This is a genomic window from Methylophilus sp. 'Pure River', assembly GCF_046765995.1.
GTDB lineage: Bacteria > Pseudomonadota > Gammaproteobacteria > Burkholderiales > Methylophilaceae > Methylophilus.
Window position 1 is genome coordinate 1 of the sequence record NZ_JBKOUE010000006.1, and the last position, 57017, is coordinate 57017.

Below are 57017 nucleotides of genomic sequence, written 5' to 3' on the forward strand. Positions count from 1 at the left end.
TTTACCACTCATACTGCACCTTTCTTTTATTGCCATTATTACGGCTTAAAGGTGTCTAGTAAATTAGTGGCGATTCATACCGTGGTGACCATCCAACGACCACTTGAATAACCTCCCCACGATATTATGAAAAGCTAGATTGATATCGCGGTTCGCATTACCCGCAGCAAATCAAACCATAGGAAGAATGTGTTTTTTTGCTGCGAGCTGGGCTTGAGTTTTGGTTTCTTGTCTGTGGTGACTTGGATCTGTATTACCAGCTACTAAAGCACAGGCATCACCACGCTTACCCCTAGACTGAGCCAGGGTAACTTAGGGGTAAATCCCGAGCGAGATTGTTTTCTCTTTACCATCTAAACGGTACCTCAAACGCCACCATTTACCACCGTTTGGATTGACTATTAAATACAAGCCGCGCTCATCATAGAGCTCGTATGGTTTTTCGCCTAGTTTTGCATTGCATAAGACTGTATCTGAGAGTGCCATTTTGGATTCACCCCTGTTTAACACTATATGTCAAACGACGACCTTGGACTGTTTTGAACACAAAAAAGCCCGCAACTCATTGGTTTACGGGCTAAATTGAACTGCTTTTGACTTTTCTGTACAACTACTTTTGGTGCGGGAGCCTGAACCGAATGTTTCGTTTAAGACTAATATTTGAGCCATTCTAATAAAATAATCTATTACAGTTATACACTTTAATCAAAGCGACCATTAGAAACCATCAACTCAAATGATAACCTCAACTTCTAATAACCCTTGTAATACATTTCGTGAATTTTAGCTACAAACTGAGTTGAATCAATGTGTTCACACAGCGGATGTGCCAGATACACCTCGTCGATACCTAAACACTTTTTGTAATACTCTTTAGGTGCCACGCACTTTTGCTTCAATTCAAAGTAAGTTTTTTCAAAGCCAGGCTTGCCGATATCATCATATAAACTACGGAACTCATAGTCAGAGATAGCTAGTTCCTGAACAAACATGACATCTTTGGTTTTGTTGTCATATACGAATGGGGTCTTTCCTGTGTAAGCACCCATTCTGTTTTTAGCATTAACAGTGCCACAAGTAACACTTGGGTCTTGACCAGAATGAGTATCTTCAATTTTCGCAGAATCAGGATCATTCAAATACTGCAAAACCACTTTCTCAGCCTCCCTAGAGTTACCACTAAGAGGGAATTTAAAACTAACAAAAAAGTATGCTGCAGCGACAACTGAAAGAAATAAAATAACTGAACCGTAAGGCAGTTTCGAAGCTTTGTTTTTATAGCCACAGTTAGGGCAAACTTTAGCCGTATCACTTATTTCCTTTTTACACTCCTCACATGCAATCAATGCCATTCGCCCCGCCTCAGATGTATTTAGTATTAGTTTGATTCAGCAATAGAAATATTAATTTAGCTATATTAAGAATGTTATACACAAAGTTATACATGAAAAAGTGACATGTCAAGGTACGCTATGATATGAAAAAAGGCCTAGATTTTCATCTAAGCCTTTAAAATTTATTCTGCTTTGAGTCTTTTCGGTACTATTTAAAGTACTTTTTGGTGCCGGGAGCCGGAATCGAACCGGCACGCCTTGCGGCGCTGGATTTTGAGTCCAGTGCGTCTACCAGTTCCGCCATCCCGGCATGGGATATAATGTTGGACATCTCAAAGACAGCTATTATAACCATAATTTTGATTTATGAAAACTCTAGATTTCGATTTTTATCTTCCCGCACACTTAATTGCACAACACCCACTGCCCAACCGTTCAGAAAGTCGCCTGCTCGAGGTCAATGCCATACAACAAACTATCCAGGACAGTTATTTCCGACAGATTGCCGATCACTTTGAAGCTGGCGATGTACTAGTCCTCAATGACACCAAAGTGATCAAAGCCAGGCTATTTGGGCAAAAAGCCACTGGCGGCCAGATTGAGGTGATGATAGACCGCGTACTGTCTGAGCAAGAGGCTTATGCGCAAATCAAGTCTTCACGCTCGCCCAAAGCAGGTAGCTTGCTGCATTTATCGGGCGATTATCAGGCAGAGGTATTAGGCAGACAGGCCGATATGTTTCATATCCGCCTGCTGGGCAATGAGTCATGGTATGACTTTTTGGAGCAATATGGCCAGTTGCCGCTGCCGCCTTACATTGAGCACAAGGCGGATGCCGCAGATGATACGCGTTACCAAACCGTGTTTGCCAAACATGCGGGGGCAGTAGCTGCACCGACGGCTGGCCTGCATTTTGATGAAGCCTTGCTACAGGCGCTTATCAACAAAGGCGTGCATGTGCGCTACGTGACGCTGCATGTGGGCGCAGGTACTTTCCAGCCAGTGAAAGTGGACAATATTGCCGAGCACCATATGCATAGCGAGGTTTACCATTTGCCTGAGGAAACGATTAATACGATTTTGAGCGCACGCGCCAATGGCAAACGCGTTACGGCAGTCGGCACCACTTCGCTACGCACACTGGAAAGTGCGGCACATGTGGGCAAGTTGTTTGCGCATCATGGTGACACCAATATTTTTATTACGCCTGGGTTTGAGTTCAAGCTGGTGGATAGATTAATCACTAACTTTCACCTACCGAAAAGCACTTTGATGATGCTGGTTTCTGCGTTTGGCGGCTATGATTTGATGCGCAAGGCTTATGCACATGCGATTGACCAGTCTTACCGTTTTTTCAGTTATGGCGATGCCATGCTGATTACGCGCGTGCCGTCAGCAAAATCTTAAACTTGCACGTTAAAATAGAGTCTATCAATCACCAATAAAAACAGGATGACGGAGATATGCAATTCACCCCAAAAACGTTGAGCGCACTGGCACTCTCTTGCCTGACGCTCATCGCCCATGCTGAGATTCTGCCTGAGGCAGAAGTCGGCGTAAAAATCCCGTTGGTCAAAAAGCCAACCACACGTCCAATGTCAGTGGCCTACCTGCCCAGCAATCAACACTATTACATTGCCGATGGTGGCCTGGCCCCGATGGGCAGTGAGTTCGAGGCGCCAATTTCAAAGTCTGAGGTGCATGCGTTTACGGCAGACGGCAGCTATGTCAACTCAGCCAAACCTGGCTACGACAATCGCTCTCTGTACTACAACCCGAATTCTGGCAAGCTGGAAACCATTACCTACAATATCTCCAGCGCGGTAGGTTTTTCACCCAACACCGGCATTTATAGCCTGGATGTAGGTGATAAAGGCGAGCTGTTAGGCACCTCGGGCGATGTGGCGCAGTTTAACCCTGCCTTTGGCGATGCGGGCACCATGCCCAGCTACGACCCGGCCAGCAAGCATTATTATGCCAAGCAGGACAGAGGCAACCTGGTATTTGTGGTCGATGCCAAACAGCGTGAGAAACTGCAGGAAATCAAACTCGATTTCGCCAAAGCACAAGTGGCGCATGACGACGTGAGCGACCATTACATTGCGTTTACTGGCGTGGCGGGCAATGAGTTGGCTCTGCTCGATGTTGACCATAAAGCGGTATTGATTTTTGACCTGAATGGCCAGTTTGTCGGCAAAAGCGCGTTGCCTGCCACCATGAAGTTACGTTCACAAAACCACTTCAATGGCTTGGGCTATACCAACGGCATGATGTTTATCTACCACGAGCCAGAAGGTGAATTTGGCACCTATTATGGCTTTAAAGTGGTCAAATAGGTTTGAACGACAATAATAAAAAACCGCGCCTAGGCGCGGTTTTTTTATTATCTGTTTTATTCGATTATTGACTGGCAACATTCAGCTTGGGTGTATCTAAAGCAGGCGCATAATGCCAGTGATTACGCCAGGCACCCACAACCAGGTTCGGATATTCAGGTTTGCCAAGGCTGCCGTTATAACGACCAAGCGCGCGGTAATAATCACCACGTTCAATGTCCAGATAATGCCGCAATATCGTACAGCCATAGCGCAGATTTAAGCGCATATCAAACAGGTTATGTTCGTTGGTGCCTATCGACTTCACCCAGAATGGCATCACCTGCATATAACCACGGGCGCCCACACTGGACACCGCATATTTCTTGAATCCACTCTCGACTTGAATCAGGCCTAATACCAACTGCGGATCCAAACCGGCACGCGTGGCTTCATAATGGACCGACTTGAGGAAGTCTTCACGGTATTGTGCGTCGGGGATACGCTTGGTCAGGCGCGCAGACATTTCTTGCAACCAGAGTTGCGCCGCTTGCTCTGAGTCAAACAATAAGCGCGGCGCGGCCAGGTCACTGACAGACTTTTGCATCAGCGCCTTGACGCTATTGGCCAGTGGCACCTCTTGCTGATGGCCAGCCATGGTCGGGGCTGACCATGCACAGAGGCCAATCAGCACACACACAAAAGAGAAAAAGAATACTTTTTTCATCCCGTCCATTCTAAGCAATATGCACGCGCCAGAAGCGCAAAACAGAGGGATGAACGCCCTCTAATTACTGACCAAGTTTGTCACGCAAAAACGCCACGCATTCAGACACTTGCAAGTTTTGTGCCTCCGCGTCAGTACGGCCTTTGTATTCTACTTTGCCTTCAGCCAAACCACGGTCACCAATCACCACACGGTGCGGAATACCCATAAGATCGCTTTCGGCAAACATCACACCCGGACGCTCGCCACGATCATCCAGCAACACATCCACGCCTGCTTGCTGCAATTGAGCGTAAAGGTCAAACGCCGCCTGTTTCACGGCCTCGCTCTTATCGAGGCCAATCGGGCAAATCACCACGGCAAATGGCGCCATGCTCAGTGGGAAAACAATGCCTTTTTCGTCATTGCCCTGCTCAATCGCCGCGCCCACAATACGTGACACGCCGATGCCATAACAGCCCATTTCCATCACTTGCGTCTGACCATTTTCGTCCAGATACGTCGCCTGCATGGCTTCGGAATATTTGGTGCGCAACTGGAAAATATGGCCCACTTCAATCCCGCGGCACAAGTCCAAAGCACCTTTGCCATCCGGGCTGGCATCACCAGTCACCACGTTGCGGATATCAGCCACCACGGCTGGCTCTGGCAAGTCGCGACCAAAATTGACCCCGGCCAGGTGGAATTTAGGCTTATTGGCGCCACAAACAAAGTCACTCATCAGGGCAACGGTTCTATCTGCCACCACGCGCACGTTGGCGTTGACGCCGACCGGACCAATAAAGCCAGGTGGGCAGCTCAGGTTAGCGCGAATTTCTTCTTCGGTCGCCAGGCGGAAGTCCTTCACGCCATCAATCTTGCCAAATTTCACTTCGTTGAGTTGATGGTCGCCTCGCAACAAGGCCAGCGTAAATACGTCATCCACCATCAGCGCAACAGATTTAACGGTTTTGCTCACAGGCACATCCAGCAACTTGGCGACGTCTTCGCAGCTCGTTTGCTTAGGCGTATCGACCTCGCGCATCGCTTCAGTCGCTGCCGCACGGCTGCCCGTAGCAACCGCCTCAGCCAACTCAACGTTAGCCGCATAATCAGAGTGTTCACAGTAAGCCAGTGCGTCTTCGCCGCTGTCTGCCAGCACGTGAAATTCTTGCGAACCATCGCCGCCAATCGCGCCAGAGTCGGCCTTCACGGCACGGAACTTCAAGCCCAGGCGCGTAAATACATTGCTGTAAGCCGTGTGCATGCTGTTGTAAGTATTTGCCAGACAGTCTGCACTGGTATGGAAAGAGTAAGCATCTTTCATCAAAAACTCTCGCGCGCGCATCACACCAAAACGTGGGCGGATCTCGTCACGGAACTTGGTCTGGATCTGGTAGAAATTCAAAGGCAACTGCTTGTAGCTGCTGATTTCCTTACGCGCGATGTCAGTAATCACTTCTTCGTGGGTTGGGCCAAAGCAGAAATCACGCTCATGACGGTCCTGGATTTTCAGCATTTGTGGGCCAAACACCGCCCAGCGGCCGGTTTCTTCCCACAACTCTTTTGGCTGCACCGCTGGCATCAACAGCTCTAGTGCGCCAGCCTTGTTCATCTCATCACGCACAATGTTTTCTACCTTGCGCAGTACACGCAAACCCAGCGGCATCCAGCTATACAAGCCACTGCCGAGCTTTTTGATCAACCCGGCACGCACCATGAGTTTATGACTGATGAGTTCAGCGTCCGATGGAGCTTCTTTCTGGGTGGCGATGAAAAATTGTGAGGCGCGCATAAGAATAACTTTTAATTAAAATCCAAAAGCGGGATTTTAGCCTTATTCGCTGACGGCGTCACTCGCGCCTAGTCCGTGGCGAGCTCTTTTTGCTGTGGACGTTGCAGGATAGGACTGTCGGTAGGGATATACCCCTCTTTCCAGGTCGCCATGGGTAAGATGGTGGCCGGAAAGCCATTATCGTAGAACCAGCTATCGACGGCGTATTCGGCCTTGGTGGCTTGTTCACGGATGGCGGCCGTACTATGTGGCCAGCCGGTAAAAAAGAACTTACGGGTGCGGGTATCCAGAATCTCGTGAAAGCGGATCAAACCGGCCTGTTGCATCAGGCGCATATAGGTCGTGCTATTGATGGCTTCGTCGTTGCAGTCTTGCTGATGCAGGTAGTCACTATTGTTGAAGGTGCCAGCGCGGTCAGCGGCAGTGCCGATCTTGGTGCCCACCATGTCTTCGAGCGCACCGATTGCCTTTGAAATCGCCTCACGCTCTGCCTCTGCATTGGCTGGCAGCGGCGAGAATATATGTACGACATTGTCCCACTCTGCCCCAGTCAGTTGCAGGATGTCGGACTGTACACAGCCTCCGCCTTGGCAAATCTCAAATGCAGTCAGCGCAGGCTTGGTGTGGTAGATACGGTAGATATCATTCAGGTCAGCGTGTGCTGGCGTGCCCACAAACAGGCACACAAACAAGAAGCTGAGTACACGCTTGCTAGAGAATGAGGACGCGGTTGGAGAGTTCGTTACGAGGCACGGCTTCGGGCGGAAAGTGCGCAGCCAGTTGTTCGCCAATCGCTTGTATGCCATGCACCACACCTGCTTCAAACTGCCCACTTCTGAACATCCCTTCCATTTGCTGGCAGATTTGTTGCCAGCCTGCGTCTCCGACGTGCCGGTGTATGCCACGGTCGGCCACGATTTCAACATCGTGGTCAGCTAGCAGCAGGTAAATCAACACGCCATTATTATGCTCGGTATCCCAGATATTGAAATGACCGAATAAATTGATCGCGCGTTGCCGCGGTTTCAAGCCTCGAAGGATAGCATACGCAGGTAAGCCAGATTCAATCACGACGCGGATTTCACCTGCGTGGTGACGCTCACTTTGCGCAATCGCTTGCTCTATGTGGCCGAGTGCCTGGTGAGAGAACAACGCGTTCACATGCCTTGGATGACTCCAGGCATGCTTTAACCAGCGTTTTAAAGGATGTGTCGGTTTCATAATATGTGTTACCAATCTCCGGAGGCACCGCCGCCGCCAAAGTCACCACCACCGCCACTGAAGATATCCGTGCCTCGGCTGCCGCCAGAATAGCCGCCCAAACCACCGGGATAACCGCCGTAACCTGAACCGCCCCCGCGCCCACCCATGGCCAGCGTGAACACAAAGGCCGCCAAGCCGATCAGCCCCATAATCAAGGCTGTCGCGCCTAACCAGCCCGCCAAGCCACCCAGCAAACCGCCGGTCACCAGGCTACCAGGAAAATCGCCCAGCATGCCCTTAAAGATCGCACCGCCGATAATCGCCGCAAACATTAAAATAGGCAGCATGCTCATCCAGTCATCAGCATGCGCCTGACGCGCTTGTTTGGTGGGGGCTGGCAACTGCTCGCCTTGAATCAGTTTAATCAAGGTATCTGTCGCCAGATTCAAACCCTGGTAAAACTGGCCTTGTTTAAACGCGGGCGTCATTTGCTCACTGATAATCCGCTTGGCAATCGCATCGGGGATCGCGCCTTCCAACCCGTAACCCACTTCGATGCGCATTTTCCTGTCGTTTTTAGCGACGATAATAATGACACCATCATCCTCTTTGTCACGGCCGATTTTCCAGGCGTCGGCCAACCGGATACCAAACTGTGCGATTTCTTCTGGCTGGGTAGTGGGCAACAACAATACGGCCACTTGCGAGCCAGCCTGTTGCGAAAACTGGCTGAGCTTTTGGTTGAGCGCCGCCTGCTCCTCGGCAGACAAGGTCTGCGTCAAATCCGTCACCGCAGTTTGCAGTGGCGGAATATCGACCAGGCCATCGGCTGCCTGGCTGGATGCAATGCCAAACAGCAAGCACCCGGCAAGCAATAAAGATTTCCAGCGAACAGCCATGGTTAGCGATTACTTGCTATCACCAAAATCCACTTTAGGCGCAGATGAAATCGCTTTTTCGTTTTCAACCGAGAATGAAGGCTTGGGCTGGTAACCAAACATCATGGCAGTTAAATTATTGGGGAAACTACGCACCGCCACGTTGTATTGTTTGACTGACTCAATATAACGGTTACGTGCCACAGTCACACGGTTTTCAGTACCTTCGAGCTGCGCCTGCAAATCGCGGAAGCTGGCATCGGCCTTGAGGTTAGGGTAGTTTTCAGATACAACCATCAACCGTGACAAGGCGCTGGTCAACTGGCCTTGCGCTGCCTGAAACTTGGCAAACGCATCCGGGTCATTGAGCAACTCAGGCGTCACTTGCATGCTGCCCACTTTGGCGCGCGCCTCAGTCACTTCGGTCAGCACTTTTTCTTCGTGGCTGGCATAGCCTTTCACTGTAGACACCAGGTTAGGCACCAAATCTGCACGACGCTGATACTGGTTTAACACTTCAGACCAGTTAGCCTTGGTTTCTTCATCCAGACTTTGAAACTGGTTATAGCCGCAGCCAGAAAGGCTTAAAGTCGCTACCAGCAACAACATGTTTAATAATCGACGCATGTCAGACTCCAGTCAAAAAACATTAAATTCAAACAAAAACCTTATTCACCTGCTAGATGCGGGCTAGGCCAGATTTCTTCAAGCCGCCACTTCCGCATATTTCGCCAGCAACAAACACAGATCCTGCCAGACTTCCCGCTTTAACAAAGGATTTTCCAGCATGGCCTGCGGGTGATGGGTAACCACCACCTGCCTATCACCATCAGTTAATATTTTGCCGCGAACGGCAGCGATTTCAAGATGATCTGCCCCCAAAAACCGGTTAGCCGCATCCAGCCCAAACAGCACACAAAAACGGCTGTCTACCTGCGCCGAGACTAATTGTTGCTGATACAGTGTCACCACTTCCAGTGGCAGTTGCAAGGCACGCAAAATATTTTGCAGCAACTGCTGGCTCTGCGCATCCTCGGTCTGCGAGCAATAGAGCAGCCATGGCGTTTGCACCAGCAGTTCGACGGCGACTTCAGGCAGAGGCTCATTCACCTCTGGCAAAAGTGCCTGTGGCGCCTGTTCAAATTCAATAGAGACTGGCACTTCCAGCTCAACCACCTCAGGCGTCGCAGCCTCGACAACCGGCTCAGCAACCACCTCTACAGCGACCTCAGCCACCAACGGAGTCGCCACTGCTTCAACAACGGTTGCCGCCTGCAAGCTTGTAGGCGCAGGTACGCGCGCACGCCAAACTGGCAGCAACTCTAATTCACGCAACATATCTTCGCGGTTAAGACTCACCTGGCACTCCCGTTCACAAGGCCAACCCCATTAAGACGGCATCTTCACGACCGCTGTTGGTTGGATAATAATTGCGGCGAATACCCATCTCACAAAATCCCATGGACTCATATAAGGCAATCGCTTTGGTATTGCTGATGCGCACCTCGAGGAACATATTGGCCGCCTGATGGCGTTGTGAAACCGTGATCATATGCGCCAGCAAGATACGCCCCAGGCCCTGTCCCTGAAACGGCTTGGCCACACTTACATTCAGCAGGTGCGCTTCGTCCAGTACCATCATCACCAGGCCGTAACCCACAATCTCCCCGGCAACCTCCATCACCCAGGCGCTGTAGCCTGCATTCAGCGAATCGTTGAAATTCCCCAGCGTCCAGGGGTGACTGTAAATCGTCGGTTCAATGCGGCTAATCGCGGCCAGATCGTCATAAGACATCGGGCGGAATGTCACGTGATGTTGGGGCAAGGCGCTCATATCGCTTACAGCGTTTGTCCTTGCGCACGCTCGGCCGCAGTCAACGCCACACGGTTACGCACATACAATGGCGCAGCTTGCTGCGCAGTTTGCGTCTGTCCTGCAGCAACCAAAGGCTGAGCCAACGCCAACATGACGCTGGCCATAGGCATCACCTCGGGTAAGACACTGACAAGCTGCCCGGCATACTTTTCAGACAATGCCTGCTCAAAGACGCGCCAACCAGATCCTGCACCTACCCAGCCTGCGCCCTCAACCACAGGGACATCGTGCGGCTTGCACACTACAGGCGGCAATACCTCCAGCCAGCCATTCGCCTGCCGAACAAGTGCGGCGTGATAAACCTCGCCCATACGCGCATCCAGGCAAACCAGCACTTTCTCCGCCTGCGATGCCTGCCAGGCAGTCTCGGCCACCGCCTGCACTGAGCTAATGCCCACCACGGGTAAGTTAGCGCCAAAGGCCAAACCCTGCGCCACACCCACGGCGACGCGCACCCCGGTAAAAGCGCCCGGGCCAGTACCATAAACGAGACCATCCAACGCAGATAACTTCACACCCGCGGCAGCCAGCAGGCGCTGGATTTCCGGCAAGATGCGCTGTGACGCCGCCGGGCCGGTGACTTCATCAAACGTGCTGAGCCCGGCCTCGGTTTGCAAGGCAAGCGATAGAGTTTCGGTGGAAGATTCGAGTGCGAGTAATTTCATCATAGAGGGCGCCAAGCCGCTATTTTGCCATAAGGAAGGCCCCTCATGCAGCGATTACTTGCGATCTCCCAACCTTGAACCAACACCCCCACCATGATAATATTAATAATAATCAATCTCATTATCAAATTGATTGTTATTATTTAAAAAATATTCTATGGAGAGGTTCATGTATCGTCACTTATTCGCCACACTGGCATTTATCGCAACCATGGGGTTCGCCGGGCAAGCTGCCGCGCTGACCACCCCTTACACAGAAACATTCATCGACGGTCTTTCCGGCTGGACCACTGGTGCCAACCCTAACCAGATCGTCGCAAGCGGCGGTGCTGATGGTGGCTCCTACCTGAGCACCACTGCCAGCCCAACCGCCAGCGCATTTGGCGCAGTCTCCGTACTGTTCCGTTGCGAGAGCGCAGCATGCAGCGATGGCGCCTTTCAGGGAGACTGGCGCGATGATTTGGTCTTAAGCTGGTATTTCCGTCACGATGCCGATATCGCACTGCAAGTCTATGCTCGCATTGCCGCCCCAAGCAACAACCCTGGCGCGAGCGCCATCGTCTCCACCTGGGTACAACCAAACACCTGGACACGCATTGACCTGGTCATTGATCCATCCAACCCGGCATTCACCAGCTTCTCTGGCCAATCGTTTGATGCGGTGTTTGATGAAGTTGGCCGCGTACAACTAGGCCTCAGCCTGCCAGCGGGCTTTAGTGGCAGCAACCTGCGTTTTGACCTAGACTCAGTGAGTATTTCTACCGTACCAGAGCCAGAGTCTTATGCATTGATGGCAGCAGGCTTATTGTTGATGGGTGTTGTGAGCCGTCGTAAGCAAAAATAATCATTAGCGCGACTTGAAAAGGCGTTGCAACAGCGAATATGCTGCTGTGACGCCTTTTTGTTTATTGAGGTGTGAGTAAGGTTATTGTTTGAATGTGACGCTAGTGGTTTGTCGCGATTCGTTTCGCCTCTCGGCGAGTCACTTTCTGGTGCTTGTCCCCCAGAAAGTAACCAAAGAGGACGACACCCAGCCACCACGGCCTAAAGGCTCCCTTGCGTTGCTCAACAAAATAAGCCGGTCACGAAACTCATCCTAGCGGGCTGCAAACTACGCAGCCCACCGCGGGATTCGAACAGTCGCTCCCTCTACTCTTATTTTGTTTCCGCTACTCAGCGTGATGAATGGGATTTATCTCATTTAAGCAACAGTGTAGAAACTGGAACGGTTAAAAAAACATATTCTTTCCTCTTCCATTCGCTAACAGTGGCAGTCGCATGGTGTTCGGGGTCCCCATCTGCCGCGCCGAGCAACGCAGGGTTGACGGGAGTTTTCGGCCATCGGCTGTCCGAGTTCCGCAACAAGCCACGAAGTGTGTGGCTTGTCAGGGCGAGTTTCGATGGACGCCCGGCAAGCCGAGTAGCGCAGGAAATAAGCGGAAGCTGGGGTGCACTTTCTTTTGGTTACTTGTTCTTTGGGCAAGCAAAGAAAAGTAACTCGCTGAAAAAGCGAAACAATACACCTAACCAAAACACAAACCTAAGAATGACCTTCTTAGCCCATCCACACCACGCTAGTAACTATGTCGATCTTCAGGAAAGCTCCCCGCCTTCACTGCCTGCACATAATCCACCACCGCCTGCTGCACACTCCCCGCCTGCTGCAAGAAGTTTTGTGCAAATCTTGGTGCTTTGTAATCTTGCGGCGCTTTATCTGCCGTGCCGGTATAAATCCCCAGCAAATCCTGCAATACCATCACCTGGCCACTACAGCCAGCGCCTGCACCTATGCCTATGGTTGGCACACCGATGTGCTGTGTGATATGCGCAGCTACCGCCGCAGGCACCATCTCAAACAACACCATATCCACCCCGGCCTGCACCATGGCCTGTGCATCGGCCAGCATAATTTGCGCGCTTTCTTCAGTCTTGCCCTGAATTTTATAGCCACCCAGTTTTTCGACTGACTGCGGTGTAAAGCCCAGATGCGCACATACGGGCACACCATTTTCGACTAGGTAACGTGCGGTCTCAACCATGTCGCCACCGCCTTCGATCTTGACGATATGCGCACCTGCCGCGATTAATGTCTGCGCATTAGTGAGTGCTGTGGTTTTATCATGTTCATAACTGCCTGCCGGCATGTCACTCATGATCACAGTGGCTGACGCGCCTTTAGCCACCAGGCGGGTGTGGTAAATCATGTCTTGCATGGTGACGTCCAGCGTATTGGCAGCGCCTTGTACAACCATGCCCAGTGAGTCGCCCACCAACAGCACGTCTACACCAGCCAATGCCAGCAATTTAGCAAAGGTGGCGTCATAGCAAGTGAGCATGGCAATTTTCTCGCCCGCACCTGCTTTTGTGAGAAGGGTATTCAGCATCTGTTTCCGCCATCAACCTGTCAACACGGGCCGATGATGGTGGCCCACACCGCCAGGTTGAATTAAAAGTTGGGGTTAAAGTATTCGCGGCTGCTCTTAATCTGGCCAATACGCTCGATCAGCAAGTTAAACGCTTCCGGGTCTTTAATAATATTGAGCTTTTCGTTATTCACGATCAGCAACGGTGAGGCATCGTAGCCGTGAAAAAATTCACTATACGCCTCGGCCAGACGCGCAATATACTCACGCGGCATGTCTTGCTCATAGCTGATATTGCGCTCTTCAATGCGGTCCATCAGCGCATCGACCGGCGTTTGCAGATACACCACCAGATCTGGCTTGGGTGCTTTGAGTTGCAAGTGCTGATAGATCTGGTGATAGAGCGAATACTCTTCGTCATCGAGGTTGAGGCGCGCGAACAGTGGGTCCTTTTCGAGAAAGAAATCAGACACCGTAGGCTGGCCAAACATATCGCGCTGTGCCATATCTTCAATCTGGCGCGAACGCTGGAACAAAAAGAATAACTGCGTAGGTAGGGCGTAACGCTGCGCATCCTGGTAAAAGCGGGTCAAAAACGGATTGGCTTCAGCTTTTTCAGACAGCAATTCGACTGAAAACTTGTCGGCCAGCATGCGCGCCAATGTGGTTTTGCCACTACCAATCGGCCCTTCAATCACAACATAAGGAAAACGGGTAAACATGGTGGTTGCTCGTTCAGCGGATTTAATTCGGATTCAGTTTGCGCACGTCATCGTGCGGGTGTTCTGTTGTCCATTCTACAACAGTCTGTCCTTGTGGCAGCATAAAGTCGGGCACAATTTCAGCCAGTGGCAAAATGACAAAGCCACGCTCATGCATGCGCGGATGCGGTAATTTCAACAGCTCGGTATCTAGCTGTATGCCGTCATAATCCAGCAAGTCCAGGTCCAAAATACGCGGCGCATTAGGGAATGGACGCTCGCGACCAAAAGTCTGCTCAATATCAAGCAACAACTGCATCAATTGCGGCGCCGGCATCTCGGTCGCTACCTGCACCACGGCATTGATAAAGTCGGGCTGGTTGTCATATCCCACTGGCGCTGTCGCGTACAGGCTGGAGGCTTTTATCAAGCTTAAGCCAGGCGTGCTGGCCAATACCGCAATGGCTTTGCTGACCTGCGTTTCCGGTTGCTGCAAGTTGCTGCCCAGTGCAATCAGGGCAGTCGCCATCAAGCAGACTCCCCGCCCACAGGCTTTTTCTTGCGCGGTTTGCGGCGACGTTTTTTCGGCCCGCTTTCCGGCAGTAACATTTCTGTACGCTCATCGGTGCCGGCATCGGCAAAGCGTGTCCACCAGTCGCCCAGCTCTTGCGGCAATTCGCCAGAAGCACAGCGTAGCAACAAGAAGTCATACCCCGCGCGGTATTTGGGGTTGGTCAACAAGGCATAAGGGCGTTTGCCAGAGCGCTGCTCAAAGCGCGGCTGCATCACCCAGATTTCCTTCATAGTCGCGGTATAGCGATTGTGAATCGCCATTTTTTCGGCCTGCTTATCGATCACTTCATTCATCGCCTCATGCAAGGCCGGAATGATATGCTCGCCGCGCTTCTGGTTTTCTTGCCAGGCCTGCAACACCTCATGCCACAGCAAGGTTGCGAACAAGAAGCTCGGGTTGGAAGACTTACCGGACAAAATACGCTCATCGGTATTTTTCAGCGCCAGCATGACAAATTTCTCACCCAGCGGCTGTTCCAGCACCACGTCCAACAACGGCAGCAAACCGTGATGCAACTGCTGCGCGCGCAGGGCATTGATGCTCTCAATGGCATGGCCGGACAGGAACAGCTTGAGCATCTCATCAAACAAGCGGCTCGGCGGCACATCTTCGAGCAGGTCAGCCAGTTTGCGTATCGGTGCTTCTGTAGCGCGCTCCAGCTTCAGGCCCAATTTGGCCGACAAACGTACCGCGCGCAACATGCGCACCGGATCTTCCTGGTAACGCGTGACGGGATCGCCAATCATGCGCAAGGTTTTGGCGCGGATATCAGCCACACCATGATGAAAGTCCAGCACTTCCTGGCGCTTGGGATCGTAATACAAGGCATTGGCAGTGAAGTCACGACGTACCGAATCTTCCTCAATACTGCCGAACACGTTGTCGCGGATGATGCGGCCACTGTCGTTGGTCTCAGCATCGCCATCACTCAGGTGATGGCCGCGAAAGGTCGAAACTTCTATCGTCTCATGTCCCCACAGCACATGCACCAGCCTAAAGCGGCGGCCAATAATGCGCGAGCGTCTAAACACCTTGTGCACCTGCTCAGGCGTGGCATTGGTCGCCACGTCGAAGTCCTTGGGCGGATGATTGAGCAACAAATCTCGCACCGCACCGCCGACAATATAGGCCTGAAAACCGGCCTTCTGCAGTTGGTCGCAGGTCTTGAGTGCCGCCTGGCTAATATGCTTCTGGTTGATCTTATGTTTGCCCACCGGGATGATTTGTGCCGCGGGCAGTTGGGTGTGGGTATTCGCGCTGGCACGACGACGGAATACTTTTTGCAGTAATTGTTTAATCATTCGTTTTTTGCATTTCGAGCGCCAGCCTGGGCTGCGCTACAGTTTATGTTGGTTATTCCACAATACGTCCGGCACCCCTGCCTGCCGGTTAAGCGTGCGACAGAGGACAAACAGTAAATCAGACAAGCGGTTCAGGTATTGCAACGACACAGGTGTCACCGGCGATTGCGCATGCAAGGCATGCAACACCCGCTCGGCGCGACGGCAAACCGTACGCGCCAAATGACAGACGGAGGCTGCGCGGCTGCCACCCGGTAAAATAAATTCTTTTAACGGGCTAAGGTCTTCATTCCATGCATCCAGCGTCAGCTCTAAAAACGTCACTCGCCCGGCCTGGATAAAATGATGTCCCGGCATACATAACTCACCACCCAGGTCGAATAAATCATGCTGAATCGCCAGCACACTGTCACGCACATCCTCTGCAACATCCTCAACCAGCAACATGCCGAGCACCGCATTCAGCTCATCGACATCGCCCATGGCCTCCACACGCAAGTCAGATTTTGCCACGCGCGAGCCGTCGCCCAACCCGGTGGTACCGCTATCGCCAGTACGCGTGTAAATCTTGCTCAGCCTGTTGGCCATGCCTGACACCTGTCTAAAATCCGATATAATCCGGTCATTATAAATCATACCGTGCCATTTCGATGTGCTCAGCGATTGCAGTCAATGCCCCCATCGGGGTGATGGATTCCGGGGTCGGCGGCCTCAGCGTGCTCAAGCACCTCACAAGCCAACTTCCACACGAGCATTTCATCTACTTTGCTGATAGTGCACACGCCCCCTACGGCAACAAAACCGCCACAGAAATCCAGCAACGCTGCGAAATTGTCGCCAACACCCTGATCGACCAAGGCGCCAAAGCCCTGGTCGTTGCCTGCAACACCGCCACGGCCGCCGCCATCGGCAGCATGCGCCAACACTACGCCCTGCCGATTATCGGCATGGAACCCGCCGTTAAACCCGCGGCAGCCGCCAGCAAAAACGGCATCATCGGCGTACTCGCCACCACCGGCACCCTGCAAAGCGCGCAATTTGCCGCCCTGCTTGAGCATTATGGCCAGAACGTGCAAGTTGTCACCCAAGCTTGTGTTGGATTAGTGGAATGCATAGAACAAGGCCAATTGGATGCACCGCAGACACAAGCCTTATTAAAACAATATTGCCAACCACTCATGGCGGCCGGTGCGGATACCATCGTGCTCGGCTGCACGCACTACCCGTTTGTACGTCAATATATTCAAGAGATTGTTGGGCCGAATGTCACCTTGATCGATACCGGCGCTGCCGTGGCGAAGCGTTTGCAACAGGTGTTAGAGCAAAGACAAATGCTCAATGCAGCAACGGAAGCTGGCGATTATGTGTTTTTAACGAGTGGAACGGAAGAGACACAACGGGTGATGCAGCAATTGTGGAGTCAAACTGCTTATTAAAGTGTAATAGAAAGAGATTCTGTTGAATTTGCATGCTTTGGCGAGCTTCAGCTAGCATTTTCTTTCGCCTTGTTGGCGAGTCACTTTCTGGTGCTTGTCCCCCAGAAAGTAACCAAAGAGGAAGACACCCAGCCATCACGGCCTGCGGCTCCCTTGCGTTGCTCAAATTAGGACTTTCGTCCGTTGCTTTGCTGGACTTAAGCATAAGCCGGTCACGAAACTCAACCTGGCAGCTCACACAAAACGTGAGCTGCTGCGGGATTCAAACAGTCGCTCCCTCTACTCTTATTTTGTCTCCGCTACTCAGCGTGATGGAATGGGATTTATCTCGCCAAACTGGCACTGCCTAAATTAGGACGGTTTAAAAACCAGACTTATTTCTTAAAATCAAAAACCGTTGCGCTCAGTAGGTGTTCGGGGTCCCCATCTGCCGCGCCGAGCAACGCAGGATTGACGGGAGTCTTCGGCCATCGGCTGTCCGAGCTCCGCAACAAGCCACGCCTTGTGTGGCTTGTCAGGGCGAGTTTCGATGGACGCCCGGCAAGCCGAGTAGCGCAGGATAAAAGCGGAAGTTGGGGTGTCTTGTTCTTTGCCTTCTTTCTTATGGACAAGCATAAGAAAGAAGGGTCGCCAAAAAGGCGAAATAGATAGTTCATCAAACAACCTTCACTTTGAGCAGCAAAGAAACTCGCCAACAAGGCGAAACAATACACCTCACCAAAGCACAACTTTTACAACACATCCAAATAAAGCCTAAACGCTGCCCTACACCACAATCAATCCAACAAGCACAGGCTATTCAACCATCTAAAGAATCATTTTTTCAAACTCGCCCAATTCACGTGCAAAACCCACAAACAAAAAACCCACGCAATGCGTGGGTTTTTCTACTTAATGGTGATGCACCTGCGTCCCCGGCTTCAACTTATATTTAGCCCCGCAATACGGACAAGACACTTGCCCCGTTTTCGCCACATCCAGAAACACCCTTGGATGTGCATCCCACAAAGGCGTATCTTTGGTTGGGCAATGCAATGGCAAGTCTTTGCCGTCTACTTCAAACTCTTTGACATCAGACATTCAAACTCTCCAGCAAACAGGCAGTTGCCAATCAGTTAAACCAAAGTCAGCCAATGTGCGTACTTGGCATTTCTGCCTTTCACAACATCAAAGTACATGCTTTGCAGTTTTTCGGTGATCGGGCCACGCGTGCCAGCACCAATCGCACGGTTGTCCAGTTCACGGATAGGCGTCACTTCAGCCGCAGTACCGGTGAAGAAAGCTTCATCAGCGCTATACACTTCATCACGCGTAATACGTTTTTCGATCACTTCCAGGCCGAACTCTTCTTTCGCCAGGTGGATGATAGTGTCGCGGGTGATACCTTCCAGCGCTGAAGTCAGGTCTGGCGTATACAGTTTGCCGTTACGGATGATGAAAATGTTTTCACCGGAACCTTCAGCGACAAAACCGTCCACGTCCAGCAACAGGGCTTCCTGGTAACCATCTTGTGCGGCTTCCTGGTGCGCCAGGATGCTGTTCATGTAGTTGCCGTTGGCCTTAGCCTTACACATGGTGATGTTCACGTGATGACGTGCAAATGAAGACGTCTTCACGCGGATACCTTTGGTAATCGCTTCTTCACCCATGTACGCACCCCAGCTCCAGGCACCGACGATCACGTGCGTGGACAAGGTTTTGGCGGAGATACCCATGGCTTCTGCACCGTAAAACGCCATTGGGCGCAGGTAGGCAGACTCCAAGTTGTTTTCACGCACCGCAGCTTTTTGCGCTTCTGAAATCGTCTCTTTATCAAACGGCATTTTCATGCCCAGGATATGCGCACTGCGGAACAAGCGGTCAGTATGCTCTTTGAGGCGGAAAATTGCGGTGCCCTTGTCGGTTTTGTAGGCACGCACCCCTTCAAACACGCCCATGCCGTAGTGCAGGGTGTGGGTTAATACATGGGTGGTGGCGTCACGCCAGTTGACCATTTTGCCGTCGTACCAGATAACGCCGTCACGGTCTGCCATCGAACTCGGTATTGCCATTTAAACTCGCCTTTAATCCGTCAGTCATCAAAAACCAGTATTGTAAACTAATCTGCGCCCTTTTCGCCTATGCTAGAATCCATTTCAATGATGATTTACAAGGATTTTTTGCATGTCTGTGCGTTTTAAGTGGGTTTATCTGGTCTGCATCCTGCTGGCCACACTATTGGCTGCCTGCCAGCCAGGCAGTTCCGCCAGCTTTATCGGCACCGATTTAACCGGCACCCAGTTTGGCAAACCGTTGTCACTGACTGACCACACCGGCAAGTTACGCAGCATGGAGGACTTTAAAGGCAAGGTGGTAGTGCTATTCTTTGGTTACACGCATTGTCCTGACGTCTGCCCGACCACCATGAGTGACCTCAAGCAAACCATGAAACTGCTGGGCGACAAAGCCAATGACGTGCAAGTATTGTTTGTGACGGTAGACCCTGAACGCGATACGCAAGAAGTGCTGGCGCAGTTTGTACCGGGCTTTGACCCGCGCTTTATTGGCTTGCGTGGCACCGAGGCCGAGGTCGCGGCCAACTTAAGTGAGTACAAGGTCTATGCTGCCAAAGTCAGCGAACCGGGCAAATCTGGCTACACCATGGACCATAGCGCGGGACTATATGTCTTTGATAAAACCGGCGCACCGCGCATTTACCTGGGATACGGCGAAAAACCGGAGAATATTGCCCATGATTTACAGTTGTTGCTGTAAGCCTTGAATGCTGTCAGGAATCTCTCCCACCAAGCACATCAAGAACGATTTTCATTTAGATTTTTATTTAAAATATTATTTAAAATCAAATAGTTACGTCAATATTTTTAATTGCATCATTTCTGTTTTCCTGTATGATGGCTGCATCAAAAATGCAAACAGGAGCCGGAAATGAAAGGCGATAAAAAAATTATAGACATTTTGAATGACTTGCTAGCGGGCGAATTATCCGCCACCGACCAATACCTCATTCACGGTGAAATGTATGCTGACATGGGGCTGAGCGTGATCTCAGAGCGCATTTTGCATGAGTCCTTACATGAACGTGAACATGCTCGCGCACTGATCCAGCGCATCCTGTTCCTAGAAGGAAAACCCAACCTGGCCAAGCGCGATGCGCTCAACATTGGCAAAGACGTGAAGTCCATGCTGGAGTCTGACCTGGCGCTGGAATATACCGTGGTCAAACACCTGAAAAAAGCCATCGAAGCCTGTGAACAAGCGCAAGACTTTGTCAGCCGCGAAATGCTGCTGGTGCAGCTAGATGACACCGAAATGGATCATGCTTACTGGCTGGAAAAACAACTCAGCCTGATCAAACTGGTGGGCATGGAAAACTATTGCCAAAGCCAGATGAATAACAGCCCGGCGGCAGGATAAGGAGTTCGCATGAAAGGCGATAAACAAATCATCGTCACCTTGAACAAGGTGCTTAAAAACCAGCTGACCTCAATTAACCAGTATTTTTTACATGCGCGCATGTTTAAAAAATGGGGCCTGGAAAAACTCAACGACTACCAATACAAGCAATCCATCCGCGTGATGAAAGAAGCCGATGAAGTGATTGAGCGCATCCTGTTTCTGGATGGTCTGCCCAACTTGCAAAATCTGGGCAAGCTGCTGATTGGTGAAGATGTGGTGGAATGCCTGCAAGGCGACCTCAGCTTTGAAAAAGAAGTGCAGCACCCGCAACTGGTTGAAGCGATTGCTGAAGCAGAGAAACTGCAAGACTACGTGACGCGCGATTTGCTGACCGAGTTGCTGGAAGCCTGCGAAGAAGCCGTCGACTGGCTGGAAACCCAGCAACGCCTGATCACAGATGTGACCTTGCCAAATTATCTGCAATCACAGATCGAGTCCGACTAACCCCCGGCCTGTATATAAGCTGTTGAATTAAGCCGCGAAAGCGGCTTTTTTCTTGGCTGTCAGGAACCAATTTAACCTTGACAAACTCTCAATAAATGATAATAATTATCATTAGTAATCTTAGAGAGGCAATATGTACGTTTGCGTGTGTAATGCAGTAACTGAGCGTCAAGTTCACCAGGCGGTGAGAAATGGTGCAAAAACCGTGAAGCATTTGAAAGAACAATTAGGCGTTGGAGCGGAATGCGGCAAATGTGCCAGCTGCGCGAAGGCCTGCCTGAAAGAAGCGCACGCAGAACAGCATCCCGGCCTGGTTAAAAAACTGATTCAGTTAACACCCGTACAATTAGGCGCTGCCTGATTCATCCAGTTTAAAAAAAGGGGCTATCAGCCCCTTTTTTATTTCACCAAACATGCTTTGCTGCTAGCCGCATTGCCTACTACAATCTGCGCTTGTCCATCATTCCCTCATAGGCATGGCAAACTCCTCAAGCACCAAATTAGACTGGCGCACATTAGTTCTATTATTGCTACCGCCGCTGTTCTGGGCCGGTAACTTTATTGCCGGGCGCGCTGTCAGCGCCGATGTCCCGCCAGTGGCGTTATCACTGATCCGCTGGGGGCTTGCCACACTCTGCCTACTGCCATTTGCGCTCAAACCTTTTTTGCGAGACCGTGCCCATTACCTGACTTATCGCTGGCATGTGCTGGGCACAGCGATTACTGGCGTTGCCACCTTTAATTTGCTGGTATATTGGGGCTTGCATACGACCAGCGCGACCAATGGCATTATCCTCAATTCATTCATTCCATTCCTGGTGGCAATTTTTGGCTTTCTGCTTTATCGGCAACATTTGCCAGGCAACCAATTACTCGGACTACTGGTCTCACTCGCTGGCGTACTCACCGTTGTCTCTCACGGCGATTTACAAGTATTGCTTACGCTGGCCTTTGCACCCGGCGACGTGATTATCTTTTTAGCCATGATTTGCTGGGCACTATTCACTTTGTGGCTGAAACAGATTCCTGCCACGATAGACCGCAGCGGACTGATGCTCTGCCAGGTGCTCATCGCTTTAGCATTACTGCTACCGCTCTATGCTTGGGAAAGCCAAACCACCACTGCCCATATCGAGCACGCGCAGACCATATGGACGCTGCTATATATTGGCATTTTCCCGTCAGTGATTGCTTTTCTGGCATATGCAAAAGCAGTCAGCGTGGTGGGCTCGGTGCGTGCCAGTGTATTTATTCATGCCATGCCGATTTTTGGCTCACTGCTTTCCAGCCTGTTGTTAAAAGAGCCTTTTCATGGCTATCAACTGGTGGGTATGCTGACCATCTTTTGCGGTATCTGGCTAGCAAACAGGCAGGTAAACACATCCCCCACCAAACTTTAAACATTTTTAAAGGTCTGTTTTTATAGACCAATTTTGACAGCCTATTTACCCACAAGGAGAAATGAAATGTCGATCACGCTTAATCCGGCACTCGACCTGGTTTTGGAAAGAGAAGTCGATGTCTCCCCGGCGGAAATCTGGCAGGCGTGGACAACGCCTGAGCATCTTAAAACCTGGTTCTGTCCACGCCCCTGGAAAACAGTAGACTGCGAAATTGACCTGCGGCCAGGCGGGGCGTTCCGCACCACGATGCAGTCGCCAGAAGGGCAGAGTTTCCCTAACAGCGGCTGCTACCTCGAAGTGATTCCCAACCAGAAACTGACTTGGACCAACGCCCTTGAAGCCGACTTCAGGCCGGTAAAAATGCCCGAGCAAACGCCTGGACATGAATGTGCCGAACTGATGATGACGGCCAGCATTGTATTGACGCCTACAGCTCACGGGACTTTATATACGGCATACGCCTTGCATGCAGATGCCGCGTCTAAACAACGTCACGAGGCCATGGGCTTTCAAGAGGGTTGGGGAATTGTACTCGACCAGTTGGTGGCCGAAATTAAAAAAGCCAGGTAAGCGGCAATACTCTCAGGCCATGCGATGCAATATCGGCGACAGCGCTTTTAAATCCTTCTCGGCCTGCACATAGCGTGGGAACAGACTGGCCTGTACAGCATAAAACCTGGCTGAATGGTTCATTTCTTTCAAATGCGCCATTTCGTGGCAAACGACATATTGAATGACATGGGGCGGCGCTTGAATCAAGCGCCAGTTCAAGCGGATTTGCTTGCGGCTGTTACAACTGCCCCAGCGCGACCTGGCATTGGAAAGACCGACGGCGCTGACTTTCTCGCCCATTTGCGCGGCGATGAGCTCTACCCGGCGCGTGAAGTCTGGCAGCGCTTGCTGCGCATACCATTGCAGTACTTTGCGTGCGACAAAGGCTGGCTGGTCGATCTGCGGCGACCTGACCAGCAACTGGTTGCCTTGTAGCGTCACTGCTTTATTGGTGGCATGGTGTTGTAGCGTCAACACGATATCCTGCCCCATAAACAACAGCGGCTCGCCATCCTGCCATTGCATGGGCGCGACCTGATTGGCTTCACGCAAGGCCAGCTTTTGCTGTATCCAGCCGGATTTTTCTAATAGGACTTGCTGCAGCTGCGTGGCTGAAATACGTTTGGGGGCGTGCACTACCAGGCCATTGGCTGTGATTTTAAGGCCGATGGTTCTACGCGCGCGCAGGTCGAGCAGGTATTGGATGCTTTGCCCATTGGGCAATTGCAAGCGTTGCTCAATCACAGGTTTAACATCTCGGCTTCAATCCAGTCTTCAACCTGTTTATTGACCGCATCTGGCTTGAGGCCTTTGGTATCAATTGGCTGGCCGATGACCACCTGGATCACACCTGGATATTTAAGGATGGAATTTTTGCGCCAGAAGCGCCCGGCATTATGTGCGACCGGCACCACGGAGGTTTCGCTATGCGATGCCAGCCAGGCGCCACCGATATGATATTTACCACGATGACCAGGTGCTGTACGCGTACCTTCCGGGAAAATCACCACACTCAAGCCTTGCCGCAAACGGTCTTTGCCATTGTTGACCAGTTTTTTCAATGCCTCGCGGCCAGCACTGCGGTCAATCGGGATCGCATCCAGCGCCCAGAATGCCCAGCCCAGAAAAGGAATCATCAGTAATTCTTTTTTCATCACCCAGATTTGCGGCGGAAAAATGCACTGCAAGCCTATGGTCTCCCAGGCAGACTGGTGTTTGGACAGGATAATATGCGCGCTGGCAGGAATATGCTCGCGCCCGGTCACTTCATAACGCAAATTGCACGTCACCTTGAGCCACCACAACACGCCATACGCCCAACCACTGACCCAACGCGAACGCGTCACTGCTGGTAATGGCCTCAGCACAATCGCCAGTAAAGAAAAAGGTATCGTCAGTGCTACTAACCCGGCATAAAACAGCAATGCACGCACATACAACACAGCTTTTTGCATTATCTGTCACCTGCAATAATGTCTTTCACCGCCGCAGCCAGATCGGCAACGACAATGGTATTCTCGGGGACGTCAGACAAGTTGTAGGTTTCTTCACCCTTACCCGTGCGCACTAGGTAGGGCTGGCAACCGGCTTTGGCAAACGCCTGCAAATCTCGCAACGCATCGCCTACCCCAGGCACCCTGGCCAGCTCGACATTAAAACGGCGGCTGATTTCTTCCAGCATGCCGGTATTGGGCTTGCGGCAGTCACAATGGTCGTCCGCCGCATGCGGGCAGTAAAACACGGCATCAATGCGGCCACCCACTTGCGCCAGTGCTTTGTGCATTTTGTCGTGAATAGCATTCAACGTGGCCATATCAAAATAGCCACGCGCAATGCCGGACTGGTTGGTCGCCACGGCTACGCGATAACCATGCTGATTGAGCTGCGCAATCGCTTCCAGGCTGCCAGGAATCGGAATCCACTCGTTCGGATTCTTGATAAAGGTCGCGCTGTCGCGGTTAATCACGCCGTCACGGTCGAGAATGACTAATTTCATGCATACACTCCTGACGGCAAGAGATTAACTGGCCAACTTGGACAAATCTGCGACGCGGTTCATGGCCTGATGCAAGGTCGCCAGCAACCCCAGGCGGTTGGCCTTGAGTGCTGGATCATCCGCATTCACCATCACGGCATCAAAGAATGTATCGACTGGGGCCTTCAGCACCGCCAGCGCTTGCAAAGAACCCGTGTAATCACCGGTTTCAAACAGCTGATCCGCTTTAGGCTTGGTCTCAGCCAGCGCCTGATGCAAGGCTTGTTCAGCAGGCTCTTGCAATAACTCGGCCTTCACTTCGGCTTTCACGTCACCCTCTACCTTTTTCAGGATATTAGACACACGCTTGTTGGCAGCTGCCAGCGCAGGCGCCTCGGCCAAATTGGCAAAGGCCTGCACTGCGCTTAAACGGCGTGGCACTTCGGCTAACTGATTCGGTGACAATGACAATACCGCATCCACCTCTTGCGCACTCGCGCCCTGGTCACGCAGGTTGACCGCCAAACGGTCAAAGCAGAACGCCTGGATTGCTTCAGCCACTTCTTGCTCACCATTAAACACGCGCAGTGTTTGTGCAATCAACTGGTCAAAAGCTAATGGCAAATCGGTTTCCATCAGCATGCGCAAAATGCCCAGTGCCTGCCTACGCAAGGCAAACGGATCCTTGTCACCGGTCGGTTTTTCACCGATGCTGAACAGGCCAACCAGCGTTTCCAATTTATCTGCCAAGGCCACCACCACACCGACCTGGCTACGCGGCAATTCGTCACCGGCAAAGCGTGGGCGGTAATGGTCCTCAATGGCATACGCCACATCATCAGCCAGGCCTTCATGCTGGGCGTAGTAACGCCCCATAATGCCTTGTAGCTCAGGGAATTCGCCGACCATATCGGTCAACAGGTCAATCTTGGATAAACGCGCGGCTTGCGCCACTTTGGCGACAAAACCGTCACCGCCAATCTGCTGGGCAATGGCAGACGCAATCGCCACCACGCGCTCATTGCGCTCACCTTGCGAACCGAGCTTGTTGTGGTAAACCATCTTACCCAGGCCTGGCAAACGGCTTTCCAGTGTTTTTTTACGGTCCTGGTCAAAGAAGAACTTGGCATCCGCCAGGCGCGGACGTACCACACGCTCATTACCGCCGATGACCTTGCTGGCATCAGCGGGATTGATGTTAGAGACGATTAAAAACTTATTCGTCAGCTTGCCGCTCGCATCCAGCAACGGGAAGTATTTCTGGTTGGCCTTCATGGTCAGGATCAGGCACTCTTGCGGCACAGCCAGGAACTCTTCTTCAAACTGGCCCAGTAATACATTCGGGCGTTCCACCAGCGCAGTGACTTCATCCAGCAACGCCTCATCTTCAATTGGCTTCAAACCTTGCTTGTCAGCGGCGGCTTGCAGTTGTTTCACAATCTCGGCACGTCGCGCATCAAACCCGGCAATCACCGCACCTTCCTCGGTCAATTGCTGCGCGTAAGTGTCAGCAGAAGTGAGGGTAACGACTGGCTGCTTGGCCTCAAAGCGGTGTCCCTGGGTCGTATTACCCGCAGACAAGCCCAGCACAGACACAGGCACGACGGTATCGCCATGCAACGCGACCAGGCCATGGGCCGGACGCACAAAGTTCACGCTCTGCCAGCCATCGTTGATCTGGTAAGTCATCACTTTAGGAATAGGCAGTTTTGCCAAGGTTTCATCCAAAGCCTTCTGCAAGCCTTCCTGTAAAGTCGCGCCAGCTTGCGTCGCATCCAGGAACAACACATCCGCTTTGCCATCGTTTTCTTTGCGTAGCTTGGAGACGGCACTTTCACCCTCGCCCAAGGCCTGCAGTTTTTTCAGCAAGGCGGGCGTGGCGTTGCCATTGGCATCCAGGCCCACCGTCGCTGGCATCAGTTTTTGCGCGACTTGTTTATCGGCCGCTTTTGCCGACACCTGCGTAATATGCGCAGCCAGGCGACGCGGGGAAGCAAAGGTAGTCACCGCGCTGCCATCCACCAACAAGCCTGAAGCTTTCAGGCTCTCAGCCAGCACACCACTGAAAGACTCACCCAGTTTTTTTAATACTTTGGGTGGCAGTTCTTCTACAAATAATTCAACTAACAGGTTGCGGGTACTCATGCGGCGGCTTTCTTGTTTTGTTCGGCTTGTTCGCTCTCAATTTTGGCGATGACTTCATCAGCCCAGGCTTTAGGCGCCATCGGGAAGCCCAGTCGGGCACGGCTATCCAGGTAACTTGCGGCCACAGCGCGGGCCAGGTTACGGATACGGCCGATGTATGCGGCACGCTCAGTGACGGAAATAGCACCACGCGCATCCAGCAAGTTAAAGGTGTGCGCCGCTTTCAATACTTGTTCATAAGCAGGTAAAGCGAGTCTCACTTCCATCAGGTGCTTGGCCTGTTTTTCATAAGCATTAAAAGCGGTGAACAGGAAGTCAGCATCCGAGTGCTCAAAGTTATAGGTCGATTGCTCAACCTCATTCTGGTGGAACACATCACCGTATTTGACGCCAGGCGAATACTCCAGGTCATAAACGTTTTCCACGCCTTGCAGGTACATGGCCAAGCGCTCCAGGCCATAAGTGATCTCGCCGGTAATCGGTTTACAGTTGATGCCGCCGACTTGCTGGAAGTAGGTAAACTGCGTCACTTCCATGCCATTGAGCCAGACTTCCCAGCCCAGGCCCCAGGCGCCCAGTGTCGGGTTTTCCCAGTCATCTTCCACAAAGCGGATGTCGTTCTCTTGCAGATTAAAGCCCAGCGCTTCGAGTGAGCCCAGGTAGAGCTCAAGGATATTGGCCGGGGCTGGTTTCAGCACTACCTGATATTGGTAGTAATGTTGCAAACGGTTAGGGTTCTCCCCATAGCGGCCATCTTTCGGGCGGCGGCTGGGTTGCACATAGGCGGCTTTCCAGGGCTCAGGGCCCAATGCGCGTAAAAAAGTCGCGGTGTGGCTGGTGCCTGCGCCGACTTCCATATCGTAAGGTTGCAACAAAGTGCAGCCTTGTTTGTCCCAGTATTCCTGAAGCTTTAAAATAATTTGTTGAAAGGTCAGCACCATCGCGCCTGATCCGTTTGATTGTAAAACGAATATTTTACCTGATTCAGACTAGGTTAAGAAATCGCATTGCTGACCCGTTATAAGAGTTAGATGGTTTTTTTACGGTTTTTTGCGATTGTGGCATCACATAAAATTTGGTAGATTGAGCACATGAAATCTTATCGCACATGGGTATTGTTGCTGACGTTATGGTTTGCCTTGCTGCAAACCATTGCGCCGCTGATGCACGCCCATGCGGCAGGCGATACGGCGGCTGACGATGGCCCGCATATGCACATGGTGGATATTCCTGCGCTGCATGATCAGGCTGAGGCTTCCAAACACCCGTTTCACTGGCATATGCACTCAGATAAATCGCATGGTCAAATTATAGGCTTGGGCCAGGCCATCAGTGAAAGTAATACCTTATTGTCATTGATTGATACGCTTGCGAGCCTTTGGCTGCCCGCACTGATACCTGCCCTCCTGTTATTGTCCTTAGTGCTAGCGCTGCCACGTCGCCAATTTGAACGACAGCAACACGACAGTGCCCTTCATCCGTCCCCGCTTAGCCGCCATAACCCTCGCGGTCCCCCTCACGCCTGAACAAACACCTAACGCATCGGTTGGCAATCGCCATCCGTTTGCCTGTTTTGTTCAGGAGAATCTATGTTTCATCTATCTCGGGGAGTGCTTCACTCCCGGTTAATCGCATGCGGCATATGGCTGATGATGAGCCATGCCATGCCTGCCATGGCCGAAAGCATGGCAGGCATGGCCAGCGATCACGAAGACACGGTTGCAGCCAATCCGCGCTTGAGCCTGCATGAGGTCTTGCAGCAGGTTGTCGCCATTCACCCACAGCAATCCTTGCTGGCCGCGCATCAGCAGATGGTGCAGGCACGCCGCACCATGGCCAACAGCTGGTTGCCGCAAGCACCGTCAGTCGGCTTCTCGCATCAAAACGATGCCTTGATGAGCAACCGCGACGAGCGTGAATGGCAAGCGCAAGTACAAATCCCGATCTGGTTACCCGGCCAGCGCCAGGCGCGCAGCCAGGTCGCCAGCCTGGCCGACGACAGCCTGTCACAAGACCGCGCTGGTTTACAGCAACTGGCTGCAGACCTGCTACGCAATGCGGTCTGGGATATCGCCATGCGCCGCAGCGACGTCGGCCTGGCTGATGCCCGCCGCAACACCATGCGCAGCCTGACCGAAGATGTACAAAAACGCTTTAAGGCTGGCGAAGTAGCCAAGCTGGAGGTGATGCAGGTAGACCAGGAAACCCTGCAAGCCGAACGTCTGCGCGTGACTGCACATGCCGAGCTCATGCATGCGCAATTCCGCTACCAGCAACTCACTGGACTAAACGAAATTCCGGCAAAACTGGAAGAGTCACTATCGACCCGTGAAGACTACGCCGACTCGCCTTACTGGCAGGCCGCGCAAGCCAAGGTCAAGCTGGCAGAAGGCCAACGCGACCTGACCATTATAGAGCAGCGGCAAAACCCGCAGCTCACACTCAGCACGCGCACCATCCAGGGCGGCTTTGATTACGCCTACAACTCCAGCATGGGCATAGCGATCAATATTCCGCTACAAAGCGAAGTGCAACGCGCGCCCCTGTTGGCCAATGCCGAGCAGAACATCGGTGATGCGCGCACCCAGTTGGAAACTTTGCGCCGCCAGTTGGAAAACAACCTGCACGAAGCCGAGCATAACCTGCATGTGAGCCGCCAGGAGCTGACGCTGATCCAGCAGCAGCAATCCATCGCCAGTGAAAACGCCAGCCTGGCGCGCAAAGCCTATCGTTTGGGCGAACTCGATCTCAACCAATTATTACGCCTGCAATTACTGGCCTTTGAAGCTGAACGCAGCTTAAGCAGCCAGCAGCTACAAGTGCAATGGAACATTGCCAAATACAACCAGGCCGTAGGAGTCCTGCCATGAAAAGAATTCTATTTTTAATCAGCTCAATTTGCCTGTCGTTGCACACCTCGGCAGCTACCCTGTTACCGCTCTCACCCGCACAACTCAAACAGATGCAAGTGCAATGGGGCCATTTGCAAGCCCAGCAAGAAGGCCTATCCGCCAGTTATCCGGCAGAAGTGGTGTTACCGCCGACACAAACCCGCATCGTCACCGCGCCACAAGGTGGCTTGATTACGCGACTCATCGTCAGCGTGGGGGATAGCGTCAAACAAGGCCAGGTCATCGGCCAACTCAGCAGCCCGGATTTAGTGGCCTTGCAAAGCAACTATTTGCAAAGTGACACCCAGGCCAGGCTGCACGAGCAGGCGCTCAAACGCGATCAGGAATTGTTTAAAGATGGCATTATTGCCCAGCGCCGCATGCAGGAAACACAAAGCGCTTATGAAACCAGCCAGGCAATGATGCACGAGCGCAAACAGACCTTGAAACTGGCGGGCATGAGTGACGGCCAAATCCAGCAACTGGCGCAAAAGCGCAGCATGCAAAATGGCATGGCGATTATCGCGCCTATCAGCGGGCAGATTATGGAGCAGCAACAGCAGGTAGGCGCACGCGTGGATATGGCGATGCCGATCTATACCATCAGCAACCCGACACCCTTATGGCTGATGATACAGGTACCAATTGCGCAAGCCCAGCAATTGCGCCCCGGTGCCGCAGTGCGCCTGCCTAAGTACAACTTGACGGCCAAGGTTGACACCGTATTACGGCAGTTGAATAAAAACAACCAGACGACCCAAGTGCGGGCCACGATCAGTCAGGGTGCAGAACAGCTCTCCGTGGGGCAAGTGGTCGATGTGGCGCTGGTGGAACAAACCGCACAAGGCAGTTTTGCCGTGCCCAGAAGCGCAGTGGCCAGACAAGGTGAGCAAGCAGTGATCTTTGTGCAACAGGCCAAGGGCATAGCGGTGACACCAGTGAAGGTCATGCTGGAACAAGACCAGCAGTTAACCGTACAAGCGGATTTACGTGGCAACGAGACCATCGCCGTGCAAGGCGTGGCCGCGCTGAAAGGCCACTGGCTTGGCCTGGGTGGGGAGTAGATCATGCTCAATTGGCTCATAGAAACCTCGCTCAAGCAAAGGTTGCTCATCTGCGTCTTTGCCATCGGCTTGCTATTCGCTGGCTGGACCGCGTATCAAACCATCCCGATTGATGCGTTCCCGGACGTCTCTTCCACGCAGGTCAAAATCATCATCAAATCGCCCGGCATGACACCGGAAGAAGTCGAGGCTAGGATTACCGCGCCGATTGAAGTCGAGATGCTGGGTATCCCCAAGCAGACCAGTTTGCGCGCTGTGGCCAAATACGCACTGACCGACATCACTATCGACTTTGAGGACGGCACCGATATTTACTGGGCGCGCCAGCAGGTCACAGAGCGCCTCAACAATGCCTGGCCCAATTTGCCCGCCCAAGTATCGGGCGGCATCGCGCCCATGACCACCCCGCTGGGTGAGATGTTTATGTTCACCATTGAATCAGACACGCTGAGCCTGCAGGAAAAACGCTCATTGCTGGACTGGGTGATTCGTCCGCGCCTGCGCACGGTGCCCGGCGTGGCTGATGTGAATGCGCTGGGCGGCTTGGTCCGCAGCTTTGAAATCGTGCCCGACAATGCCAAATTGCAGGCGCGTGGCATCGCGCTTAGTGAGTTGCAGCTAGCGATCAGCGACAATAACCACAACGATGGTGCGGGTCGCCTGCAAGATGGCGAAGAGTCCTTGCTGGTGCGGGCCGAAGGCGCCTTCAAGACGCTGGATGATGTGCGTAACACCGTACTCAAAGGTCACCCAGGTAGCCCAGTACGCATAGGCGATGTGGCAGAAGTACGCATAGGTGCCTTGACGCGCTATGGCGCCGTTAGCCGCAATGGCAAAGGTGAGGCGGTAGAAGGCTTGGTATTAGGCTTGCGCGGTGCTAATGCCCGGCAAGTGGTAGAAGGCGTACGTGCCAAACTGGCGGAAATCGCCCCCGCATTGCCTAAAGGGGTCAAAATTGAAGTGTTTTACGACCGCGGCAACCTGGTAGAACAGGCCGTACACACGGTGAATAAAGCGTTGATGGAAGCCGTCGTGCTGGTGCTGGTGTTGCTGGTATTGTTTTTGGGTAACCTGCGTGCCGCACTCACCGTCGCCTGCGCGCTGCCACTGTCCATGCTGGCAACGTTCTGGCTGATGCAGCGCTACGGTATGTCAGCCAACCTGATGTCATTAGGCGGCCTGGCGATTGCCATCGGCATGCTGGTCGACTCTGCCGTGGTGGTGGTAGAAAACATCGTCGACCATCTGGCGCATGCGCAAAAAACGCCTGAGCAAAACAAACTTAGTATTATCCTAGCCGCCATGCGTGAGGTCAGCGTGCCGGTCAGTGCAGGCATCGTGATTATTATTACGGTGTTTTTACCCCTGCTCACCTTGCAAGGGCTGGAGGGCAAACTGTTTGCCCCAGTCGCGCTTAGCATCATGTTTGCGCTCGGTTCCTCGTTGCTGCTGTCGCTGACCATCATCCCAGTGCTGGCATCGTTCCTGATCCAGGACCATGCCGCTGAAGACCCATGGCTAATCCGCCACCTCAATCGCTGGTACGCCCGCAGCCTGCGCACCACCATGCAACACAAACGCCCGGTGCTGCTAGTGGCCGCCATCCTGCTGGCGCTGACCGTGGTCATCTATCCACTGATAGGCAAAACCTTTATGCCCACCATGGACGAAGGCGATGTCATTATCGGCACCGAAAAACTGCCTTCGATTTCATTAGCACAAAGTGTTGCCACCGATAGCCACCTGCAACAAACCCTGCTGCAACAAGTGCCGGAAATCCAGGGCGTTTATTCCAGAGCTGGCTCGGACGAACTTGGCCTGGATCCCATGGGCATTAACCAGACCGACAACTTCCTGCTACTTAAACCGCGCGCGCAATGGCAAGTTGCCGATAAAGCAGCACTGATCGAAAAACTGCGGCACGTCATGCAAAGCGTGCCTGGCTTGGATTACAACTTCACGCAACCGATTGAAATGCGCGTCAATGAAATGATCCTCGGTGTGCGTGGCGATCTGGCTCTGAAGATTTTCGGTACCGACCTCAAAGTGCTAGACCAGAAAGCGCAGCAAATCATCAAGGTACTAGAGTCTATCCCTGGCAACCAGGATGTCTACACCCCGCAAAACAGTGGTGTGCAATACCTGCAAATAAAAATAGACCGCGTGGCCGCAGGCAGGTTGGGACTCAGCGTGTCTGATATCAACGCCCTGCTGCAAAGCCAGCTCGAAGGCAAACTGCTCGGCATCGTGCTTGAAGGCAACCGCCGCACGCCGATACTGCTGCGTGGCAGCCAGGTCGTACGTGAGTCCGCTTCAGACTTCAGCCAGCTCATGCTCTCACTGCCACAAGGCGGCACTGTACCACTGTCCAGCGTTGCGAATGTTGTGCGTGAAGAAGGTCCGGTCAAAATCGACCGTGAACGTGGCAACCGCATGGTCGTCGTCACGGCCAACGTCAAAGACCGCGACCTGGTGAGCTTTGTCGAAGAAGCCAAACAGAAAGTCACACAACAAGTCAAACTTCCCGAAGGCTACTGGCTGGTATGGGGCGGCCAGTTCGAGAACCAACAACGCGCCGCGGCGCGCCTGGGCATCGTTATCCCGATCGCGATTGTGCTGATCGCCCTGCTGCTATTCATGACTTTTGGTTCATTCCCCAAAGCGCTGCTGGTACTCGCGAATATTCCGTTCGCCATGATAGGTGGCGTGTTTGCCTTGTGGCTCTCGGGTGAATACCTGTCAGTGCCAGCCTCGGTTGGTTTTATTGCCTTGCTAGGCATTGCCGTACTCAATGGCGTGGTGATGGTCAGTCATTTTCAGCAGTTGGCAGCACAAGGCATGGCCGCGAGCAATATCGCTTATGAAGGCGCCAAACGACGCCTGCGGCCGGTACTGATGACGGCCAGCATCACCGCGTTTGGGTTGATTCCGTTACTGTTTGCCACGGGACCAGGGGCAGAGATTCAACGGCCATTGGCGATTGTGGTGATTGGTGGATTGATTACGGCAACATTCTTGACGTTGTTTGTATTGCCGATTTTGTATCAGCATTTTTTTGGTGCAGAAAGTATGGATTAATTTAAAAAGAGATTTTTTGGATATTCGGGGTTGGCTTTGATAGGTGCTTTTTCGCCTTGTAGGCGAGTCACTTTCTGGTGCTTGTCCCCCAGAAAGTAACCAAAGAGGAAGACACCCAGCCATCACGGCCTAAAGGCTTCCTTGCGTTGCTCAACAAAATAAGCCGGTCACGAAACTCAACCTGGCAGCTCACACAAAACGTGAGCTGCTGCGGGATTCGGACAGTCGCTCCCTCTACTCTTATTTTGTCTCCGCTACTCAGCGTGATGAATGGGATTTATCTCATTTAAGCAACAGTGTAGAAACTGGAACGGTTAAAAAAACACATTCTTTCTTCTTCCATTCGCTAACAGTGGCAGTCGCATGGTGTTCGGGGTCCCCATCCGCCGCGCCGAGCAACGCAGGGTTGGCGGGAGTCTTCGGCCATCGGCTGTCTGAGCTCCGCAACAAGCCACGTTCTGTGTGGCTTGTCAGGGCGAGTTTCGATGGACGCCCGGCAAGCCGAGTAGCGCAAGGAAAAAGCGGAAGCTGGGGTGCATTTCTTTTGGTTACTTATTCTTTGTGCAAGCAAAGAAAAGTAACTCGCTGAAAAGGCGAAAAAAAATCTCCCCTACACGCACAAACCTAAAGAATTACCTTCTAAACCCAATCCACAACAAGCCACCAATACTCAACACCAGAAACGCCCAGTTCCCCCAAAAAACATAAGGCGTCTGCCCCCTATAGCTCTGCGCTTCGCCGGTCAAAATCACCGCCTGATCATGTGCGGCATGCTGCAATACCTGGCCATTTTTATCGATAATCGCCGTCGCCCCGGTATTGGTACTACGCAATACCATACGCCCGGTTTCCAACGCACGCACCTGGCTAAACTGCATATGCTGATCCGCCGCAAACGATTGGCCATACCAGGCATCGTTGCTGATATTCACCAGTAACTCGGCTTGCGGCAGTTGCTGGGCAATCTCTTCACCAAACACGTCTTCGTAGCAAATATTGATGCCAACTTTTTGCCCGGCAATCAGCAATGGCTGTTTTGAAGTGCCGCGTGATAAATCACTCAGCGGCATATGCAACCAGTCACGGTAAATCCAGCCGAACACGCTTTTGAGCGGAATAAATTCGCCGAAGGGCACCAGGTGGCTTTTGGAATAGGCTTGTGTCGGTGACGCACCGAGGCTGATCGCACTATTAAAATATTCACCTTGCCTGGTCTCAACAACGCCTACCAATAAGTCGCCTTGCTGGCTGAGCGCATGTTGTTTAAGCGCATCCAGATACACTGGCGCCAGCTGTTCGAGCAACACCGGTAAAGCGGTTTCCGGCAAGACAATCAATTGCGCTTTGGCTTGCTGCACCATGTCGAAATATTGGCGCAAGGTCTGCTCAGCATGCTCAGGCGACCATTTGATGGTTTGGCTGATATTGCCTTGCAACAAGGCGACGCTGACCGGCTTGCCCACAGCTTGGCTCCACGGCATCTGCGTGAGTGCGCTGCCACCGATGAGCAACGCAGCAAGGATACCCGCTGAGCGTAGATGTTGCTGAGTGGTGGCCAAGGCAAATACACATGCGGCCAACAGCATCACCAATGCTGAGAGTCCATAGACACCCAGCACAGGTAGAAAACCTGCCAATGGACTGTCTGGTGCCTGACTATAACCCAGCGTTAACCAGGGGAACCCGGTAAAAATCCAGCTGCGCACCCAGTCTGACAAGGCCCATAATAACGGCGCCGCCCATAACAAATGGCCCAGCCGCTTGGCCAGATAGCCTGCGGCTGCCGGGAACAGGGCCATAAACGCACATAGGCACAAAGTGCAGAATCCGGCAAACCACCAGGGCATACCGCCAAAGGTGTGCAGGCTGATATAAATCCAGTAGATGCCAAATCCATACAGGCCGAGACCAAAGGCCAGACCCAGTTTAAATACGTGTGCAGGCGTTGCGGCTTGCTGCCATAAGCACAGCAAAGCGGCCAGGGTTAACCAGGGCAACCAGAATAGGCCATAAGGCGCAAAACCAAGCACCGTGAGTGCACCGATCAAAAGCGCCAGCGCGGCACGTTGCCACAGTGGGGCATGGCTTGCCCAGGCTTGAACAGAGCTCAATGCAAGCCTTTCACCGGCTGGATATCCGCCATGGACAGCCAGGCGGAGAAATCAGCCGACTGCATGACTTGCCATTCAATCATCCTGGCGATGGCAATCGGGTCATGCGGATCAATGACTTGCGTGGGACGCGCCGGATGACACATGAGGACAGGAGGCAGGTCCTTTTCAGAGATGAGCAGTTGTTTGAGCTGCCTGGCCCAGTATAGCCAACGTGCCTGATAGGCCGCCGCATCGCCCTGAAAATCGTAGACGCCCAGCAATACGGGCGAAACGCGGAATCCAGCGGCCTTAGCAAGCTGTTTTAATTTTTCTGCGCCTAGCCAATGGATCACTCGAGCCTTGAGGCCACTGCCTACCGGGGGGCTGGATATGCGCAACCATGGCCGCTTGGCCGGGGCCAAGTGGCTGTATCGATGTTGCAAAATGGTGAGCAGTGCCTCGCGGATGATGGGCAGCTGATGGACGTGTAAATGGCCATCAATATAATCCGGCGGCGTATGCAACGCATCTTCAAACGCATCTAGCTGTTGCTTGATATTGGCCATCACCTTTTGCGTGCTAAGCAAGCCAGTCAAGCTACGTAACACCAGCACTGGGTGAGAGACTCGCATGCTGCGCGAAAACTGGGTAAAGTCGAGGTGCAGGCCAAGGTCCGCCTTGGTGCGCAATTGCGGGGTGAGCTGCCGCGCACTCTCTGGCCAGCGCGGGCTCAGCGTCATGCAGGAGGTGGCAGTCAATATGCCACGTTCAATCAGCGTCAAAATGGCAGCATCAATCGCGGCTGACTGGGCATAGTCATCTGCACAAATAATCACCTTAGCCATACAACGCCTTAATCATGCTGAAAAGCCCAGAAGCGGCTCAGCAGCCAGGTGCTGACTGCAATCAATACCATCACCACACCTAGCGCAAACCAGAAAGGCAGCGGCGTGTAAGTCAATGCCAGCCACAACAAGGCCTGGTTGCCAAAAAAACCGAGCAAAGCCACTGCCAGAAACTTGAAAAATGCGGCAAGATGGCTTGCCTGTGTGCCACGAAACGACCAGCGGCGATGCCCAACATAGCTCACCGGGAAGGCGCATAAAAAACCTAGCCAATTGGCCTCGGCAGGCTGCCAGCCCCACGCGTGTGTCAGCAATGCCACGATGTAATGCACGCCTGCAGCCAACGCACCCACACTGACAAACCCTAATACCGAGGCGCGCATATATGCCTCAAGGCTGATCGCTGGCTGCAGCTGGAGCAACCACTTCAGCCACAATATAAGGTGGACGGCCTTTGACTTCGTCATAGACACGGGCGAGGTACTCGCCCAGCACGCCAATAAACAGCAGTTGCACGCCTGCGAAGAACATCATACTGGCAACCACGGTTGGCCAGCCAGGGACAGACTCATGGAAGAATAAGGCATCTACGACCACCACAGCGCCATAGGCAAATGCCAATAAGGCCAATGTTGCACCCGTTAAGCTGGCCAGCCGCAAAGGCAAGACCGAGAAACTGGTAATGCCCGTCCACGCCAGAGCAATCAATTTGAGTTTTGAATAGGCACTCTCGCCGTGTAAACGTGGCAAAGGCGTATAAGGAATGCCAATCGACTTGTAGCCGACCCAGGCATAAATACCCTTCATAAAACGGTTACGCTCAGGCAGTGCACATAATGCATCCACCACCGCGCGGTTCATCAGGCGGAAATCGCCTGCATCACGCGGGATTTCAACATGGGTGCTGGCACTCATCATGCGGTAAAACAGGCGCGAACCCCATAGTTTGAAGGAGGATTCCTGTTCGCGGTCCTGGCGCACGGCATACACCATGTCGTAGCCTTCACGCCATTTCTCCAGCATGGTCAACATCAGTTCAGAGGCATGCTGGCCATCAGCATCCATGCAAATCACCACGTCGCCTTTGGCATAGCTCAGGCCGGCGCTAATGGCGTTTTCTTTGCCAAAATTACGCGAAAACCTAACCAGGGTCACATGACAATCCTCGACCAGTGACTGTACAACCTGTGCGGTTTTGTCGCGGCTGCCATCATCGACCACCACCATATCCCAATGCGGTGACATCTGCTGCAATACACTGCGAATATTTTGCAGTGTATGCGCAATGTTTTTTTCTTCATTGTAAGCAGGCACCATCACCGTGATATGCGGTTGGGCGGTGAGGCGGTGAGAGTCAACTGTTGTCATGGCAATCAGATTAGCAGGTTCGATACGGTTATTGTAGCGGATTGCGACTAGTTTTTGGCCGGGGTAGCCTTGCGGTCAGCCCCTTGTAACTGGCGACGGTCTTTAATCACTGCCAGCCACATGCCCTGCCGCTGTACACCACCGATGAGCTTGCCCTTCATTACTTCGTGGCAATGCATATTCGTGGTAGACAAGAAAAAGTCGGCCTCTTCCCAGCGGCGGGTGACACTAAAACGGCCATCGAGGTAGGGTTCGATTTGCGGGGTATCCACACAAGCGGCGACCCAGTAAGGTTTGTCGCGCGCAGGCAAATGCATCTCGGTGAGCTGATCAGTCGCCACACGTAAAGCGCTGGACCAGTAATCACCCTCCCACTTAAATTGCGCCTGGGTTTGATCGCCTGCCAGGCGGTTGAGTCTGGCGTATTGGTATGGATGCAATTGCACAATATCGACCAAGGTCACCAGCATCAGGCCACCAATCACGCCAGCCCAAATGGCCTGATAGGCGACTCTTGCGTGCAGATGACTGTGCGCCAATGCCTGCCATACGGCCACAATCGCCCAGGCGGAGAAGATCGCTAACAAAGGCAATAAAAAGGTAAAGTGACGCACGCCGTTATACAAAGCAGGCCGGTCATCCATCACGAAGACGAGTGGAAACAAGATACCCACCAACAGGGTATACATGACCATGCGTGTAGACTGATCAGCCAAGCGCAAAGATTGTCTGCCAGCAAACCACAGCAAAGGCAGGCTGAAGATGCCTAACAAAGCCGCCTCAGGCAATTTAACCGCCAGATACTGAAACAGATAACTGCGTGGCACTTCGCTGATATTGTAGACCACGCCATTGGCAATGGTTTGCATATTAAAGTCAAAATGCGAGAAGGACTTGGCGGCTTCCAGCAAATTGTCCGGCTCGATCACACTCCACGGCCAGCACATGGCCATGAATACGAATGCCAACACCGCCGCTGGCAGCAAAACAACCACCATACGCAGCAAGCGCGACCAGATCGGCGTGCGTTCATATTTATGGTCAAGCAAGACTCGCGCGACTACCAGCAACACCAGGTAAATCACGGCAAAGGCACCACCCACGCGCAAGCCTAACGCACCACCGACTGCGAACCCAAGCAGCACAATGGCTTTGCCACTGACATTTTCCATATCGCGCACCACCAGCGCGGTGGCATAGAGCGCCCACAACATGCACGTGGCGAAAGGCACGTCTTTGGTATGCGTAAACATGGTGCCAGACCACGACACGGTGAGGAACAGCAGGGTCATGGCCAGCAACGCCAGGCGCTCGCCGCCCAGCAAATGCGCAAATCTGGACACACCATAAAAGCCCAACAAGCCAAACAAGGCCGAGAGCAAGTGGCGGATATCCCAGATCATGATCGGAATATAGGGGTCCAGCGCGGCGGCAATAATGTCAAACAGGCCGCCATACAGGTAGAGATTTCGGTAGTGGAACGCGTCCTGGTCTTTAAAACCGGACTGATACCAGTCGAGCAGCATCTGGCCGTAAGTATGCTGTACATACTCGTCGTTGCTGATGCCGTGCTGGCGGAAAGTGAGGGCTACCCAAATGATTAATGCCAGCCAAAAGAAACGTATCAACCAGCGATACGTGGCAGCTGAGCAAGCTTGGGTAAAAAGGTGTTTCATGGGTTATTTAATCGTGAAAAATCAACACGCGCAAGCGTATCACGACACCCTGCCTGAGGATAGAGCGCGACGCCTGTCACGCTCAAATAAATCTGGGCAAAACCGCCAGATTAATTACCGGGATCGGTATGTACCGAGAAACGATAACCGGAACCACGCACGGTCTGGATCATTTCTTCATGCTTGGACGCTACCAGTGCATTGCGCAGGCGGCGAATATGCACATCGACCGTGCGGTCTTCAACAAACACGCGGTCACCCCACACTTTATCCAGCAGCTGTGTACGGCTATGTACGCGCTCAGGATTAGTCATAAAGAAGTGCAGCAATTTAAACTCGGTCGGGCCCAGTGGGATATGCACATTATGGCCAGTCACGCGGTGCGTGGTCGGATCCAGGTGCAAACCGGCGATCTCAATTGGATCATCGGTCATTTGCGGGGCACGTCTGCGCAACACGGCCTTGATACGCGCATTCAACTCACGCGGGCTGAAAGGTTTGGTCACATAATCATCTGCACCTACTTCCAGGCCGCGCACTTTATCAAACTCGTCGCCGCGTGCGGTCAGCATGATAATCGGTACTTCTTTGGTCAGGCTGTCAGACTTCAGGCGGCGGGCAAACTCAATACCACTCATGCCTGGCAACATCCAGTCCAGCAAGATCAGGTCTGGCATGGTTTCACGTAACAACATTTGTGCATGTTCAACGCTGGTGGCACGGATAGCATGATGCCCCGCCTGCTTGATATTTAACGCCAGCAATTCCTGAATCGCCGGTTCGTCTTCTACCACCAAAATATTCGCTGCTGCCATGACGCTCCCTTTAAGCAATATGAGATCAAAGTATTGATTGAATGCTCGCCAGTTTATGAATGAATTATGACATTTTAATGACAACATCACATAAATTTAATTTTGCTGTTATTGCCTTTTAGGCCAAATTGTAACAAGATGTAACGGCAAAAAATAAAGGGGTTTTTAATCTTGCTTAATCTTTCCAAAGAACACATCACCGCTGGCAGCCATTTCAATCGCTGGCTGGTACCACCGGCAGCACTGGCAGTACATCTCTCTATCGGCATGGCTTATGGCTTCAGCGTATTCTGGAAACCGCTGGGCAATGCGCTCACTGGGCCAGATGGCAAACCAGTGGCAGCCTGCGCCGCAGGGGCAAGCACCTTTGCAGATAAACTGGCAGGCACCGCCAAAGCGCTGACCGCTACTGACTGCAACTGGACCCAATTTGACCTGGGCTGGATGTATACCTTATTTTTCGTCCTGCTGGGCTGCTCTGCGGCCGTCTGGGGCGGCTGGCTGGAGCGTGCAGGGCCACGCAAAGCAGGCCTGGTTGCCATGCTTTGCTGGTGTGGTGGCTTACTCATTTCCGCCCTCGGCGTCTATCAACACCAGCTATGGATGATGTGGCTGGGCAGTGGCGTGATTGGTGGCATCGGCCTCGGGCTGGGCTATATTTCCCCCGTATCCACCCTGATCAAATGGTTTCCAGATCGCCGCGGCATGGCCACAGGCCTGGCCATTATGGGCTTTGGCGGCGGCGCCATGATAGGCTCGCCACTGGCCACCAAACTCATGAGCATATTCGCAACACCCACCGCCCCCGGCGTGTGGCAGACCTTCGTCGTACTGGCCGTGATTTATGCAGTGTTCATGACCTGTGGCTCATTGGGTTACCGCGTACCGGCCGCCAACTGGAAGCCTGCTGGCTGGACACCGCCAGATACCCAGCACAACCGCCTGGTCGCCACCCGCCACGTGCACCTGAAAAACGCGCACAAAACGCCACAATTCTGGTTATTGTGGCTGATCCTGTGCATGAATGTGTCTGCTGCCATCGGCATTATCGGTGCCGCAGCACCTATGTTGCAGGAAACGTTTGGCGGGGTACTGATCGGCCAGCCAACGCTTGGTTTTGCCGACATCAAGGCAGATGAAGCGCTGACCGCCGCAGCCGCAGCGGTGGGCGCCGGTTTTGTCGGGCTGATTTCACTGTTTAATATTTTCGGCCGCATCGGCTGGGCCACTTCGTCAGACAAACTGGGCCGCCAAACGACCTATTTCATCTTTTTTGTACTCGGCATCATGATGTATGTCTGCGGCACATACGCAGCCAACCATCATCAACTGGCCTTGTTCCTGCTGGTGTTCTGCATCATCGCCTCCATGTATGGCGGCGGCTTTGCCACCATTCCGGCTTATCTGGCTGACCTGTTCGGTACGCAGTTTGTAGGCGCTATCCATGGCCGCTTGCTCACCGCCTGGTCAACAGCAGGCATCCTGGGCCCGGTCATCGTCAACTACATGCACGATGTGCGGCTGGAAGCTAATGTTCCCTATGCCGATATTTATGCACCGATCTTTATGACACTGGCAGCCTTGCTGGGTGTCGGCTTTGTTGCCAACCTGCTGGTCAGGCCGGTGGCTGACAAATACTTTATGTCAGACAGTGAATTGGCGTTAGAGCAAAGTGGCGGCAAAAAAACCGGCCAGCAGGCCGCGAATATCCAGCAGGACGACCAGAAAACGCCTGATATCCTGGTCAAACTGGCATGGCTGGCAGTGCTGATTCCCATCAGCTATGGCATCTGGATGACGGTACAAAAAGCCTGGTCACTATTCGCATAATCCGTAACGTAGCCGTTTGGGTTAAAATAGCGCTTTATGTTTTAACCCACGGACGCACAAGTGAACAAAATTGCTCAAAACCTGGACGGTAACGGTAAAAAAATCGGTATCGTCCTTTCCCGTTTTAATGAAAACATTGGCGCAGGCTTGCTGCAGGCCTGCGAACAAGAACTGCTCAAACTGGGCGTAAACGCTGAAGATATCACCCTCGCTACCGTCCCTGGTGCGCTGGAAACACCCTTGATCCTGTTGCATATGGCGATGACTGAAAAGTACGATGCCTTGATCGCGCTGGGCGCCATTATCCGCGGTGAGACCTACCACTTCGAAGTGGTTTCCAATGAATCTGCACGTGGCATTTCAGAAGTGCAACGCGACACAGGCGTGCCAGTTGCCAATGCAATCCTCACTACAGAGAATGATGAGCAAGCTGAAGTACGCGTAGCGGTAAAAGGCGCTGAAGCCGCACAAGCTGCCATTGAAATGGCGAATTTAGTGAGCGCACTATGAGTGAAGATAAAGCAGCGGTGAGCCAGGAAAAAGCGGCACCAGCCAAAAGCAAAGGCAGCAAAAACCGCCGCAAATCACGCGAACTGGCACTGAAAGCGCTCTACCGCAACCGCATGAATGCCGGTGATGTGAAGCAACTGCGCCTGGACAGCCTAGACGACCCGGATTACTTCAAGGCCGACGAAACTTACTTCAAGCAATTGCTCACTGGCGTGCTGGATCACACGACCGATATTGATGCCATGATCAGCCAGTTTATTGACCGCCAACTGGAAGAACTGAGCCCGATCGAACATGCCATTTTGCGCATCTCCGGCTATGAGCTGATGTTTGATGTGAGCATTCCTTACCGCGTTGCCATCAATGAAGGTGTTGAGCTGGCTAAAGCTTATGGCGGTATTGATGGTCATAAATACATCAATGGCGTACTGGATAAAATTGCTGCGCAGGTCAGACCGCACGAATTTAAGCGCTAGACGCCTAACCGTAGTGACCAAACATAAAAAAGCCCTGCATGCAGGGCTTTTTTATTCCACAGCGTATGAGCACGGACTGTTTGTTACGCAGAATAGACGTGGTACCCATTGCGCCCAGCCCCTTTGGCTTCATACATGGCGATATCGGCCTGCTTCATCCACTCAGTCACCGTCACCTGCGTCCCTGCAGCACAAACAGCCAGCCCAATACTGACGCCAATATGAATACTGCGTTCATTTACTTGCACTGGCAATACAAAGCTATTGAGGATTTTTTGCGCCACATGCTCAGCATCATCGCGCTGCGTGAGTTCTGGCAACAGCATCACGAACTCATCACCACCCAGCCTGGACACCGTATCACTTTGCCGCAAACAGCCCTGCAGACGCGTAGAGACCTCTTTTAAAATCACGTCACCAACATCGTGGCCGAGCGTATCGTTAATCTGCTTGAAATGATCAATATCCAAAAACAGTAACGCAGCGGACTGGTTCGCCTGTGGCAAGCGCGCATGCAGCTGATGCAGCCTGCTGAGCAGCATCCGGCGGTTGGGTAAACCAGTCAGCGCGTCAAAATACGCCTCTTGTGTGACCTCATCATACTGGTGTTTACGCGCCGTAATATCTTCGATCTGGGCAATAAAATATTGTGGCGCATTCTCTTCATCCCGGAAAATAGATACCGACAACTGCACCCACACCACGGCCTTATCGCGGCGGATATAACGCTTCTCCATTTGATAGGCATTTATTTTGCCATCCAGCAGTTGCTGTACATACTCCAGGTCTTTGGCCAGATCATCGGCATGGGTGATCTCCTGGAATGTCGTTGCCACAAGGGCATCATTGCTATAACCCACGATGTTGCACAAGGCCTGGTTGACCTTGGTGAAACGTCCTTCCAGCGAGACAATCGCCATGCCAATCGGCGCAAACTCCATAATCTCGCGGAAGCTTTTTTCACTGGCACGCAGGGCAGTCTCGGTTTTTTTGCGGCTACTGATATCGTCAAAAACCACGACTGCGCCACGCAACACACCTTCGCGGATAATCGGTATAGAGGTCACATCAATATGAATCGGTTGACCGTCCCGGCACCAAAACACCTCATCGGATGTTTTGGCCGCCTGGCCGCCCTTCATGGCATTGCATAACACGCAATCCTGTTCGGCATAATGCGCATGATCCACTTTTTTATAATGCAACAACGAATGCGCATTACGCCCCAGCAAAGCCTCTTGACTCCAACCAAGCAGGCGCTGACCCTCCGGGTTGATAAAGGTAATCAGGCCGGACATATCCGTCACATAAATGCCCTCACCCAAAGTGTCTGTAATTTCCTGGAACCTTGCCGCACTCTCTTTCAGTGCCAGGGTTTTTTCACCCACCAATGCCAGCACCCTGGCCGTATAGCCGGTGCCTATAAGTAAAATGGCGCCCACTAGGCCGATGCAGAAAATGCCCACCGCCAGCATACTCCAGCTTTGCCAACCACGATGCTTTGCGTAATATTGGGCAGAGGGTGAAATATCGAGCCGGTAATGCTTGCTACCAAATTTGAAGTCACGGCTAAACACGACATCAGACTGTGCATCCGCTACGGATGCGTACACAATCGCCTGGCTTTCGGTTTCGACCAGGCGTACATTCAATAGCGCTTCTGTACGTGAAAACAATGCGCCAAAAAAATCCTTGTTCACCAGCACCGTTTGCACCACACCATCGTATCGATAGCCATGCACCGGATACATCAACAGCAAACCGGCTTCATGGCCAGAAGACAGATACAACTGGATAGGGGCAGTCACCACGGCAGTATTTTGCTTGAACGCCTGCAAAATTGTGATTTTTCGATTGTCCAGCGAGGCCAGATCAAAACCAACCACGCGCTGCGTTTGCGCCGTGGTCGGCTCGATATAAGTCAGCGGGAAATAATAAGGCCGTACTTTTGCCGTATGCCACTGATTGGCTGAATCAGGCTCGCGAATATCAAACCCGGGAAACTCCGACTGCATACGCGCCACAAAACTGGCGCGCTCTACCTGACGAATCTTGGGTACCCATTCAATCGCATAAATCATCGGGTATTTATCCAGCGTCACTTTGACGAAATTGCGAAAGTCCGCCTGACTAATGTCTGCCTGTTGATAGGTAAACAAGGCACTGATTTGCGCCAGCACGGCTTCTTGCGACTCTAACCGCACACGTAACTGCTCGGATAACTGGCTGGCCAGGCCATCAAATTCGGTCAGTGATTCTTTACGTTCCCATTTGCTGGCCGTGACAAAAGCGGCCACTAGCAAGGCAAATAGCAACAACATAGGCACGGCGACGGTTTGCAGCCGCTTCCTCCATAAAGCTCGCGGCTGGCCCAGCATCACCAGTGTCAAAGGCAGCATGACAATCAGGCCGAGAAAATCGCCCACCCACCAGGACACCCAGCTTGCCAATACACTGTGCTGATCAATCAAACCGAGTGCGAATAACCCGGCCACAGAAACGCTGGCGCTCACTAGGCACAGCAAAGGCGCCGATACCAGGAAACGAACGACATCAGCAGGAGCATCCAATGTGGTAGGAAAAGCAATATTACGCCGCAGCCAGGCGCCGCCTAACCGGGCTTGCAAAGACGAAGCTGCAGCAATCAGCAGTGCAACCACAAGGCCAAGCTGGCTGAAATGATGATGGGTACTGTAATCCACCCAAAGATTGAGTATCAACGAACCAGCAAAAATGGCAGGGATGATGCGCTTACCAAGCAGATAGCTAACCGCAATGGCAATCCCGGCAGGCGGGAAGATGGCTGATGCGTAACCAGGTGGCACCGCCAGCATCAGGCCAAGCTTGCCGGTAATGATATAAATCACCACCAAGGCCAAGCTAAAACGAATGCTTTTGCTGTAAGTAGGGAGTCCTGGCAACATCAATAAAAATATTCAAACAGGATGCACATGCGTCATCAAACAGTAGAAAAATCTACTTTGACGCCAATCTTACCAGCGATGCTCGCGCACGCATGACAAGAACTAAACCGATAAATAGCCGTTATTTCCAGACTACATGCGCAACGCCGATGTCAGCGCGGTAGTAACGATAAAGTCTGTAGCTGCAAGCCCTGCGTATCCCAGCGTGCACACACCGCCTGGTCATGCCAGTCACCCAGCACCATGCGTTCGCACTGGTGGCTATCCACAACGAATGGATGACGGCCAGGCCGGTGAGTGTGCCCATGCAACAGCACATCCGGGTAATCATACGCACGCAGCAGGGCGACCACGGCCTCCGCGTTGACATCCATAATATCCATGGTTTGTACGGCTTTATTCTGCGCGCTGGTGCTGCGTGCCTGCGCGGCAAACGCCAGCCTAGCGGCCAGCGGCTGGCTAAGAAAAGCCTGTTGCCATTGCGGGCTGCGCACTTGTACCCGAAACTGCTGGTAGGCAACATCGTCCGTGCATAAGGCATCGCCATGGCTCAACAAGACGCGTTGACCGCCCAGCTCAAGCAACGTGGGGTCAGGCAGCAATTGCAACCCGCAGGCTTGCGCAAAGCCCTCACCGATTAAAAAGTCGCGATTTCCATGCATAAAGTACAGACGCACGCCTTGTGCCGACAAGGCACGTAGCGCCTGCACGATAGGCACAAACTCGGCGCCATGTTGCGGGTCGTCGAGAATATCGTCCCCCACCCACACCTCAACAAAATCGCCCAGGATATAGAGCGCTTCAGCCTTCGCGACTTCGGTATGCAGCCAATGCAAAAAAGCCTGCGTTACCGCAGGCCTTTGCGCACATAAGTGCAGATCAGAAATGATCCATGTGGTCATGCCTTAGGCAACCACAACGGCTTTTTCAATGATCACTGGTTCCACTGGCACATCCTGGTGACCAGCGCGATTAGTCGTTGGCACTGCTTTGATTTTATCAACGATGTCCATGCCTTCAACCACTTTACCAAATACACAGTAGCCCCAGCCCTGAGTCGTTGGTGCAGAGAAGTTGAGGAAATCGTTATCTTTCACATTGATAAAGAATTGTGCAGAAGCAGAGTCAGGCACCATGGTACGCGCCATGGCCAAGGTGTATTTGTCGTTAGACAAGCCATTGTCAGCCTCGTTTTTGATGGTGGCGTCGGTCGCTTTTTGCTTCATGTTGGTGTCAAAACCGCCACCCTGGATCATGAAGTCGTTAATCACGCGATGAAAAATCACGCCATCATAAAACCCTTTTTCAACGTAGCTCAAAAAGTTAGCCACGGTAATCGGGGCTTTTTCTGCGTTGAGTTCAATCGTAATATCGCCAAAATTGGTAGTCAGTTTGACCAAAATATTCTCCGTTTATTGAGGATGATGATAGTTATTTGCTAACCGTTACTTGCTAGTCACTATCGTTGCACGTTTAATGATGACCGTACGAATCGGCACATCTGAAAAGCCGCGTTGATTGCCAGTAGGCAAATTGCTGATTTTAAACACCACGTCCATGCCAGACACCACTTTACCAAACACGCAGTAACCGATTCTGTCTGGCTCCGGGCTGCTGTAATCCAGAAACTGGTTGTCGGCCACGTTAACAAAAAATTGTGCCGTAGCAGAGTTAGGATCTTGTGTGCGTGCCATCGCAATAGTGCCCGTCTGGTTCACTAGGCCGTTACCGGCCTCGTTTACCACTGGTGCACGCGTTGGTTTCTCTGTCAGCTCGCGATCAAAGCCACCGCCCTGAATCATGAAACGGCCAATCACGCGATGAAAAATGGTATTGGTATAAAAACCATCTTTCACATACTGCAAAAAGTTTTCAACCGTTTTAGGCGCTTTGTCCGCATATACCTCAACGGCAAAATTACCCTGATTGGTTTCAAACAGCACTTGCGTTGCCGCATTGGCCATACCCACAGCAGCCAACAGGCAACACCCTAACATCCAAGACAACACTCGCATCAAGCTGATCCTTCGTACAAAATTTTCCATTCACCGTTCTCCTGCACCCAGTATTGTCGTTTTTTCATGACATTACGTAATGCAGCGCTCACATATTCCTGCTCAAAGTCTACGACCACCATGTTGCGCTTGGAGTTCGGATAAGTGAACATGCTCACCTCAGACAGGTTGACGCTCACCTTGGGCTTGGACGCCTGAATCTGGCGCTTGTAGCTAGACCATCTGGACAAGTCGCCTTCAGAATAGAAAAAATCGCTGGTGTAATGAGACAGGTAAGCATCGGTCTTTTGCGCGGCCCAGTCTTTGCGCCATTGCTCAATCGCTGATTTCAGCGCTGCTTTGTCACGGTCCTGATGACGCACAGAATCTGGATTCACCCACTGAAAGTTAACACCAATCACGACTGGCGTATTGCCTGCCTGCAACACTTCCTGCAAAGCTTTCATGTCCGGGTTAGACAGCACCACACAACCATCACTGGCCCGTGGCGGGCGACTGTAGGTATCCCTGGGCGTGCCATGAATCCAGATGCCGGAGCCAGTTTTACGCTCGTAGCTGTCAATCTCGTTTGGATAATTGAGCGGATACGCTGCATCGCCATACAAATCCGGCAGCGGACGATTGAGTTTACGCGAGGCAAAATACACCCCGATAGGTGTACGTTTGTCACCCTGGTCTTTTTTACCAATACCGTTTTTACCGATGGTGACATAGTAGTCGGCGATATAACGCAATACATTGCCCTCGCCTTTTTCATACACATACAGGCGGGAACGCGCAGTATCCACAAACAAGACGTGGCTTTGCTTTTCAGATAATTCAACCAGCATATTGGGCTGGGTCAGGCCGCGGTTACGGTCAAAGTAATTGCGGATACGGATTTCCGCTTCTTCTTTGAAATCCTGGATACGGGTGACATCTGCCGTATTAGCATCACCAAAATTGTTTAAGATCCGGGCTTTGGCAGAGAGTAAATCACCGTGAATCAGGTGCGCGAGGGCAAAGTTGGGAGAGATCGTCAGCAACTGGTCCACATAATCCAGCGCCTGTTGCAAACGGCCTTCTTTAATCGATTGCAGAGTTTGCACCAGCATGCGTTCAACCGCATTGGTGTTTTTGTTTTGGACGAACAAACGCGCGGTCAACGCTTCATGGTTAACCGCGGTTGCATTCCAAGGCAATAGCGCAGCACTGACAAACGCAATATAGCAGTACTTTCTTAAACTCCTCATACCGATATTATACATTTGTTTAATTAAAATCTTTTGCGCTTAACCAGCCAAATTCGCCCCTTATTTAGCGTTTTTACAGGTGCGCGCCGACACGACGCGCTTAGCACTTGCTTAGAACTTACCAACACGCTCTTGCTGAATCAACCAGCGACCGCCCTCTTTCACCAGATTCAGTGTTTTGTTCGAGTTTGCATCCAGGCCAGTGGCTTTATACGCCTGACGGAAGGTCACTTTGGCGGCGCTATCGCTCTCGATTTTGACTGACAAATTGCTCAGCTTGACCGAAATCTTGCTTGGGCGACTCACGCGATCACGACGGGTCGATTCCCACTGTTTGCGTGACTCACCACCAGGGGTTTTAAAATCTTTGGCGTAGCTATCCAGATACTTGTCTACATTTTGCGCTGCCCAGGCATCCGCCCACGCATTCACAGCATCCAGCACCACACGCTCCTGGTGATCGGTCGCTGGCTTTGCTTCCACAGGTTTGGATTCAACCACCGCTGGTTTTTTGGTCTCGGCAACCACAGAAGGTGTGACCGTTGGCGGTGTCGATGGCTGCGCTGCTGAAGGTGGCGCAGCAGGCGGATTCACCGGCGCTGTATTGGCTGGCGGCGTGACTACAGGCGCTGCTGCTGGCGGTACCGTCGCTGTAGTACGCGCCACAGTGCGCTTACCGCCAAACAAATCGGTAATCATGGCCAGCTTACTTTGCGCACGACTATTGGAAGTGTCGAGCTTCAGCGCCTTGTCATAGGCTTCTGATGCCAGACGCGCATAAATATCGCCCAGGTTCTCATGCGCAGTGGCGTAGCTTGGATGCGTTTTGATCGCAGATTCCAGTGCCTTTCTGGCTTTATCATACTGACCCTGATCCGCGTACAACACAGCCAGGTTGTTATAAGGCTCAGGCAAGTTAGGGTATTTTTCTGTCAGTTCGGTAAAGGATTTGATCGCATCATCACGCTTGCCCAACTCTACCAAAATCACGCCGCGCATAAACATGGCCTCAGCGTTTTTAGGGTTGGCAGACAAGTAAGTATTTACACGCTCCAGCGCGGCAGCCTGATTACCCTGTTCGGACAACTGGTTAATTTCACGCAGCTCCACATTGGTTTGGCCCGCCAAAACAGAATGAGACAAGGTGACCTGACTTAAAAGGACACCCAACACCAGCAAAGATTTTTTTAATGTTGCGTTCATGAGTTTATTACCTGAGCAATCGTTGATTTTTAGCAGTATGTTATACTTGGATTGTACAAGAGACAGTGCGTATTTAGGTGATTATTACGCGATGATTCAGCACCATTTTGTGTCCTGCGTGGTTTACCTGACTATAAACAATCAAGCAATGGCAGCCCTCGCCGACGCAAAAATAACAAGCACCACACGTGTTAACATAAATTAAACACTACAATATTTCTGCTAATTTTATCACGCATTAATCCTTTTTACATTTCGTTAGCATGTTAAAACTACACAACACCCTTTCCCGCAGCAAGCAAGTCTTCCAGCCCATCACAGAAAAAACAGTCAGCATGTACGTCTGCGGCATGACCGTATATGACTTTTGCCATCTGGGCCACGCACGTGTCATGGTGGTGTTTGACATGGTGGCACGCTGGTTTCGCGCCAGCGGCTACAAGGTGACTTATGTACGCAACATCACCGATATTGACGACAAAATCATCAAACGCGCCAACGAAAACAACGAAAGCATCCAAAGCCTGACGCAGCGTTTCATTACTGCAATGGACGAAGATTCGGCCAAACTCGGTATTATCCGCCCCGACCTGGAGCCGCGCGCCACCGAGCACGTGCAAGGCATGCTGAACATGATCAGCCAGCTCATAGAAAAAGGCTTTGCCTACCAAGCCAGCAATGGCGATGTGTTTTACAAAGTGCGCAGCTTTAACGACTACGGCAAACTGTCCGGCAAATCACTCGAAGACCTGCGCGCAGGTGAGCGCGTCGATGTCGACACCTTCAAGCAAGACCCGCTGGACTTCGTGCTATGGAAATCAGTCAAACCTGGCGAGCCTTACTGGGAATCCCCCTGGGGCAATGGCCGCCCGGGCTGGCATATTGAATGCTCAGTCATGAGCGCTGCGCACCTGGGCCAGCATTTCGACATCCACGGTGGCGGCCAGGACCTGCAGTTTCCGCACCACGAAAACGAAATCGCCCAATCCGAAGCCACACACGGCTGCACCATGGCCAACTACTGGATGCACAACGGCTTTATCCGCGTCGATGATGAAAAAATGTCCAAATCTTTGGGCAACTTCTTCACCATTCGCGAAGTGCTGGAAAAATACGACCCGGAAGTGGTGCGCTTCTTCATTCTGCGCGCACATTACCGCAGCCCACTCAACTACTCCGACAAACACCTGGACGATGCCAAAGCCTCTTTGACACGTTTATATACCGCATTACGTGGCATAGACGTTGCCGACAGCGCCATAGACTGGGATCAGCCACAGGCCGCCAAATTCAAGTCAGCCATGGATGACGACTTCAATACACCAGAAGCCATCGCCGTCTTATTTGAACTCGCCAACGACTTAAACAAAGACAAATCCGCCGCCACTGCCGCATTATTGAAACAATTGGCTGCGATTATCGGCCTGTTGCAACGTGACCCTGAAAGCTTTATGCAAGGCGAAAGCGACGGCGCGTTCGACGTCGAAGGTTTAATTGCAGCACGTATCGCTGCCAAAACAGCCAAAAATTACGCTGAAGCTGACCGTATCCGCAAAGAACTGGCCGATGCCGGTATTATTCTGGAAGATACCCCGCAAGGCACGACCTGGCGTCGCGCCTGATTGCGTAAAAACATTATTCTTTTGAAACATTGAAGGAACACGGATGCCCGTCAAACTGTCTGCCCCTGCTGCCGAAACGTTATTGCCCGTCAAAGGCGTACAACTGGGTTTTGCCCAGGCGCATATCCGCAAACCCAACCGCAAAGATGTGCTGGTCATCACCGTGCCTGAGGGCAGCAGCGTCTCTGGCGTGTTTACGCTTAACCGCTTTTGCGCAGCGCCAGTGACGGTCTGCAAAGAACACCTGCAGCATAACAAAGGCATCCGCGCCCTGCTGGTGAACACCGGCTGCGCAAACGCGGGCACCGGCCAGCAAGGCCTGGATGACGCACGCGCCAGCTGTATCGGCGTCGCACAGGCATTGAATATCAGCCCCGAGCAAGTATTACCATTCTCAACCGGCGTCATCCTGGAAACCTTGCCGATGGACAGACTGCTGGCAGGCATCGCCCCGGCCGTCGCCAATCTGCAGGAAAACAACTGGCTGAATGCCGCCGAAGCGATCATGACCACAGACATTGTCGCCAAAGGCACGTCGCGCACGCTGACGATTGATGGCAAACAAGTCACCATCACGGGCATCAGCAAAGGCTCAGGTATGATTCACCCGAACATGGCCACCATGCTGGGTTATATAGCCACTGATGCCGCCATCAGCCAGGCCGCGCTCGACAGCATCATCCAGCACGCCGTGAATAAATCATTTAACTGCATCACGGTCGATGGCGATACCAGCACCAACGACAGCCTGATCTTAATGGCCACCGGCCAGGCAGGCAACTCGACGATTGACGAACAAAGTGCAGACTTTGCCACCTTGCGCGAGGCCTTAACCGATGTTGCCACCGAGCTGGCTCAAGCCATCGTGCGCGACGGTGAAGGCGCCACCAAGTTTATGACCATCCAGGTTGAAGCGGGTAAAGATGAAGAAGAGTGCCGCAAAGTGGCTTACGCGATCGCCCACTCGCCCCTGATTAAAACCGCCTTTTTCGCCTCAGACCCAAACCTGGGCCGCATCTTGGCCGCGATTGGCTATGCCGGCATTGATGACCTGAACGTGAATACTATGCAGCTGTATCTTGGCGATGTATTGGTCGCTGAAAAAGGTGGTCGGGCAGCGAGCTATGTCGAAGAACAAGGCGCAGCCGTGATGAAGGAAAGTGATATTCTGGTACGCGTGGTATTGAATCGTGGCAATGCAGATGCCACAGTGTGGACCTGCGACTTTTCTTATGATTATGTGAAGATTAATGCGGATTACAGATCGTAATACGCAAGTAACCAGCCTACCTTGAATCACTGAAAAGCCACCTTGACGCCTAGTCTCGTTTGGGTGGCTTTTTTATTTCGCCTTGTTGGCGAGTTACTTTTTTTGCTTGCCCCAAAAAAGTAACCAAAAAGAGGGCACCCAGCCATCACGGCCTTACGGCTCCCTTGCGTTGCTCAACAAAACAAGCGGTCACGAAACTCGCCCTAGCAGCTTGCACACTACGCAAGCTGCCGCGGAGCTCAAACAGTCGCTCCCTCTACTCTTATTTTGTCTCCGCTACTCAGCGTGATGGAATGGGATTTGTCTCACCAAACTCACATTGTGAAAATCTGAACGGTTCAAAAAAACAGATTCGTTTCTTAAAATCACTAACCGTTGCGCTCACTTGGTGTTCGGGGTCCCCATCTGCCGCGCCGAGCAACGCAGGATTGACGGGAGTTTTCGGCAAGCAACTGTTTGAGCTCCGTAGGAGCGAGTTTTTGATTGCCGCCCGGCAAACCGAGTAGCACAGGGTAAAAGCGGAAGCTGGGGTGTCTTGTTCTTTGCCTTCTTTCTTATGGACAAGCATAAGAAAGAATGGTCGCCGGAAAGGCGAAATAGATCGCTCATCAAACAACCTTCGCTTTGTGCAAGCACAGAACAGTAACTCGCCAAAAAGGCGAAACAATACGCCTCACCAAAGCACAAACCTAAGAATGACCTTATTATCAATCATCCCCGACAACCCTACCCCGTCCCTGCTTCACCACCCCGCGTTGCATCTTCCCCGCTACCCGCCGTTTTTTAGACGCCAGCGTCGGCCTGGTCGCATAACGCACCGCATGCACATGGCTGGCGGCATCTACAATGTCATGCAAACGCGCAATCGCATCACGCTTATTAGCTTCTTGCGTGCGGTATTGCTGCGCCTTAATCACCAGCACCCCCTCAGCGGTGATGCGCTGGTCTTTGCTATGCAACAACCGTGCTTTAATCACTTCACTCAGGCTAGAGCTGTGAATATCAAAGCGCAGATGGATGGCTGAAGAGACTTTATTGACGTTTTGACCACCCGCCCCTTGTGCACGTATGGCGCTGAGTGTGTACTCGTGGGCGGCGATCGTGATCATGCTTGCAGGGCGTTATTGATGTAAGTAAAAAAGTCATCCACTTCTTGCTGCACGCGGGTGCGCCTGAAGGGTGGCAGGCTTTGCCAGATACGGCGCCCGTAAGGTTTATCGACCAGGCGCGGATCGCAAATCATCAGCACACCGAAATCCTGCTCATCGCGAATCAGGCGCCCGGCACCTTGCTTGAGCGTGATCACGGCATAAGGCAATTGATAGTCCATAAAAGCATTTTTGCCTTCGGCGTTCATTTTTTCGATGCGCGCAGAAAGCACCGGGTCGTCTGGCGGCGCAAATGGCAACTTGTCGATAATGACGCATGACAAGGCTTCGCCACGCACATCCACACCTTCCCAGAAACTTTGCGAGCCGACCAGCACGGCGTTGCCGTGGGCGCGGAATCTATCCAGCAATTCGGTGCGGTTACTCTCGCCTTGCATAAGCAGCGGATAGTCCATGCCTTGCTCTTCAAATGCCTGCTTAAGCAGCGCATGCACTTCGCGCATGGCTTTGAGCGAGGTGCATAACACAAAGGCACGACCGCGGCTGGCTTGCAATACTGGCAAACTCATGGCCGCGACTGCCGCCGTGTACGCGCTGCTGTTGGGCTCAGGCATGCCGGAGGGCACGTAGAGCAAGGCCTGCTGGCCATAATCAAACGGGCTTTGCCAATGTTTGGTCTGTGCCGCCAGCAAGCCCATCTGGCCTTGATAGTGGGTAAAATCACTTTTCACCGCCAGCGTGGCTGAGGTAAAAATCCAGGCGCGCGGCTGCGCATTGAGTTGTTTGCCAAAGCCATCGGCAACACTGAGCGGCGTGGCATGCAACTGCACACTTTGGCTAAATACCTCTACCCAGCGCACCAGGTTGGCGTGATTGCCTTTTAACCAGGCTTCCAGCAACGCCAGCAAGGCTTCGCCACGCTGCCAGCATTTTTCCAGCAAGGGGTCGCGGCCGGCTTGTGTTTCGAGCACAGAGGTCAGGGCGCCCAAGGTTTCCAGCAGGTGTTGGTAGGCAGAATCAAAGTTTTTTAATGCCTGCGCCTTTTGCACCGGCATACGTGACCCTTCAAACTGGAAGACCAACCTGAAATCACGGCAGGCTTTCTCCAGCGGCGGCACGGCCTCACCCAGCGGCACGCAATCTTTGGCCAGCGTCAGGTAAGCCATCTGGCTATCGCGTGCCAGGTCCATCAATTGTGAGGTAGAAATATCTTCGCCAAAAAACAGCCCGGCCACTTCCGGCAGTTGGTGCGCTTCGTCAAACACCACGGTATTGGCACTCGGCAACAGTTCGGCCACGCCTTCGTCGCGCAACATGACGTCAGCAAAAAACAAGTGGTGGTTGACCACCACCACATCGGCGGCCAGCGCCTGTTTGCGCGCCTCCATAACAAAACACTGCTTGTAAAACTGGCAGTCCTGGCCCACGCAGTTATCACGCGTGGAGGTCACTTGCTGCCACACAGTGGCTTGCTCTGGCACCTCGACCAGTTCGGCTTTATCGCCTGTCTGGCTGTGTTCGGCAAAGGTTTGCAAAATAGGGATATATTGCGCATCTTCACGCGATTGAAAGCGGCCTTCCTGGCTGGCACGTTGCAAATGATAGTGGCAGATATAGTTGGCACGCCCCTTGAGCATGGCCACAGAGACTGGCACTTTTAACGCTGCCCGTATCGCAGGCAGGTCGCGCTGGTAGAGCTGGTCTTGCAGCGTTTTGGTGCCGGTAGAAATAATTACCTTACCGCCAGACAATAAGGCAGGCACCAGGTAAGCATAGGTTTTACCGGTGCCGGTGCCCGCCTCAGCCACTAATTGCTGTTGCTGTTCGATGGCTTCTGCAATCGCCTGTGCCATTTCCTGCTGTTGCGGACGGCT

General features: G+C 52.4%; 56 protein-coding genes and 1 tRNA gene (1 of these 57 running past the window's edge). 19 read left to right on the forward strand and 38 right to left on the reverse strand.

Annotated elements, in window-relative coordinates; all coding sequences use genetic code 11:
• Positions 1-312 precede the first annotated feature (312 nt).
• From ACIDE9_RS08225 to ACIDE9_RS08235, 3 genes are all read right to left on the reverse strand, one after another.
• Positions 313-486 carry an Arm DNA-binding domain-containing protein gene (locus tag ACIDE9_RS08225; RefSeq protein ID WP_411994051.1) on the reverse strand — a complete coding sequence of 58 codons (174 nt, stop codon included), beginning with the start codon at positions 484-486 and terminating at the stop codon, positions 313-315.
• A gap of 266 nt (positions 487-752) precedes the next feature.
• The gene (locus ACIDE9_RS08230; protein ID WP_411994052.1) at positions 753-1352 is read right to left on the reverse strand and encodes a hypothetical protein; all 600 of its coding nucleotides are present in this window, start codon (positions 1350-1352) and stop codon (positions 753-755) included.
• A gap of 207 nt (positions 1353-1559) precedes the next feature.
• Positions 1560-1644, reverse strand: a tRNA-Leu gene (locus tag ACIDE9_RS08235).
• A 56-nt stretch (positions 1645-1700) separates the two neighbouring features.
• On the opposite strand from ACIDE9_RS08235, the gene queA reads away from it, so the two are divergent.
• Both queA and ACIDE9_RS08245 read left to right on the forward strand, forming a co-directional pair.
• Positions 1701-2741 carry a tRNA preQ1(34) S-adenosylmethionine ribosyltransferase-isomerase QueA gene (gene queA / locus ACIDE9_RS08240; protein WP_411994053.1) on the forward strand — a complete coding sequence of 347 codons (1041 nt, stop codon included), beginning with the start codon at positions 1701-1703 and terminating at the stop codon, positions 2739-2741.
• 56 nt (positions 2742-2797) lie between these two features.
• Positions 2798-3670, forward strand: coding sequence for a hypothetical protein (locus tag ACIDE9_RS08245; protein WP_411994054.1), 873 nt, complete (start codon positions 2798-2800; stop codon positions 3668-3670).
• A gap of 64 nt (positions 3671-3734) precedes the next feature.
• Here the strand turns inward: ACIDE9_RS08245 and ACIDE9_RS08250 are convergent, their stop codons facing one another.
• The 9 genes from ACIDE9_RS08250 to tsaB form a co-directional block, all read right to left on the reverse strand.
• Complete coding sequence (locus tag ACIDE9_RS08250; protein ID WP_411994055.1) at positions 3735-4376, reverse strand: lytic transglycosylase domain-containing protein; 642 nt, start codon at positions 4374-4376, stop codon at positions 3735-3737.
• 64 nt (positions 4377-4440) lie between these two features.
• Positions 4441-6150, reverse strand: coding sequence for a proline--tRNA ligase (locus ACIDE9_RS08255; RefSeq protein ID WP_411994056.1), 1710 nt, complete (start codon positions 6148-6150; stop codon positions 4441-4443).
• 68 nt (positions 6151-6218) lie between these two features.
• Positions 6219-6836 (reverse strand): hypothetical protein, encoded by a 618-nt coding sequence (locus ACIDE9_RS08260; RefSeq protein ID WP_411994057.1) that lies wholly within the window; start codon positions 6834-6836, stop codon positions 6219-6221.
• Between the two features lie 25 nt (positions 6837-6861).
• Entirely contained in the window at positions 6862-7371 is a 510-nt protein-coding gene (locus tag ACIDE9_RS08265) for a TPM domain-containing protein (RefSeq protein ID WP_411994058.1), read from the reverse strand.
• A gap of 8 nt (positions 7372-7379) precedes the next feature.
• Entirely contained in the window at positions 7380-8252 is an 873-nt protein-coding gene (locus ACIDE9_RS08270) for a TPM domain-containing protein (RefSeq protein WP_411994059.1), read from the reverse strand.
• A gap of 9 nt (positions 8253-8261) precedes the next feature.
• Positions 8262-8858 carry a LemA family protein gene (locus tag ACIDE9_RS08275; RefSeq protein WP_194754750.1) on the reverse strand — a complete coding sequence of 199 codons (597 nt, stop codon included), beginning with the start codon at positions 8856-8858 and terminating at the stop codon, positions 8262-8264.
• Positions 8859-8936: 78 nt separating this feature from the next.
• Positions 8937-9590, reverse strand: coding sequence for a hypothetical protein (locus tag ACIDE9_RS08280; protein WP_411994060.1), 654 nt, complete (start codon positions 9588-9590; stop codon positions 8937-8939).
• A gap of 13 nt (positions 9591-9603) precedes the next feature.
• Entirely contained in the window at positions 9604-10065 is a 462-nt protein-coding gene (gene rimI / locus ACIDE9_RS08285; protein ID WP_411994061.1) for a ribosomal protein S18-alanine N-acetyltransferase, read from the reverse strand.
• Between the two features lie 5 nt (positions 10066-10070).
• Entirely contained in the window at positions 10071-10772 is a 702-nt protein-coding gene (tsaB, locus tag ACIDE9_RS08290; RefSeq protein ID WP_411994348.1) for a tRNA (adenosine(37)-N6)-threonylcarbamoyltransferase complex dimerization subunit type 1 TsaB, read from the reverse strand.
• A gap of 169 nt (positions 10773-10941) precedes the next feature.
• On the opposite strand from tsaB, the gene ACIDE9_RS08295 reads away from it, so the two are divergent.
• A complete protein-coding gene (locus tag ACIDE9_RS08295; protein WP_411994062.1) occupies positions 10942-11616 on the forward strand; it encodes a PEP-CTERM sorting domain-containing protein in 675 nt (224 codons plus the stop codon).
• 730 nt (positions 11617-12346) lie between these two features.
• Here ACIDE9_RS08295 and panB read toward each other — a convergent pair.
• From panB to ACIDE9_RS08320, 5 genes are all read right to left on the reverse strand, one after another.
• Positions 12347-13156 carry a 3-methyl-2-oxobutanoate hydroxymethyltransferase gene (gene panB, locus ACIDE9_RS08300; protein WP_411994063.1) on the reverse strand — a complete coding sequence of 270 codons (810 nt, stop codon included), beginning with the start codon at positions 13154-13156 and terminating at the stop codon, positions 12347-12349.
• Positions 13157-13218: 62 nt separating this feature from the next.
• The gene (locus tag ACIDE9_RS08305; RefSeq protein ID WP_194754753.1) at positions 13219-13857 is read right to left on the reverse strand and encodes a deoxynucleoside kinase; all 639 of its coding nucleotides are present in this window, start codon (positions 13855-13857) and stop codon (positions 13219-13221) included.
• A gap of 22 nt (positions 13858-13879) precedes the next feature.
• A complete protein-coding gene (folK, locus tag ACIDE9_RS08310; RefSeq protein ID WP_411994064.1) occupies positions 13880-14365 on the reverse strand; it encodes a 2-amino-4-hydroxy-6-hydroxymethyldihydropteridine diphosphokinase in 486 nt (161 codons plus the stop codon).
• Positions 14365-15711 (reverse strand): polynucleotide adenylyltransferase PcnB, encoded by a 1347-nt coding sequence (pcnB, locus tag ACIDE9_RS08315; protein WP_411994065.1) that lies wholly within the window; start codon positions 15709-15711, stop codon positions 14365-14367. The genes folK and pcnB overlap by 1 nt, the downstream gene beginning before the upstream one ends.
• A 36-nt stretch (positions 15712-15747) precedes the next feature.
• Positions 15748-16299 carry a cob(I)yrinic acid a,c-diamide adenosyltransferase gene (locus ACIDE9_RS08320; protein ID WP_411994066.1) on the reverse strand — a complete coding sequence of 184 codons (552 nt, stop codon included), beginning with the start codon at positions 16297-16299 and terminating at the stop codon, positions 15748-15750.
• A gap of 62 nt (positions 16300-16361) precedes the next feature.
• Here ACIDE9_RS08320 and murI point away from each other — a divergent pair, with 62 nt between their 5' ends.
• The gene (gene murI, locus ACIDE9_RS08325; protein ID WP_411994067.1) at positions 16362-17147 is read left to right on the forward strand and encodes a glutamate racemase; all 786 of its coding nucleotides are present in this window, start codon (positions 16362-16364) and stop codon (positions 17145-17147) included.
• An 891-nt stretch (positions 17148-18038) separates the two neighbouring features.
• Here murI and ACIDE9_RS08330 read toward each other — a convergent pair.
• The gene (locus ACIDE9_RS08330) at positions 18039-18227 is read right to left on the reverse strand and encodes a zinc-finger domain-containing protein (protein WP_019883330.1); all 189 of its coding nucleotides are present in this window, start codon (positions 18225-18227) and stop codon (positions 18039-18041) included.
• 35 nt (positions 18228-18262) lie between these two features.
• A complete protein-coding gene (locus ACIDE9_RS08335; protein ID WP_411994350.1) occupies positions 18263-19180 on the reverse strand; it encodes a branched-chain amino acid transaminase in 918 nt (305 codons plus the stop codon).
• Between the two features lie 130 nt (positions 19181-19310).
• Between ACIDE9_RS08335 and ACIDE9_RS08340 the strand changes: the two genes are divergently transcribed.
• The 6 genes from ACIDE9_RS08340 (at position 19311) to ACIDE9_RS08365 (ending at position 23020) form a co-directional block, all read left to right on the forward strand.
• A complete protein-coding gene (locus ACIDE9_RS08340; RefSeq protein ID WP_411994068.1) occupies positions 19311-19901 on the forward strand; it encodes an SCO family protein in 591 nt (196 codons plus the stop codon).
• 171 nt (positions 19902-20072) lie between these two features.
• Positions 20073-20561, forward strand: coding sequence for a bacterioferritin (gene bfr / locus ACIDE9_RS08345; RefSeq protein WP_047516385.1), 489 nt, complete (start codon positions 20073-20075; stop codon positions 20559-20561).
• A 9-nt stretch (positions 20562-20570) separates the two neighbouring features.
• Positions 20571-21047, forward strand: a complete 477-nt coding sequence (bfr, locus tag ACIDE9_RS08350) for a bacterioferritin (protein WP_047516383.1) — start codon at positions 20571-20573, stop codon at positions 21045-21047.
• A gap of 133 nt (positions 21048-21180) precedes the next feature.
• Positions 21181-21408, forward strand: coding sequence for a bacterioferritin-associated ferredoxin (locus ACIDE9_RS08355; RefSeq protein WP_019883336.1), 228 nt, complete (start codon positions 21181-21183; stop codon positions 21406-21408).
• 115 nt (positions 21409-21523) lie between these two features.
• Complete coding sequence (locus tag ACIDE9_RS08360; RefSeq protein WP_411994069.1) at positions 21524-22447, forward strand: DMT family transporter; 924 nt, start codon at positions 21524-21526, stop codon at positions 22445-22447.
• Positions 22448-22513: 66 nt separating this feature from the next.
• On the forward strand, positions 22514-23020 hold the full coding sequence (locus ACIDE9_RS08365) for an SRPBCC family protein (protein ID WP_411994070.1): 507 nt from the start codon (positions 22514-22516) through the stop codon (positions 23018-23020).
• Between the two features lie 12 nt (positions 23021-23032).
• On the opposite strand, the gene ACIDE9_RS08370 is transcribed toward ACIDE9_RS08365, so the two are convergent.
• Genes ACIDE9_RS08370 through glyQ form a run of 5 tightly spaced genes read right to left on the reverse strand, consistent with a single transcriptional unit; the run spans position 23033 to position 28060 of the window.
• Positions 23033-23746, reverse strand: coding sequence for a M48 family metallopeptidase (locus ACIDE9_RS08370; protein ID WP_024930671.1), 714 nt, complete (start codon positions 23744-23746; stop codon positions 23033-23035).
• Complete coding sequence (locus ACIDE9_RS08375) at positions 23743-24456, reverse strand: lysophospholipid acyltransferase family protein (protein ID WP_411994071.1); 714 nt, start codon at positions 24454-24456, stop codon at positions 23743-23745. The genes ACIDE9_RS08370 and ACIDE9_RS08375 overlap by 4 nt, the downstream gene beginning before the upstream one ends.
• Entirely contained in the window at positions 24456-24998 is a 543-nt protein-coding gene (gene gmhB / locus ACIDE9_RS08380; protein WP_411994072.1) for a D-glycero-beta-D-manno-heptose 1,7-bisphosphate 7-phosphatase, read from the reverse strand. The genes ACIDE9_RS08375 and gmhB overlap by 1 nt, the downstream gene beginning before the upstream one ends.
• Positions 24999-25022: 24 nt before the next feature.
• A complete protein-coding gene (glyS, locus tag ACIDE9_RS08385; protein WP_411994073.1) occupies positions 25023-27122 on the reverse strand; it encodes a glycine--tRNA ligase subunit beta in 2100 nt (699 codons plus the stop codon).
• Positions 27119-28060, reverse strand: a complete 942-nt coding sequence (glyQ, locus tag ACIDE9_RS08390; protein ID WP_411994352.1) for a glycine--tRNA ligase subunit alpha — start codon at positions 28058-28060, stop codon at positions 27119-27121. Before glyQ ends, glyS begins: the two co-directional genes overlap by 4 nt.
• Positions 28061-28213: 153 nt before the next feature.
• Here glyQ and ACIDE9_RS08395 point away from each other — a divergent pair, with 153 nt between their 5' ends.
• The 4 genes from ACIDE9_RS08395 (at position 28214) to ACIDE9_RS08410 (ending at position 34155) form a co-directional block, all read left to right on the forward strand.
• Positions 28214-28648: a hypothetical protein gene (locus ACIDE9_RS08395; protein WP_411994074.1), complete on the forward strand. Its 435-nt coding sequence runs from the start codon at positions 28214-28216 to the stop codon at positions 28646-28648.
• 123 nt (positions 28649-28771) lie between these two features.
• Positions 28772-29992 (forward strand): TolC family protein, encoded by a 1221-nt coding sequence (locus ACIDE9_RS08400; protein ID WP_411994075.1) that lies wholly within the window; start codon positions 28772-28774, stop codon positions 29990-29992.
• Positions 29989-31077 carry an efflux RND transporter periplasmic adaptor subunit gene (locus tag ACIDE9_RS08405; RefSeq protein ID WP_411994076.1) on the forward strand — a complete coding sequence of 363 codons (1089 nt, stop codon included), beginning with the start codon at positions 29989-29991 and terminating at the stop codon, positions 31075-31077. Before ACIDE9_RS08400 ends, ACIDE9_RS08405 begins: the two co-directional genes overlap by 4 nt.
• Before the next feature lie 3 nt (positions 31078-31080).
• Positions 31081-34155, forward strand: a complete 3075-nt coding sequence (locus ACIDE9_RS08410) for an efflux RND transporter permease subunit (RefSeq protein WP_411994078.1) — start codon at positions 31081-31083, stop codon at positions 34153-34155.
• Positions 34156-34787: 632 nt separating this feature from the next.
• Here the strand turns inward: ACIDE9_RS08410 and lnt are convergent.
• The 6 genes from lnt to phoB all read right to left on the reverse strand — a co-directional run bounded on the left by lnt (position 34788) and on the right by phoB (position 40952).
• Positions 34788-36266 carry an apolipoprotein N-acyltransferase gene (gene lnt, locus ACIDE9_RS08415; protein WP_411994080.1) on the reverse strand — a complete coding sequence of 493 codons (1479 nt, stop codon included), beginning with the start codon at positions 36264-36266 and terminating at the stop codon, positions 34788-34790.
• On the reverse strand, positions 36263-37093 hold the full coding sequence (locus ACIDE9_RS08420; protein WP_411994082.1) for a ChbG/HpnK family deacetylase: 831 nt from the start codon (positions 37091-37093) through the stop codon (positions 36263-36265). Before ACIDE9_RS08420 ends, lnt begins: the two co-directional genes overlap by 4 nt.
• A gap of 8 nt (positions 37094-37101) precedes the next feature.
• Entirely contained in the window at positions 37102-37476 is a 375-nt protein-coding gene (locus tag ACIDE9_RS08425; RefSeq protein WP_411994084.1) for a GtrA family protein, read from the reverse strand.
• Between the two features lie 7 nt (positions 37477-37483).
• The gene (locus ACIDE9_RS08430) at positions 37484-38461 is read right to left on the reverse strand and encodes a glycosyltransferase family 2 protein (protein ID WP_411994087.1); all 978 of its coding nucleotides are present in this window, start codon (positions 38459-38461) and stop codon (positions 37484-37486) included.
• Between the two features lie 47 nt (positions 38462-38508).
• Positions 38509-40137 carry an ArnT family glycosyltransferase gene (locus tag ACIDE9_RS08435; RefSeq protein ID WP_411994089.1) on the reverse strand — a complete coding sequence of 543 codons (1629 nt, stop codon included), beginning with the start codon at positions 40135-40137 and terminating at the stop codon, positions 38509-38511.
• Between the two features lie 110 nt (positions 40138-40247).
• On the reverse strand, positions 40248-40952 hold the full coding sequence (gene phoB, locus ACIDE9_RS08440) for a phosphate regulon transcriptional regulator PhoB (RefSeq protein WP_019883356.1): 705 nt from the start codon (positions 40950-40952) through the stop codon (positions 40248-40250).
• Between the two features lie 267 nt (positions 40953-41219).
• On the opposite strand from phoB, the gene ACIDE9_RS08445 reads away from it, so the two are divergent.
• Genes ACIDE9_RS08445 through nusB form a run of 3 tightly spaced genes read left to right on the forward strand, consistent with a single transcriptional unit; the run spans position 41220 to position 43768 of the window.
• Entirely contained in the window at positions 41220-42782 is a 1563-nt protein-coding gene (locus ACIDE9_RS08445; RefSeq protein WP_411994354.1) for an OFA family MFS transporter, read from the forward strand.
• 60 nt (positions 42783-42842) lie between these two features.
• A complete protein-coding gene (gene ribH, locus ACIDE9_RS08450; RefSeq protein ID WP_411994092.1) occupies positions 42843-43292 on the forward strand; it encodes a 6,7-dimethyl-8-ribityllumazine synthase in 450 nt (149 codons plus the stop codon).
• Entirely contained in the window at positions 43289-43768 is a 480-nt protein-coding gene (gene nusB / locus ACIDE9_RS08455) for a transcription antitermination factor NusB (protein ID WP_047516342.1), read from the forward strand. Before ribH ends, nusB begins: the two co-directional genes overlap by 4 nt.
• A gap of 83 nt (positions 43769-43851) precedes the next feature.
• On the opposite strand, the gene ACIDE9_RS08460 is transcribed toward nusB, so the two are convergent.
• From ACIDE9_RS08460 to ACIDE9_RS08485, 6 genes are all read right to left on the reverse strand, one after another.
• Positions 43852-46692 carry a diguanylate cyclase domain-containing protein gene (locus tag ACIDE9_RS08460; protein WP_411994094.1) on the reverse strand — a complete coding sequence of 947 codons (2841 nt, stop codon included), beginning with the start codon at positions 46690-46692 and terminating at the stop codon, positions 43852-43854.
• A 152-nt stretch (positions 46693-46844) separates the two neighbouring features.
• Positions 46845-47594, reverse strand: a complete 750-nt coding sequence (locus ACIDE9_RS08465; protein ID WP_411994096.1) for a UDP-2,3-diacylglucosamine diphosphatase — start codon at positions 47592-47594, stop codon at positions 46845-46847.
• Between the two features lie 3 nt (positions 47595-47597).
• Positions 47598-48092, reverse strand: coding sequence for a peptidylprolyl isomerase (locus tag ACIDE9_RS08470; RefSeq protein ID WP_194754777.1), 495 nt, complete (start codon positions 48090-48092; stop codon positions 47598-47600).
• Positions 48093-48137: 45 nt separating this feature from the next.
• Positions 48138-48707, reverse strand: a complete 570-nt coding sequence (locus ACIDE9_RS08475; RefSeq protein WP_411994098.1) for a peptidylprolyl isomerase — start codon at positions 48705-48707, stop codon at positions 48138-48140.
• Complete coding sequence (locus ACIDE9_RS08480) at positions 48707-49954, reverse strand: L,D-transpeptidase family protein (RefSeq protein WP_194754779.1); 1248 nt, start codon at positions 49952-49954, stop codon at positions 48707-48709. The genes ACIDE9_RS08475 and ACIDE9_RS08480 overlap by 1 nt, the downstream gene beginning before the upstream one ends.
• A gap of 96 nt (positions 49955-50050) precedes the next feature.
• Positions 50051-51142 (reverse strand): tetratricopeptide repeat protein, encoded by a 1092-nt coding sequence (locus tag ACIDE9_RS08485; RefSeq protein ID WP_411994100.1) that lies wholly within the window; start codon positions 51140-51142, stop codon positions 50051-50053.
• A gap of 263 nt (positions 51143-51405) precedes the next feature.
• Here ACIDE9_RS08485 and cysS point away from each other — a divergent pair, with 263 nt between their 5' ends.
• Complete coding sequence (cysS, locus tag ACIDE9_RS08490; RefSeq protein WP_411994102.1) at positions 51406-52764, forward strand: cysteine--tRNA ligase; 1359 nt, start codon at positions 51406-51408, stop codon at positions 52762-52764.
• 43 nt (positions 52765-52807) lie between these two features.
• Positions 52808-54034, forward strand: a complete 1227-nt coding sequence (gene argJ / locus ACIDE9_RS08495; protein WP_411994104.1) for a bifunctional glutamate N-acetyltransferase/amino-acid acetyltransferase ArgJ — start codon at positions 52808-52810, stop codon at positions 54032-54034.
• A gap of 707 nt (positions 54035-54741) precedes the next feature.
• On the opposite strand, the gene arfB is transcribed toward argJ, so the two are convergent.
• Together arfB and ACIDE9_RS08505 are read right to left on the reverse strand one after the other, a co-directional pair.
• On the reverse strand, positions 54742-55143 hold the full coding sequence (arfB, locus tag ACIDE9_RS08500) for an alternative ribosome rescue aminoacyl-tRNA hydrolase ArfB (protein ID WP_411994106.1): 402 nt from the start codon (positions 55141-55143) through the stop codon (positions 54742-54744).
• Positions 55140-57017, reverse strand: partial view of an ATP-dependent DNA helicase gene (locus ACIDE9_RS08505; RefSeq protein ID WP_411994108.1) — the 3' portion only. 75 nt of this gene lie beyond the right edge of the window; the window shows 1878 of its 1953 coding nt (coding positions 76-1953); the start codon falls outside the window, past its right edge; it ends in the stop codon at positions 55140-55142. Before ACIDE9_RS08505 ends, arfB begins: the two co-directional genes overlap by 4 nt.

Excerpts from the sequence above, each read along its gene's own strand:
- ACIDE9_RS08225 (WP_411994051.1), bottom strand. The coding sequence starts at position 486 with ATGGCACTCTCAGATACAGTCTTATGCAATGCAAAACTAGGCGAAAAA.
- ACIDE9_RS08230 (WP_411994052.1), bottom strand. The coding sequence starts at position 1,352 with ATGGCATTGATTGCATGTGAGGAGTGTAAAAAGGAAATAAGTGATACG.
- queA (WP_411994053.1), top strand. The coding sequence starts at position 1,701 with ATGAAAACTCTAGATTTCGATTTTTATCTTCCCGCACACTTAATTGCA.
- ACIDE9_RS08245 (WP_411994054.1), top strand. The coding sequence starts at position 2,798 with ATGCAATTCACCCCAAAAACGTTGAGCGCACTGGCACTCTCTTGCCTG.
- ACIDE9_RS08250 (WP_411994055.1), bottom strand. The coding sequence starts at position 4,376 with ATGAAAAAAGTATTCTTTTTCTCTTTTGTGTGTGTGCTGATTGGCCTC.
- ACIDE9_RS08255 (WP_411994056.1), bottom strand. The coding sequence starts at position 6,150 with ATGCGCGCCTCACAATTTTTCATCGCCACCCAGAAAGAAGCTCCATCG.
- ACIDE9_RS08265 (WP_411994058.1), bottom strand. The coding sequence starts at position 7,371 with ATGAAACCGACACATCCTTTAAAACGCTGGTTAAAGCATGCCTGGAGT.
- ACIDE9_RS08270 (WP_411994059.1), bottom strand. The coding sequence starts at position 8,252 with ATGGCTGTTCGCTGGAAATCTTTATTGCTTGCCGGGTGCTTGCTGTTT.
- ACIDE9_RS08275 (WP_194754750.1), bottom strand. The coding sequence starts at position 8,858 with ATGCGTCGATTATTAAACATGTTGTTGCTGGTAGCGACTTTAAGCCTT.
- rimI (WP_411994061.1), bottom strand. The coding sequence starts at position 10,065 with ATGAGCGCCTTGCCCCAACATCACGTGACATTCCGCCCGATGTCTTAT.
- tsaB (WP_411994348.1), bottom strand. The coding sequence starts at position 10,772 with ATGAAATTACTCGCACTCGAATCTTCCACCGAAACTCTATCGCTTGCC.
- ACIDE9_RS08295 (WP_411994062.1), top strand. The coding sequence starts at position 10,942 with ATGTATCGTCACTTATTCGCCACACTGGCATTTATCGCAACCATGGGG.
- panB (WP_411994063.1), bottom strand. The coding sequence starts at position 13,156 with ATGCTGAATACCCTTCTCACAAAAGCAGGTGCGGGCGAGAAAATTGCC.
- ACIDE9_RS08305 (WP_194754753.1), bottom strand. The coding sequence starts at position 13,857 with ATGTTTACCCGTTTTCCTTATGTTGTGATTGAAGGGCCGATTGGTAGT.
- folK (WP_411994064.1), bottom strand. The coding sequence starts at position 14,365 with ATGGCGACTGCCCTGATTGCACTGGGCAGCAACTTGCAGCAACCGGAA.
- pcnB (WP_411994065.1), bottom strand. The coding sequence starts at position 15,711 with ATGATTAAACAATTACTGCAAAAAGTATTCCGTCGTCGTGCCAGCGCG.
- ACIDE9_RS08320 (WP_411994066.1), bottom strand. The coding sequence starts at position 16,299 with ATGGCCAACAGGCTGAGCAAGATTTACACGCGTACTGGCGATAGCGGT.
- murI (WP_411994067.1), top strand. The coding sequence starts at position 16,362 with ATGTGCTCAGCGATTGCAGTCAATGCCCCCATCGGGGTGATGGATTCC.
- ACIDE9_RS08330 (WP_019883330.1), bottom strand. The coding sequence starts at position 18,227 with ATGTCTGATGTCAAAGAGTTTGAAGTAGACGGCAAAGACTTGCCATTG.
- ACIDE9_RS08335 (WP_411994350.1), bottom strand. The coding sequence starts at position 19,180 with ATGGCAGACCGTGACGGCGTTATCTGGTACGACGGCAAAATGGTCAAC.
- ACIDE9_RS08340 (WP_411994068.1), top strand. The coding sequence starts at position 19,311 with ATGTCTGTGCGTTTTAAGTGGGTTTATCTGGTCTGCATCCTGCTGGCC.
- bfr (WP_047516385.1), top strand. The coding sequence starts at position 20,073 with ATGAAAGGCGATAAAAAAATTATAGACATTTTGAATGACTTGCTAGCG.
- bfr (WP_047516383.1), top strand. The coding sequence starts at position 20,571 with ATGAAAGGCGATAAACAAATCATCGTCACCTTGAACAAGGTGCTTAAA.
- ACIDE9_RS08355 (WP_019883336.1), top strand. The coding sequence starts at position 21,181 with ATGTACGTTTGCGTGTGTAATGCAGTAACTGAGCGTCAAGTTCACCAG.
- ACIDE9_RS08360 (WP_411994069.1), top strand. The coding sequence starts at position 21,524 with ATGGCAAACTCCTCAAGCACCAAATTAGACTGGCGCACATTAGTTCTA.
- ACIDE9_RS08365 (WP_411994070.1), top strand. The coding sequence starts at position 22,514 with ATGTCGATCACGCTTAATCCGGCACTCGACCTGGTTTTGGAAAGAGAA.
- ACIDE9_RS08375 (WP_411994071.1), bottom strand. The coding sequence starts at position 24,456 with ATGCAAAAAGCTGTGTTGTATGTGCGTGCATTGCTGTTTTATGCCGGG.
- gmhB (WP_411994072.1), bottom strand. The coding sequence starts at position 24,998 with ATGAAATTAGTCATTCTCGACCGTGACGGCGTGATTAACCGCGACAGC.
- glyS (WP_411994073.1), bottom strand. The coding sequence starts at position 27,122 with ATGAGTACCCGCAACCTGTTAGTTGAATTATTTGTAGAAGAACTGCCA.
- ACIDE9_RS08395 (WP_411994074.1), top strand. The coding sequence starts at position 28,214 with ATGAAATCTTATCGCACATGGGTATTGTTGCTGACGTTATGGTTTGCC.
- ACIDE9_RS08400 (WP_411994075.1), top strand. The coding sequence starts at position 28,772 with ATGATGAGCCATGCCATGCCTGCCATGGCCGAAAGCATGGCAGGCATG.
- ACIDE9_RS08405 (WP_411994076.1), top strand. The coding sequence starts at position 29,989 with ATGAAAAGAATTCTATTTTTAATCAGCTCAATTTGCCTGTCGTTGCAC.
- ACIDE9_RS08410 (WP_411994078.1), top strand. The coding sequence starts at position 31,081 with ATGCTCAATTGGCTCATAGAAACCTCGCTCAAGCAAAGGTTGCTCATC.
- ACIDE9_RS08420 (WP_411994082.1), bottom strand. The coding sequence starts at position 37,093 with ATGGCTAAGGTGATTATTTGTGCAGATGACTATGCCCAGTCAGCCGCG.
- ACIDE9_RS08425 (WP_411994084.1), bottom strand. The coding sequence starts at position 37,476 with ATGCGCGCCTCGGTATTAGGGTTTGTCAGTGTGGGTGCGTTGGCTGCA.
- ACIDE9_RS08430 (WP_411994087.1), bottom strand. The coding sequence starts at position 38,461 with ATGACAACAGTTGACTCTCACCGCCTCACCGCCCAACCGCATATCACG.
- ACIDE9_RS08435 (WP_411994089.1), bottom strand. The coding sequence starts at position 40,137 with ATGAAACACCTTTTTACCCAAGCTTGCTCAGCTGCCACGTATCGCTGG.
- phoB (WP_019883356.1), bottom strand. The coding sequence starts at position 40,952 with ATGGCAGCAGCGAATATTTTGGTGGTAGAAGACGAACCGGCGATTCAG.
- ACIDE9_RS08445 (WP_411994354.1), top strand. The coding sequence starts at position 41,220 with ATGGCTTATGGCTTCAGCGTATTCTGGAAACCGCTGGGCAATGCGCTC.
- nusB (WP_047516342.1), top strand. The coding sequence starts at position 43,289 with ATGAGTGAAGATAAAGCAGCGGTGAGCCAGGAAAAAGCGGCACCAGCC.
- ACIDE9_RS08460 (WP_411994094.1), bottom strand. The coding sequence starts at position 46,692 with ATGTTGCCAGGACTCCCTACTTACAGCAAAAGCATTCGTTTTAGCTTG.
- ACIDE9_RS08465 (WP_411994096.1), bottom strand. The coding sequence starts at position 47,594 with ATGACCACATGGATCATTTCTGATCTGCACTTATGTGCGCAAAGGCCT.
- ACIDE9_RS08475 (WP_411994098.1), bottom strand. The coding sequence starts at position 48,707 with ATGCGAGTGTTGTCTTGGATGTTAGGGTGTTGCCTGTTGGCTGCTGTG.
- ACIDE9_RS08480 (WP_194754779.1), bottom strand. The coding sequence starts at position 49,954 with ATGTATAATATCGGTATGAGGAGTTTAAGAAAGTACTGCTATATTGCG.
- ACIDE9_RS08485 (WP_411994100.1), bottom strand. The coding sequence starts at position 51,142 with ATGAACGCAACATTAAAAAAATCTTTGCTGGTGTTGGGTGTCCTTTTA.
- cysS (WP_411994102.1), top strand. The coding sequence starts at position 51,406 with ATGTTAAAACTACACAACACCCTTTCCCGCAGCAAGCAAGTCTTCCAG.
- argJ (WP_411994104.1), top strand. The coding sequence starts at position 52,808 with ATGCCCGTCAAACTGTCTGCCCCTGCTGCCGAAACGTTATTGCCCGTC.
- arfB (WP_411994106.1), bottom strand. The coding sequence starts at position 55,143 with ATGATCACGATCGCCGCCCACGAGTACACACTCAGCGCCATACGTGCA.